This window comes from Psychrosphaera sp. (genome assembly GCF_982872775.1).
This window is the reverse complement of sequence record NZ_CEYNSH010000012.1, coordinates 19,120-73,594: the sequence shown is the minus strand read 5'-3', so window position 1 is coordinate 73,594 and position 54,475 is coordinate 19,120. Positions and strand designations below refer to the sequence as shown.

64 protein-coding genes are annotated in these 54,475 nt (G+C 43.0%); 11 read left to right on the top strand and 53 right to left on the bottom strand.

Annotation, left to right across the window (positions count from 1 at the left end; genetic code table 11):
* Positions 1–145 precede the first annotated feature (145 nt).
* The 33 genes from rplQ to cobO all read right to left on the bottom strand — a co-directional run bounded on the left by rplQ (position 146) and on the right by cobO (position 22,248).
* Positions 146–547, bottom strand: a complete 402-nt coding sequence (gene rplQ, locus AC4E96_RS05585) for a 50S ribosomal protein L17 (RefSeq protein WP_208830381.1) — start codon at positions 545–547, stop codon at positions 146–148.
* Positions 548–580: 33 nt separating this feature from the next.
* A complete protein-coding gene (locus AC4E96_RS05580) occupies positions 581–1,573 on the bottom strand; it encodes a DNA-directed RNA polymerase subunit alpha (protein WP_488033406.1) in 993 nt (330 codons plus the stop codon).
* Positions 1,574–1,597: 24 nt separating this feature from the next.
* Complete coding sequence (gene rpsD / locus AC4E96_RS05575; protein ID WP_488033405.1) at positions 1,598–2,218, bottom strand: 30S ribosomal protein S4; 621 nt, start codon at positions 2,216–2,218, stop codon at positions 1,598–1,600.
* 22 nt (positions 2,219–2,240) lie between these two features.
* Positions 2,241–2,630, bottom strand: a complete 390-nt coding sequence (gene rpsK / locus AC4E96_RS05570) for a 30S ribosomal protein S11 (RefSeq protein WP_155696621.1) — start codon at positions 2,628–2,630, stop codon at positions 2,241–2,243.
* Positions 2,631–2,646: 16 nt separating this feature from the next.
* Positions 2,647–3,003, bottom strand: a complete 357-nt coding sequence (rpsM, locus tag AC4E96_RS05565; RefSeq protein ID WP_488033404.1) for a 30S ribosomal protein S13 — start codon at positions 3,001–3,003, stop codon at positions 2,647–2,649.
* 111 nt (positions 3,004–3,114) lie between these two features.
* Positions 3,115–3,228: a 50S ribosomal protein L36 gene (gene rpmJ, locus AC4E96_RS05560; protein WP_105051509.1), complete on the bottom strand. Its 114-nt coding sequence runs from the start codon at positions 3,226–3,228 to the stop codon at positions 3,115–3,117.
* Positions 3,229–3,245: 17 nt separating this feature from the next.
* Positions 3,246–4,604, bottom strand: coding sequence for a preprotein translocase subunit SecY (gene secY, locus AC4E96_RS05555; RefSeq protein ID WP_488033403.1), 1,359 nt, complete (start codon positions 4,602–4,604; stop codon positions 3,246–3,248).
* A gap of 13 nt (positions 4,605–4,617) precedes the next feature.
* A complete protein-coding gene (gene rplO, locus AC4E96_RS05550; protein WP_208830398.1) occupies positions 4,618–5,049 on the bottom strand; it encodes a 50S ribosomal protein L15 in 432 nt (143 codons plus the stop codon).
* A 3-nt stretch (positions 5,050–5,052) separates the two neighbouring features.
* A complete protein-coding gene (rpmD, locus tag AC4E96_RS05545) occupies positions 5,053–5,235 on the bottom strand; it encodes a 50S ribosomal protein L30 (RefSeq protein ID WP_208830400.1) in 183 nt (60 codons plus the stop codon).
* Positions 5,236–5,241: 6 nt separating this feature from the next.
* Entirely contained in the window at positions 5,242–5,742 is a 501-nt protein-coding gene (gene rpsE, locus AC4E96_RS05540) for a 30S ribosomal protein S5 (RefSeq protein ID WP_488033402.1), read from the bottom strand.
* Positions 5,743–5,751: 9 nt separating this feature from the next.
* Positions 5,752–6,102: a 50S ribosomal protein L18 gene (gene rplR, locus AC4E96_RS05535; RefSeq protein ID WP_208830404.1), complete on the bottom strand. Its 351-nt coding sequence runs from the start codon at positions 6,100–6,102 to the stop codon at positions 5,752–5,754.
* Between the two features lie 9 nt (positions 6,103–6,111).
* A complete protein-coding gene (gene rplF, locus AC4E96_RS05530; protein WP_488033401.1) occupies positions 6,112–6,645 on the bottom strand; it encodes a 50S ribosomal protein L6 in 534 nt (177 codons plus the stop codon).
* A 13-nt stretch (positions 6,646–6,658) separates the two neighbouring features.
* On the bottom strand, positions 6,659–7,051 hold the full coding sequence (gene rpsH, locus AC4E96_RS05525) for a 30S ribosomal protein S8 (RefSeq protein ID WP_488033400.1): 393 nt from the start codon (positions 7,049–7,051) through the stop codon (positions 6,659–6,661).
* A 20-nt stretch (positions 7,052–7,071) separates the two neighbouring features.
* Positions 7,072–7,377 (bottom strand): 30S ribosomal protein S14, encoded by a 306-nt coding sequence (gene rpsN / locus AC4E96_RS05520; protein ID WP_488033399.1) that lies wholly within the window; start codon positions 7,375–7,377, stop codon positions 7,072–7,074.
* A gap of 11 nt (positions 7,378–7,388) precedes the next feature.
* Positions 7,389–7,928, bottom strand: coding sequence for a 50S ribosomal protein L5 (rplE, locus tag AC4E96_RS05515; RefSeq protein ID WP_488033398.1), 540 nt, complete (start codon positions 7,926–7,928; stop codon positions 7,389–7,391).
* Positions 7,929–7,942: 14 nt separating this feature from the next.
* Positions 7,943–8,257, bottom strand: a complete 315-nt coding sequence (gene rplX / locus AC4E96_RS05510) for a 50S ribosomal protein L24 (RefSeq protein ID WP_208830413.1) — start codon at positions 8,255–8,257, stop codon at positions 7,943–7,945.
* A gap of 10 nt (positions 8,258–8,267) precedes the next feature.
* Positions 8,268–8,636: a 50S ribosomal protein L14 gene (rplN, locus tag AC4E96_RS05505; protein ID WP_488033397.1), complete on the bottom strand. Its 369-nt coding sequence runs from the start codon at positions 8,634–8,636 to the stop codon at positions 8,268–8,270.
* Positions 8,637–8,904: 268 nt separating this feature from the next.
* Positions 8,905–9,162, bottom strand: coding sequence for a 30S ribosomal protein S17 (rpsQ, locus tag AC4E96_RS05500; protein ID WP_488033396.1), 258 nt, complete (start codon positions 9,160–9,162; stop codon positions 8,905–8,907).
* Positions 9,162–9,356 (bottom strand): 50S ribosomal protein L29, encoded by a 195-nt coding sequence (gene rpmC / locus AC4E96_RS05495; RefSeq protein ID WP_208830425.1) that lies wholly within the window; start codon positions 9,354–9,356, stop codon positions 9,162–9,164. The genes rpsQ and rpmC overlap by 1 nt, the downstream gene beginning before the upstream one ends.
* On the bottom strand, positions 9,356–9,769 hold the full coding sequence (gene rplP / locus AC4E96_RS05490) for a 50S ribosomal protein L16 (protein ID WP_488033395.1): 414 nt from the start codon (positions 9,767–9,769) through the stop codon (positions 9,356–9,358). The genes rpmC and rplP overlap by 1 nt, the downstream gene beginning before the upstream one ends.
* Positions 9,770–9,778: 9 nt before the next feature.
* Entirely contained in the window at positions 9,779–10,483 is a 705-nt protein-coding gene (rpsC, locus tag AC4E96_RS05485) for a 30S ribosomal protein S3 (RefSeq protein WP_208830429.1), read from the bottom strand.
* A gap of 11 nt (positions 10,484–10,494) precedes the next feature.
* The gene (gene rplV / locus AC4E96_RS05480; RefSeq protein ID WP_488033394.1) at positions 10,495–10,824 is read right to left on the bottom strand and encodes a 50S ribosomal protein L22; all 330 of its coding nucleotides are present in this window, start codon (positions 10,822–10,824) and stop codon (positions 10,495–10,497) included.
* Positions 10,825–10,834: 10 nt separating this feature from the next.
* Positions 10,835–11,113: a 30S ribosomal protein S19 gene (rpsS, locus tag AC4E96_RS05475; RefSeq protein ID WP_155696653.1), complete on the bottom strand. Its 279-nt coding sequence runs from the start codon at positions 11,111–11,113 to the stop codon at positions 10,835–10,837.
* Positions 11,114–11,129: 16 nt separating this feature from the next.
* Entirely contained in the window at positions 11,130–11,954 is an 825-nt protein-coding gene (gene rplB / locus AC4E96_RS05470; protein ID WP_488033393.1) for a 50S ribosomal protein L2, read from the bottom strand.
* Between the two features lie 14 nt (positions 11,955–11,968).
* Complete coding sequence (rplW, locus tag AC4E96_RS05465) at positions 11,969–12,274, bottom strand: 50S ribosomal protein L23 (RefSeq protein WP_488033392.1); 306 nt, start codon at positions 12,272–12,274, stop codon at positions 11,969–11,971.
* On the bottom strand, positions 12,271–12,876 hold the full coding sequence (gene rplD, locus AC4E96_RS05460; RefSeq protein WP_488033391.1) for a 50S ribosomal protein L4: 606 nt from the start codon (positions 12,874–12,876) through the stop codon (positions 12,271–12,273). The genes rplW and rplD overlap by 4 nt, the downstream gene beginning before the upstream one ends.
* A 14-nt stretch (positions 12,877–12,890) precedes the next feature.
* Entirely contained in the window at positions 12,891–13,529 is a 639-nt protein-coding gene (rplC, locus tag AC4E96_RS05455; RefSeq protein WP_488033390.1) for a 50S ribosomal protein L3, read from the bottom strand.
* A 24-nt stretch (positions 13,530–13,553) separates the two neighbouring features.
* Positions 13,554–13,865, bottom strand: a complete 312-nt coding sequence (gene rpsJ, locus AC4E96_RS05450) for a 30S ribosomal protein S10 (RefSeq protein ID WP_488033389.1) — start codon at positions 13,863–13,865, stop codon at positions 13,554–13,556.
* A gap of 332 nt (positions 13,866–14,197) precedes the next feature.
* Positions 14,198–15,970 (bottom strand): acyl-CoA dehydrogenase C-terminal domain-containing protein, encoded by a 1,773-nt coding sequence (locus AC4E96_RS05445; protein ID WP_490255138.1) that lies wholly within the window; start codon positions 15,968–15,970, stop codon positions 14,198–14,200.
* Between the two features lie 185 nt (positions 15,971–16,155).
* Positions 16,156–19,284, bottom strand: coding sequence for an error-prone DNA polymerase (locus tag AC4E96_RS05440; RefSeq protein WP_490255137.1), 3,129 nt, complete (start codon positions 19,282–19,284; stop codon positions 16,156–16,158).
* Positions 19,281–20,804, bottom strand: a complete 1,524-nt coding sequence (locus tag AC4E96_RS05435) for a Y-family DNA polymerase (protein WP_490255136.1) — start codon at positions 20,802–20,804, stop codon at positions 19,281–19,283. Before AC4E96_RS05435 ends, AC4E96_RS05440 begins: the two co-directional genes overlap by 4 nt.
* Positions 20,805–20,830: 26 nt before the next feature.
* Positions 20,831–21,520 (bottom strand): translesion DNA synthesis-associated protein ImuA, encoded by a 690-nt coding sequence (gene imuA, locus AC4E96_RS05430; protein WP_490255135.1) that lies wholly within the window; start codon positions 21,518–21,520, stop codon positions 20,831–20,833.
* Between the two features lie 128 nt (positions 21,521–21,648).
* Positions 21,649–22,248, bottom strand: a complete 600-nt coding sequence (gene cobO / locus AC4E96_RS05425; RefSeq protein WP_490255134.1) for a cob(I)yrinic acid a,c-diamide adenosyltransferase — start codon at positions 22,246–22,248, stop codon at positions 21,649–21,651.
* A 193-nt stretch (positions 22,249–22,441) separates the two neighbouring features.
* On the opposite strand from cobO, the gene fusA reads away from it, so the two are divergent.
* The 3 genes from fusA (at position 22,442) to rluF (ending at position 27,415) form a co-directional block, all read left to right on the top strand.
* Positions 22,442–24,529 (top strand): elongation factor G, encoded by a 2,088-nt coding sequence (gene fusA / locus AC4E96_RS05420; RefSeq protein ID WP_488033383.1) that lies wholly within the window; start codon positions 22,442–22,444, stop codon positions 24,527–24,529.
* A gap of 149 nt (positions 24,530–24,678) precedes the next feature.
* The gene (locus tag AC4E96_RS05415) at positions 24,679–26,580 is read left to right on the top strand and encodes an alpha/beta hydrolase family protein (protein ID WP_490255133.1); all 1,902 of its coding nucleotides are present in this window, start codon (positions 24,679–24,681) and stop codon (positions 26,578–26,580) included.
* A 94-nt stretch (positions 26,581–26,674) separates the two neighbouring features.
* Positions 26,675–27,415: a 23S rRNA pseudouridine(2604) synthase RluF gene (gene rluF / locus AC4E96_RS05410; RefSeq protein WP_488033381.1), complete on the top strand. Its 741-nt coding sequence runs from the start codon at positions 26,675–26,677 to the stop codon at positions 27,413–27,415.
* A gap of 47 nt (positions 27,416–27,462) precedes the next feature.
* On the opposite strand, the gene AC4E96_RS05405 is transcribed toward rluF, so the two are convergent.
* Positions 27,463–28,821: a DUF5610 domain-containing protein gene (locus AC4E96_RS05405; RefSeq protein WP_490255132.1), complete on the bottom strand. Its 1,359-nt coding sequence runs from the start codon at positions 28,819–28,821 to the stop codon at positions 27,463–27,465.
* Between the two features lie 251 nt (positions 28,822–29,072).
* Between AC4E96_RS05405 and AC4E96_RS05400 the strand changes: the two genes are divergently transcribed.
* The 4 genes from AC4E96_RS05400 (at position 29,073) to AC4E96_RS05385 (ending at position 32,434) form a co-directional block, all read left to right on the top strand.
* Positions 29,073–30,050 (top strand): glutathione S-transferase family protein, encoded by a 978-nt coding sequence (locus AC4E96_RS05400; RefSeq protein ID WP_490255131.1) that lies wholly within the window; start codon positions 29,073–29,075, stop codon positions 30,048–30,050.
* A 117-nt stretch (positions 30,051–30,167) separates the two neighbouring features.
* Complete coding sequence (gene ctlX / locus AC4E96_RS05395; RefSeq protein ID WP_490255130.1) at positions 30,168–31,085, top strand: citrulline utilization hydrolase CtlX; 918 nt, start codon at positions 30,168–30,170, stop codon at positions 31,083–31,085.
* A 132-nt stretch (positions 31,086–31,217) separates the two neighbouring features.
* The gene (locus tag AC4E96_RS05390) at positions 31,218–32,219 is read left to right on the top strand and encodes a hydrolase (protein ID WP_488033377.1); all 1,002 of its coding nucleotides are present in this window, start codon (positions 31,218–31,220) and stop codon (positions 32,217–32,219) included.
* Positions 32,216–32,434, top strand: coding sequence for a YheU family protein (locus tag AC4E96_RS05385; protein WP_488033376.1), 219 nt, complete (start codon positions 32,216–32,218; stop codon positions 32,432–32,434). The genes AC4E96_RS05390 and AC4E96_RS05385 overlap by 4 nt, the downstream gene beginning before the upstream one ends.
* On the opposite strand, the gene cysQ is transcribed toward AC4E96_RS05385, so the two are convergent.
* Together cysQ and nudE are read right to left on the bottom strand one after the other, a co-directional pair.
* Complete coding sequence (gene cysQ / locus AC4E96_RS05380; RefSeq protein WP_490255129.1) at positions 32,431–33,261, bottom strand: 3'(2'),5'-bisphosphate nucleotidase CysQ; 831 nt, start codon at positions 33,259–33,261, stop codon at positions 32,431–32,433. The two genes, AC4E96_RS05385 and cysQ, sit on opposite strands and share 4 nt — an antisense overlap.
* A gap of 263 nt (positions 33,262–33,524) precedes the next feature.
* Positions 33,525–34,109: an ADP compounds hydrolase NudE gene (nudE, locus tag AC4E96_RS05375; protein ID WP_490255128.1), complete on the bottom strand. Its 585-nt coding sequence runs from the start codon at positions 34,107–34,109 to the stop codon at positions 33,525–33,527.
* Positions 34,110–34,171: 62 nt separating this feature from the next.
* Here nudE and yrfG point away from each other — a divergent pair, with 62 nt between their 5' ends.
* Complete coding sequence (gene yrfG / locus AC4E96_RS05370; RefSeq protein WP_490255127.1) at positions 34,172–34,831, top strand: GMP/IMP nucleotidase; 660 nt, start codon at positions 34,172–34,174, stop codon at positions 34,829–34,831.
* 104 nt (positions 34,832–34,935) lie between these two features.
* Here the strand turns inward: yrfG and AC4E96_RS05365 are convergent, their stop codons facing one another.
* The 16 genes from AC4E96_RS05365 to gspC all read right to left on the bottom strand — a co-directional run bounded on the left by AC4E96_RS05365 (position 34,936) and on the right by gspC (position 50,172).
* Positions 34,936–35,535, bottom strand: coding sequence for a DUF3833 domain-containing protein (locus AC4E96_RS05365; protein ID WP_490255126.1), 600 nt, complete (start codon positions 35,533–35,535; stop codon positions 34,936–34,938).
* Between the two features lie 30 nt (positions 35,536–35,565).
* A complete protein-coding gene (locus tag AC4E96_RS05360) occupies positions 35,566–36,147 on the bottom strand; it encodes a chalcone isomerase family protein (RefSeq protein WP_490255125.1) in 582 nt (193 codons plus the stop codon).
* Entirely contained in the window at positions 36,132–36,707 is a 576-nt protein-coding gene (locus AC4E96_RS05355; RefSeq protein WP_490255124.1) for a DUF2878 domain-containing protein, read from the bottom strand. The genes AC4E96_RS05360 and AC4E96_RS05355 overlap by 16 nt, the downstream gene beginning before the upstream one ends.
* 153 nt (positions 36,708–36,860) lie before the next feature.
* Positions 36,861–38,138, bottom strand: coding sequence for a glucose-1-phosphate adenylyltransferase (gene glgC, locus AC4E96_RS05350; RefSeq protein WP_490255123.1), 1,278 nt, complete (start codon positions 38,136–38,138; stop codon positions 36,861–36,863).
* Between the two features lie 90 nt (positions 38,139–38,228).
* Positions 38,229–38,990 (bottom strand): type II secretion system protein N, encoded by a 762-nt coding sequence (locus AC4E96_RS05345; RefSeq protein ID WP_490255122.1) that lies wholly within the window; start codon positions 38,988–38,990, stop codon positions 38,229–38,231.
* The gene (locus AC4E96_RS05340) at positions 38,990–39,502 is read right to left on the bottom strand and encodes a type II secretion system protein M (protein ID WP_488033367.1); all 513 of its coding nucleotides are present in this window, start codon (positions 39,500–39,502) and stop codon (positions 38,990–38,992) included. Before AC4E96_RS05340 ends, AC4E96_RS05345 begins: the two co-directional genes overlap by 1 nt.
* Complete coding sequence (gene gspL, locus AC4E96_RS05335) at positions 39,502–40,806, bottom strand: type II secretion system protein GspL (protein WP_490255121.1); 1,305 nt, start codon at positions 40,804–40,806, stop codon at positions 39,502–39,504. Before gspL ends, AC4E96_RS05340 begins: the two co-directional genes overlap by 1 nt.
* Positions 40,763–41,788: a type II secretion system minor pseudopilin GspK gene (gene gspK, locus AC4E96_RS05330; RefSeq protein WP_490255120.1), complete on the bottom strand. Its 1,026-nt coding sequence runs from the start codon at positions 41,786–41,788 to the stop codon at positions 40,763–40,765. Before gspK ends, gspL begins: the two co-directional genes overlap by 44 nt.
* On the bottom strand, positions 41,788–42,591 hold the full coding sequence (gspJ, locus tag AC4E96_RS05325; RefSeq protein ID WP_490255119.1) for a type II secretion system minor pseudopilin GspJ: 804 nt from the start codon (positions 42,589–42,591) through the stop codon (positions 41,788–41,790). The genes gspK and gspJ overlap by 1 nt, the downstream gene beginning before the upstream one ends.
* Positions 42,591–42,974, bottom strand: coding sequence for a type II secretion system minor pseudopilin GspI (gene gspI, locus AC4E96_RS05320; RefSeq protein WP_488033363.1), 384 nt, complete (start codon positions 42,972–42,974; stop codon positions 42,591–42,593). The genes gspJ and gspI overlap by 1 nt, the downstream gene beginning before the upstream one ends.
* On the bottom strand, positions 42,974–43,558 hold the full coding sequence (gspH, locus tag AC4E96_RS05315) for a type II secretion system minor pseudopilin GspH (RefSeq protein ID WP_488033362.1): 585 nt from the start codon (positions 43,556–43,558) through the stop codon (positions 42,974–42,976). Before gspH ends, gspI begins: the two co-directional genes overlap by 1 nt.
* 90 nt (positions 43,559–43,648) lie before the next feature.
* Entirely contained in the window at positions 43,649–44,098 is a 450-nt protein-coding gene (gene gspG / locus AC4E96_RS05310) for a type II secretion system major pseudopilin GspG (protein WP_488033361.1), read from the bottom strand.
* A 57-nt stretch (positions 44,099–44,155) separates the two neighbouring features.
* Positions 44,156–45,376, bottom strand: a complete 1,221-nt coding sequence (gspF, locus tag AC4E96_RS05305; RefSeq protein WP_488033360.1) for a type II secretion system inner membrane protein GspF — start codon at positions 45,374–45,376, stop codon at positions 44,156–44,158.
* Positions 45,376–46,992, bottom strand: coding sequence for a type II secretion system ATPase GspE (gene gspE, locus AC4E96_RS05300; protein ID WP_490255118.1), 1,617 nt, complete (start codon positions 46,990–46,992; stop codon positions 45,376–45,378). The genes gspF and gspE overlap by 1 nt, the downstream gene beginning before the upstream one ends.
* On the bottom strand, positions 46,992–49,067 hold the full coding sequence (gspD, locus tag AC4E96_RS05295; RefSeq protein WP_490255139.1) for a type II secretion system secretin GspD: 2,076 nt from the start codon (positions 49,065–49,067) through the stop codon (positions 46,992–46,994). The genes gspE and gspD overlap by 1 nt, the downstream gene beginning before the upstream one ends.
* 82 nt (positions 49,068–49,149) lie before the next feature.
* A complete protein-coding gene (gene gspC, locus AC4E96_RS05290) occupies positions 49,150–50,172 on the bottom strand; it encodes a type II secretion system protein GspC (protein ID WP_490255117.1) in 1,023 nt (340 codons plus the stop codon).
* A gap of 184 nt (positions 50,173–50,356) precedes the next feature.
* On the opposite strand from gspC, the gene hslR reads away from it, so the two are divergent.
* Together hslR and hslO are read left to right on the top strand one after the other, a co-directional pair.
* Positions 50,357–50,752 (top strand): ribosome-associated heat shock protein Hsp15, encoded by a 396-nt coding sequence (hslR, locus tag AC4E96_RS05285; RefSeq protein WP_488033357.1) that lies wholly within the window; start codon positions 50,357–50,359, stop codon positions 50,750–50,752.
* Between the two features lie 21 nt (positions 50,753–50,773).
* Positions 50,774–51,667, top strand: coding sequence for an Hsp33 family molecular chaperone HslO (gene hslO, locus AC4E96_RS05280; RefSeq protein ID WP_490255116.1), 894 nt, complete (start codon positions 50,774–50,776; stop codon positions 51,665–51,667).
* A gap of 212 nt (positions 51,668–51,879) precedes the next feature.
* Here the strand turns inward: hslO and AC4E96_RS05275 are convergent, their stop codons facing one another.
* A complete protein-coding gene (locus tag AC4E96_RS05275) occupies positions 51,880–52,425 on the bottom strand; it encodes a TlpA family protein disulfide reductase (RefSeq protein WP_488033355.1) in 546 nt (181 codons plus the stop codon).
* A gap of 154 nt (positions 52,426–52,579) precedes the next feature.
* On the opposite strand from AC4E96_RS05275, the gene AC4E96_RS05270 reads away from it, so the two are divergent.
* Positions 52,580–54,223, top strand: coding sequence for a M28 family metallopeptidase (locus AC4E96_RS05270; protein WP_490255115.1), 1,644 nt, complete (start codon positions 52,580–52,582; stop codon positions 54,221–54,223).
* Positions 54,224–54,475: the final 252 nt, after the last annotated feature.

The following is a 54,475-nucleotide window of genomic DNA, read 5'->3' as shown; positions in this document are numbered from 1 at the left end:
ATAAGTAGATAAGTAGATAAGTAGATAAGTAGATAAGTAGATAAGTAGATAAGTAGATAAGTATGAGAAAAACAAAAAGGCCTACATAGCTGCAAGCCTTTTATAACGATTTTATAAAAAAGCCGGGACGAACCCGGCTATTTTATTATTCTTCAGTAGCTTCAACTACTTCAGCATCTGCATCAAGTTCTGGTCTATCAACCAGTTCAATGTACGCCATTGGTGCTTTATCACCAGTACGGTAACCACACTTGATAATACGAGTGTAACCACCTGGACGTTCACTGTAACGCTGACCTAAATCAGTAAATAGCTTACCTACTACTTCCGCATCGCGAGTACGAGCGAAAGCTAGACGACGGTTTGCTACGCTGTCAGACTTAGCCATAGTGATCAATGGTTCGATCACACGACGTAATTCTTTAGCTTTTGGCAACGTTGTTTTGATGATTTCATGCTTCACCAAAGAACCCGCCATGTTACGGAACATCGCTTGACGATGACTGCTGTTGCGGTTTAATTGACGACCACTCTTACGATGGCGCATGAGCTTTTCCTTCTAACTAATTCGTTTAAAAATTTAGTCGTTATCTAACAGACTAGCTGGAGGCCAGTTCTCTAGGCGCATGCCTAAAGATAAACCACGAGACGCTAATACGTCTTTGATTTCTGTTAGAGACTTCTTACCAAGGTTTGGAGTTTTAAGTAACTCAACCTCAGTACGCTGTACTAAATCACCGATATATTGTACTTGTTCAGCTTTCAAACAGTTTGCTGAACGAACAGTCAATTCTAGATCGTCTACTGGACGTAATAGAATTGGATCAAATTCTGGCTTCTCTTCTTCTTGCTGTACTTCAGTAACATCACGTAAATCTACGAATGCTTCTAATTGTTCAGCTAGAATTGTAGAAGAACGACGGATAGCCTCTTCAGGTTCTAACGTGCCGTTTGTTTCCATATCAATGATCAATTTGTCTAAATCAGTACGTTGTTCTACACGCGCACTTTCTACAGCATAAGCAATACGCTCAACTGGACTGAAAGAAGCATCTAGAAGCAGACGACCGATTGGACGATCTTCTTCGTCTGAGGACACACGCGCAGAAGCAGGAACATAACCACGGCCACGCTGCACGTTTACACGCATTGAAATTTCAGAGCTCTCGCTCGTTAAGTTACAAATAACGTGTTCAGGGTTGATGATTTCTACATCACCATCGTGCTGAAAATCAGCAGCTGTAACAGGGCCAATACCTGACTTAGTTAAAGTCAAAGTAACTTCGTCCTTACCCTCTACGCGAACTGCTAAACCTTTAAGATTTAACAGAATTTCGATCACATCTTCCTGTACACCCTCTTTTGCACTGTATTCGTGCTGTACGCCGTCGATTTCTACTTCGGTTACTGCACAACCAGGCATAGACGACAACAAGATTCTACGTAACGCATTACCAAGTGTGTGGCCAAAACCACGCTCTAATGGCTCAAGCGTTACTTTTGCTCGAGTTGCACTAACTTGTTCAATATCTACAAGCCTAGGCTTAAGGAATTCAGTTACAGACCCCTGCATTTTATATCCTCTTATGTTTCAACTTTACTTAGAGTAAAGTTCAACAATTAACTGTTCGTTAATCTCTGCAGACAATTCAGAACGCTCAGGGTTCGCTTTATACGTACCTGACATTTCTTTGCTGTCTACTTCAATCCAAGTCGGTTTTTCACGTTGTTCAGCTAACTCAAGAGCTGCAATGATACGACCTTGCTTTTTCGATTTTTCACGAACAGCAACGACGTCATTAGCAGACACTTTGTAGGAAGGAATGTTCACTACGCTACCGTTAACAACAATTGACTTGTGGCTAACTAGCTGACGAGCTTCCGCACGAGTACTTGCGTAACCCATACGATAAACAACGTTATCTAAGCGGCTCTCTAAAAGTTGTAATAGGTTTTCACCAGTATTACCTTTAATACGAGCTGCATCTTTGTAGTAGTTACGGAATTGTTTTTCTAAAATTCCGTACATACGACGTACTTTTTGTTTCTCACGAAGCTGCAAACCGTAATCAGACAAACGAGGCTTACGAGCGCCGTGTTGACCTGGTGCAGTATCGATTTTACATTTAGTATCTATTGCACGTACGCCACTTTTAAGGAACAAATCTGTTCCTTCGCGACGACTAAGCTTTAGCTTTGGACCCAAATATCTTGCCATGTTCTTTCTCCACTAACAGTCGTTATACACGACGTTTCTTAGGCGGACGACAACCGTTATGAGGAATTGGTGTCACGTCAGTAATGTTAGTGATCTTGTAACCCACAGCATTTAATGCGCGGATTGCAGATTCACGACCAGGACCAGGGCCCTTGACGAACACTTCAATATTCTTCAAACCGTATTCTTTTGCTGCTTCGCCTGCGCGTTCAGCTGCTACCTGTGCAGCAAATGGTGTAGATTTACGTGAACCACGGAAACCTGAACCACCTGCAGTAGCCCAAGACAATGCATTGCCTTGACGGTCGGTTAAAGTAACGATTGTGTTGTTGAAAGACGCATGGATATGAGCCATACCATCAGCAACTTGCTTTTTTACTTTTTTACGTGAACGAGTTGGAGCTTTTGCCATTTCTTGCTACCTCGCCTTATTTAGTAATAGGTTTACGTGGACCTTTACGTGTACGCGCATTAGTCTTAGTGCGCTGACCACGTAGAGGAAGGCTACGACGGTGGCGAAGACCACGGTTACAACCTAAATCCATTAAACGTTTAATATTTAAAGTTACTTCACGGCGAAGATCACCTTCTACAGTGTACTTGCCAACTTCTTCACGTAATTTATCTAAATCTTGTTCAGATAATGTTCCGATTTTCGTATCTTCTGCGATACCAGTTTCCGCCAAAATTGCTTTTGAACGAGTTTTACCGATACCAAAGATCGCAGTTAATGCGATCACAGCGTGTTTACGATCGGAAATGTTAATGCCAGCGATACGGGCCACTAACACATCTCCTATAGTTTTTGGTCAGTCGAAAAGCCCGTTAGGATACTCGACCTATGACCGTTTGTAAATATGGGCGAGAAAACTTCCCGCCCGCTTAATTACGTCGTATTAACCCTGACGCTGCTTGTGCTTAGGGTCTGTACAGATTACGCGAACAACACCTGAACGCTTAATTACTTTACAGTTACGACATATCTTCTTAACGGAAGCACGTACTTTCATTGCTTTAACTCCGCAATCTAACGGCTATAGCCTTTCAGGTTGGCTTTATCTAAAGCTTTTCCTGCAAGGTTTGCCTTCTTAAGAACAGAATCATACTGATGAGACATCAACAGTGTCTGAATCTGCGCCATAAAATCCATGACAACTACAACGATGATTAACAACGATGTACCGCCAAAGTAAAATTGAACGTTCCAAGCGATCATCATGAACTCAGGAACTAAACAAACGAACGTAATATACATTGCGCCTGCTAGTGTCAAACGCGTCATTACCTTATCGATAAATTTAGACGTTTGCTCACCTGGTCTAATGCCTGGAATGAATGCACCTGAGCGCTTCAAGTTATCAGCTGTTTCTCTAGGGTTGAAAACCAACGCGGTGTAGAAAAAACAGAAGAAAATTATAGCAGCTGCGTACAACATAACATATAGGGGTTGTCCCGGTGATAATGTAAGAGATAACTGCTGCAAAAAGTCTGCAACGGCACCTTCTCCAGTACCAAACCAAGCCGCAATTGTACTCGGGAACATGATAATACTACCAGCAAAAATTGGTGGTATTACGCCGGCCATATTTACCTTAAGAGGTAAATGAGAGCTTTGTGCTTGAAACACTTGGCGACCCTGTTGACGTTTTGCATAGTTAACGACGATACGACGCTGACCACGCTCTACGAATACAACAAAGTAAGTTACCGCAAAAACAATCACTGCAATCACTAATAGTAACAACACTGCTAGTTCGCCTTGACGAGCTTGCTCTGCTGTTTGACCTATTGCTGATGGCAACCCTGCAACGATACCGGTAAAGATTAGTATCGAAATACCATTACCAATACCACGCTCAGTAATTTGCTCACCCAACCACATTAAGAACATGGTACCTGTAACCAAACTAACTACTGCTGTGAAATAGAAACCTGGACCTGGGTTAATAACCAGACCTGGCATCATATTTGGTAAGCTAGTAGCAATACCGAACGACTGGAATGTCGCTAATACTAACGTGAAGTAGCGAGTGTACTGACTGATCTTCTTACGACCTGCCTCACCTTCTTTCTTCAGCTCAGCTAAAGAAGGGTGCATAACCGTTAATAACTGCATGATAATTGATGCAGTTATGTATGGCATGATACCTAACGCTAATACCGAAGCTCGCTCAAGCGCACCACCGGAGAACATGTTAAACATTTCTACGATGGTACCCTTTTGCTGTTCGAATAATTCAGCTAGTACTGCAGCATCTATCCCAGGAATTGGAACAAAAGAACCTAGTCGAAATACAACTATCGCGAGAAAAACAAACATTAAGCGTTGCTTTAACTCGGTAAATCCCGTTTGTCCACTTTGTAAATCTAATCCTGGTTTAGCCATAATGTACTTGTCCTTATTCTACTTTTCCGCCGGCTGCAACAATAGCTTCAGCCGCACCTTTAGTAACACGTAGACCAGCTACAGTTACAGAGCGTGCGATTTCGCCTGATTTTACAACTTTAACGAAAAGCATGTCTTTCTTCACTAGACCAGCAGCTTTCAAAGTTTCTAAAGAAACGATGTCGCCTTCTACCTTAGCGATTTCAGACAATGTTACTTCATCAGTTACCAACGATTTACGAGAAGTGAAACCGAACTTCGGTAAGCGACGTTGTAAAGGCATTTGACCACCTTCAAAACCTGGCTTAACACTTCCGCCTGAGCGTGATTTCTGACCTTTGTGTCCACGACCACCAGTTTTACCTAAACCAGAACCGATACCGCGACCTACACGTTTCTTGTCTGACTTAGCACCTGGTGCTGGAGATAGAGTATTCAAACGCATCGATTACCCCTCCACTTTAACCATGTAATGAACTTGGTTGATCATACCACGTACACATGCTGTGTCTTCTAACTCAACAGTGTGATTGATACGACGTAAACCCAAGCCACGTAATGTAGCTTTATGCTTCGGTAAACGACCGATAGAGCTACGTGTTTGTGTTACTTTAATCGTTTTCTTAGCCATGGTCTATTACCCCAAAATTTCAGTAACGTTTAGGCCACGCTTAGCAGCGACTTGTTCAGGTGATTTCATACCTGCAAGTGCGTCAACAGTAGCGCGTACTACGTTAATTGGGTTAGTTGAACCGTAACACTTAGAAAGTACGTTTTGTACACCTGCAACTTCTAATACTGCACGCATTGCGCCACCGGCGATGATACCTGTACCTTCAGAAGCTGGTTGCATGTAAACTTTCGAACCAGAGTGACGACCCTTGATAGGGTGTTGCAATGTTCCGTTAGTTAACTCAACGCTAACCATGTTACGACGCGCTTTTTCCATTGCTTTTTGAATAGCAGCTGGAACTTCACGCGCTTTACCATAACCAAAACCTACACGGCCGTTCTTGTCACCAACAACAGTTAATGCAGTGAACGAGAAAATACGACCACCCTTAACTACTTTAGAAACACGGTTAACCGCGATAAGCTTTTCTTCGAATTCTGTTTGTTTTGCTTCTACATTAGACATGAGCTGCTCCTAGAACTGAAGACCGGCTTCGCGTGCAGCGTCTGCTAACGCTTTTACACGGCCGTGATATTTAAAACCGCTACGGTCAAATGACACTTTCTCAACGCCATTTTTAACCGCACGTTCTGCAATTGCTTTACCAACCGCAGCTGCAGCTTCAACGTTACCTGTAGACTTAACCGCAGAGCGGATATCTTTTTCTACAGTCGACGCCGCCGCTAACACCTTACCTTCAGGAGAAATAACCTGAGCGTAAGCGTGACGAGGCGTACGGTGCATTACTAAACGAGTAACACCGTTTTCGATAAACGTTCTGCGAGCGCGCTTGGCACGACGTAAACGAGCTGTTTTCTTATCCATCGTCTTACCTTACTTTTTCTTCGCCTCTTTGCGACGAACGATTTCATCGCTGTAACGGATACCTTTGCCTTTATACGGCTCTGGTTCACGATACTTGCGAATGTTCGCTGCAACTTGACCAACTAAATGTTTGCTTGCACCTTTAACAACGATCTCAGTTTGAGAAGGTGCTTCGATAGTCACGCCAGCTGGGATTTGGAAATCAACTGGGTGTGAGAAACCTAGTGAAAGGTTTAAAACGTTGCCTTTTACCGCTGCACGGTAACCAACACCATTTAAAATCAAACGTTTCTCAAAACCTTCGCTAACGCCAACAACAAAGTTGTTGATTGTTGCACGAGCAGTACCTGCTTGTGCCCACGCATCAGCAAAGCTATCGCGAGGTAAGGTACGTACAACGTTGTCTTCTACGACAACTTCAACAGCTGCGTTAACATTTAACGTTAACTCGCCTACTTTACCTTTAACTTTTACTTCCTGGCCGCTAACTGCAACTTCAACACCGGCAGGAACAGTAATAGGTGCTTTTGCTACTCGAGACATTCTGACTCTCCTATTATGCTACGTAGCCGATGATTTCGCCGCCGATGCCCGCTTTACGAGCTGCACGGTCAGTCATCAAACCTTTTGATGTAGAAACGATAGCAATACCTAGACCACCCATAACTTTAGGTAGGTCTGAAGTCTTCTTATAGATACGAAGACCAGGACGGCTAACGCGTTTAATTGTTTCGATTACTGGCTTACCTTCGAAGTACTTAAGTGTAACGCTTAATTCTTTCTTAACGTCACCTGATACTTCGTAATCAGCAATAAAACCTTCGCTCTTCAAAAGTTCAGCTAAAGCTGTTTTTAACTTTGAAGAAGGCATTGTAACAGCTACTTTGCTAGACATTTGGCCGTTACGTACGCGGGTGAACATATCCGCGATAGGATCTTGCATGCTCATCTTTCAATACTCCCAGATTCTTACCAAGAAGCCTTTTTAAGGCCTGGAACTTCACCACGCATAGCTGCTTCACGTAATTTAATACGGCTTAAGCCGAACTTACGTAAGTAACCATGTGGACGACCTGTCACGTTACAACGGTTACGTTGACGTGAAGGGCTTGAATCACGAGGAAGCTCTTGAAGTTTAAGCACTGCTGCCCAACGATCTTCATCAGACGTGTTAACGTTCTTGATGATTGCCTTTAATTCGGCACGTTTTGCAGCGTATTTTTCAGCTAATTTTGCACGTTTTACGTCACGTGCCTTCATAGATTGTTTAGCCATAACTCTACACCTTATCCTTTAAATGGGAAGTTGAAAGCAGCTAACAGAGCGTGACCTTCCTCATTTGACTTAGCAGATGTTGTGATAGTGATATCTAAACCACGTACCTTGTCTACTTTATCAAAATCGATTTCAGGGAAGATAATTTGCTCGCGTACACCCATGCTATAGTTACCGCGACCGTCAAATGACTTAGGATTTAAGCCACGGAAGTCACGAACACGAGGAAGAGCGATAGTGATTAAACGCTCTAAAAAGTCCCACATACGCTCGCCGCGTAGAGTTACCTTGGCACCGATTGGGTAGCCTTCACGAATTTTAAAGCCAGCAACTGACTTACGAGCACGTGTAACAACTGGCTTTTGACCTGCAATTGCTTGCATGTCAGCAGTAGCTGCTTCAAGTACTTTCTTATCCGCTAATGCTTCACCCAAACCCATGTTCAGGGTAATTTTCTCAAGTTGAGGGACTTGCATGACAGATGTGTAGCCGAACTTTTTCATAAGTTCAGGCACTACGCTGTCTCTATATGTATCATGCAGTTTCGCCATCATATACTCCAAGATTAGATAGTTTTACCATTAGATTTGAAGAAACGAACTTTTTTGCCGTCTTCAAATTTAAAACCTACACGATCAGCTTTACCCGTTTCTGGGTTAAGGATCGCAACGTTTGATACGTTTACTGACGCTTCTTTTTCAACAATGCCACCAGGCTGCTGTAGTTGTGGTACAGGTTTTTGGTGTTTCTTGATAAGGTTCACGCCTTCTACGATTAATCGGTCAGTACCAGTGATAACTTTCAAAACTTTACCAGTTTTGCCTTTATCTTTACCAGCAATAACGATTACTTCATCTTCACGACGAATTTTGCTTGCCATTTTTAGCTCCTTAAATTACTTCAGGTGCCAATGACACGATCTTCATGAACTGATCACCGCGAAGTTCGCGAGTAACAGGCCCGAAAATACGAGTTCCGATTGGCTGCAAGTTGGCGTTCAAAATAACAGCTGCATTACTGTCGAAACGGATGGCTTGACCATCTGGACGACGAACCGCTGCTTTAGTGCGAACTACCACCGCGTTAAGAACATCACCTTTTTTAACTTTACCGCGCGGAATTGCTTCCTTAACAGTAACTTTAATGATGTCGCCGATACCGGCGTAACGACGGTGAGAGCCACCAAGAACCTTAATACACTGTACGCGACGTGCGCCTGAGTTATCAGCCACATCTAACGTAGTTTGCATTTGGATCATGTTTAGTGCTCCGCTAATTAAGTTTTATACTTCAATGTCCTTTCGGACCAGCTGCTTTCTAGCCATTATTGGCTACCCCCTACAAAAGGGCGCGCAAGTATAACTAAGTGATGGTCGAAATACAACCTAATTCGCAGTTTGATTAAATAATAATCGGCTACGATTTGTTAAGTGGTTGCTGTCACTACCGATCTTTTTTGCTGTCCGAAACCGAAAATAAAAAACCGGAGCGCGAGCCCCGGTTTTTCTAAGCAAGATTCTTTAAAAATTAAAGAACTTTAGCTTTTTCTACAACGTCAACCAAAGTCCAAGATTTGTTCTTAGAAATTGGTGCACATTCACGGATTGTTACCGTGTCACCAGTACTACATTGGTTAGTTTCGTCGTGTGCGTGCAACTTAGTTGTACGCTTAACGAATTTACCGTAGATAGGGTGTTTAACAAAGCGTTCAATCGCAACAACGATAGACTTGTCCATCTTGTCGCTAACAACGCGGCCTTGTAATGTACGGATATTTTCGCTCATTACGCACCTGCCTTATTTTGTGCAATTACTGTTTTAACACGTGCAATGTTGCGACGTACTTCACGCAGTAAGTGAGTTTGAGCTAGTTGACCAGAAGATTGTTGCATGCGCAAGTTAAACTGCTCACGTAACAAACCTAGTAGTTCAGCTTGTAGCTCTTCTACAGTTTTATCTTTAAGTTCGCTAGCTTTCATTACATCACCGTTCTAGTTACAAAAGTGGTTTTGAATGGCAATTTACGAGCCGCTAAGCGGAACGCTTCACGTGCCAATTCTTCTTCAACACCGTCCATTTCGTAAAGTACTTTACCAGGCTGAATTTCAGCAACCCAGTATTCAACGTTACCTTTACCTTTACCTTGACGAACTTCTAGCGGCTTAGCCGTAATTGGTTTGTCAGGGAATACACGGATCCAAATTTGACCTTGACGTTTTACGTGACGTGTCATGGCACGACGAGCTGCTTCGATTTGACGTGCAGTCATACGACCACGGCCAGTAGCCTTAAGGCCGAAAGTACCAAAGCTAACCTTGTTACCGTTCTGCGCTAGACCGCGGTTGCGACCTTTGTGCTGCTTACGGAATTTTGTACGTTTTGGTTGTAACATCGTCTACTCCTACTTAGCGCTTTTGCTACGACGCTTCTTCGCTGGTTTAGGTTGTTTTGGCTCTTCTTGAGAGATAGAACCGAAACCACCAAGTACTTCACCTTTAAAGATCCATACTTTAACACCGATGATGCCGTAAGTAGTTAATGCTTCAGAAGTTGCATAGTCGATGTCAGCACGTAAAGTGTGTAGTGGTACACGACCTTCACGATACCATTCTGAACGTGCAATCTCTGCACCGCCCAAACGACCGCTTACTTCAACTTTGATACCTTTTGCACCAACACGCATTGCGTTTTGTACCGCGCGCTTCATAGCACGACGGAACATAACACGACGCTCAAGCTGGCTTGAGATGCTTTCAGCTACTAGCTGTGCATCTAATTCCGGCTTGCGGATCTCTGCGATGTTGATTTGAGCAGGTACGCCTGTCAATTTCGCTACAACGTTACGAAGTTTTTCAACGTCTGCGCCTTTCTTACCAATTACAACACCCGGACGAGCCGTGTGGATTGTAACTTTGATAGATTTTGCAGGACGCTCAATCGTAATTTTAGAAACTGAAGCGTTCTTTAATTCTTTAGTCAGATACTGACGAACTTTGATGTCGCCATTAAGTTGACTAGCGTAATCTTTTGTATTCGCGTACCAGGTAGCAACCCATGGTTTAGTGATACCTAGGCGAATTCCCGTAGGATGAACTTTTTGTCCCATTAGTAAATCTCCTAGTCCGCAACTACAACAGTAATGTGTGAAGAGCGCTTAAGTACGCGGTCTGCGCGTCCCTTTGCACGAGTCTTGATGCGTTTCATAGTTGGACCTACGTCAATCATGATTTTCGCAACTTTTAGTTCGTCGATGTCTGCGCCTTCGTTATGCTCAGCATTCGCGATTGCAGATTCTAGAACTTTCTTCACCAATACAGCAGCTTTTTTGTTGCTGAATGTTAATACGTCTAACGCCTTATCGACTGGTAGACCACGAATCTGGTCAGCTACCAAGCGAGCCTTCTGAGGAGAAGTGCGGGCGAAACGATGTTTAGCTAATGCTTCCATTATTTACTCCTTACTTCTTCTTAGCTTTCTTGTCAGCCGCGTGACCGCGGTACGTACGAGTAGGTGCAAATTCACCCAACTTATGGCCAACCATTTCGTCAGATACAAACACAGGAACGTGTTGACGACCATTATGGACAGCGATGGTCAATCCAATCATATCAGGAATGATCATTGAGCGACGAGACCAAGTTTTAATTGGTTTCTTGTTCCCGCTTTCCAAGGCTGCTTCAACCTTCTTCAGCAAGTGTAGGTCAATAAAAGGACCTTTCTTGAGAGAACGTGGCATGGTATTACCTCACTAATTATTTATTACGACGACGAACAATGTACTTGTCCGTACGTTTGTTCTTACGAGTCTTAGCACCCTTAGTCGGTTTACCCCAAGGAGTAACCGGGTGACGACCACCAGAAGTACGACCTTCACCACCACCGTGCGGGTGATCAACCGGGTTCATTACAACACCACGGACAGTCGGACGAACACCACGCCATCTGCTTGCACCAGCTTTACCAAGCTGACGAAGCATATGTTCAGCATTACCTACTTCACCTAAAGTCGCACGACAATCAGCAAGTACTTTACGCATTTCGCCAGAGCGAAGACGTAGAGTAACGTATTGACCGTCACGTGCTAAAATTTGCACATATGCACCTGCAGAACGTGCAAGCTGTGCGCCTTTACCAGGCTTAAGCTCAACGTTGTGTACAGTACTACCAACTGGCATGTTACGCATAGGCATAGCGTTACCAACTTTGATAGGTGCATTGATACCAGAAACAATCTGGTCACCAGCTTTTAGGCCTTTAGGCGCGATGATGTACTTACGTTCACCGTCTGCATAAAGAACTAATGCGATGTTTGCGCTACGGTTTGGATCATATTCCAAACGCTCAACTGTTGCCGGAATACCGTCTTTGTTACGCTTGAAGTCAACGATACGGTAGTGCTGCTTGTGACCACCACCGATGTGACGTACTGTGATACGACCGTTGTTGTTACGACCACCAGTTTTAGATTTTTTCTCTAAAAGAGGAGCGTACGGTGCACCTTTATGTAAGTCAGGGTTAACTACTTTCGTCACATGACGACGACCAGCAGATGTTGGTTTACATTTTACTAGAGCCATTTTTTACTCTCCAATTACTCTGCTGCGCCGTCTTCAAGATCAAGGCTTTGACCTTCTGCAAGTGTCACGTAAGCTTTTTTCCAATTCTTACGACGACCCATACGCATACCAGTACGCTTAGCCTTACCTTTAACGTTAAGAGAGTTAACTTTCTTAACTTCAACTTCAAAAAGCTTTTCAACAGCAGCTTTGATTTCTTCTTTAGTAGCGTCTACAGAAACTTTGAATACCAAAGTATTGTTTGATTCTGTTGCAAGTGTAGTCTTTTCAGATACGTGTGGAGCTACTAATACTTTTAACAAACGTTCTTCGCTTATCATGCTAGCATCTCCTCGATTTGCTTAACTGCACCTGCAGTAATCACTACTTTATCAAACGCGATCAAGCTTACTGGGTCGATAGTTGCTACATCACGAACGTCAACTTTGTACAAGTTACGTGCAGATAAGAACAAGTTCTCAGACACTTCTTCAGTAATGATCAATACGTCTTTTAAGTTCATTTCACTTAACTTAGCAGCAAGTGCTTTAGTTTTTGGTGTTTCAACTTCAAAGTTTTCAACAACCACGAAACGCTCTTGACGAACTAACTCAGAAAGAATGCTTTGGATAGCACCACGGTACATCTTCTTATTCACTTTTTGTGAATGATCCTGTGGCTTAGCAGCGAATGTTACGCCACCAGAACGCCAGATAGGACTACGGATAGTACCTGCACGAGCACGACCTGTGCCCTTTTGACGCCATGGCTTCTTACCACCACCGCTAACTTCTGAGCGAGTCTTCTGAGCTTTAGAACCCTGACGCGCACCTGCAGCGTATGCAGTTACAACTTGGTGTACTAATGCTTCATTGAACTCACGTCCGAAAGTAGCTTCTGAAACTTCAACAGCGCCATTTGCGCCTGCAAAATCTAATTTCATCACTATTCTCCGGATTACGCTTTAACAGCAGGTTTAACGATGACGTTGCCGCCAATTGCACCTGGTACAGCGCCTTTAACTAGAAGTAAGTTACGCTCTGCATCAACACGTACTAACTCAAGGTTTTGAGTTGTAGTGCGAACGTTACCCATTTGGCCGGCCATTTTCTTACCTTTGAATACACGACCTGGTGTTTGGTTTTGACCAATAGAACCAGGAGCACGGTGAGAAATTGAGTTACCGTGAGTCGCGTCTTGCATCGAGAAATTATGACGCTTAACACCACCTTGGAAACCTTTACCTTTTGACGTGCCAGTAACATCTACTAACTTAGCGTCGTTAAATACTTCTACAGTAATTTCGCTACCAACTTCGATACCTTCACCTTCAGCTGCGGCTAAGCGGAACTCCCATAAACCACGACCAGCTTCCACACCTGCTTTCGCAAAGTGGCCAGCTTGAGCCTTAGTTACACGGTTCGCTTTTTTAGAGCCAGCAGTCACCTGAAGAGCGCGGTAACCGTCGGTTTCTTCGTTACGGATTTGAGTAACACGGTTAGGTGTTGCTTCAATTACCGTAACAGGAATTGATACGCCATCTTCAGTGAAGACACGAGTCATTCCCACTTTACGTCCGACTAGACCAATAGTCATTTTGAAACCCCTTTAATCTCTCGATTAACCCAGACTGATCTGAACATCTACACCAGCAGCAAGATCTAAACGCATAAGAGCATCAACAGTTTTTTCTGTTGGCTCAACGATATCGATTAGACGCTTGTGCGTACGAATTTCGTATTGGTCACGCGCATCTTTGTTTACGTGTGGAGATACCAATACAGTGAAGCGTTCTTTGCGAGTAGGTAGTGGAATAGGACCACGAACCTGTGCGCCTGTACGCTTTGCCGTTTCAACGATTTCTTGAGTTGACGCATCAATTAGTCGATGGTCGAACGCTTTCAATCGGATACGAATACGTTGACTGTTCATTTTATTCCTCAAAAAGAGCATTTTAGAAAGAGCATAAAAAAACATCGCATTATCCCCGTTTTACCGGATATAAGCGGTGTTTCTTTATCTAATTATGAACCTCATATCGAGATTCCTGTACATCTACCAACTAATTGTTGGTATTTTCAAACCGATAAAAAGAGCATTTACAATATTTCGGTTTGCCCTTTGAAATTCTATACAGAACTTCAGGGAGGTCGCATTGTATAGATTTTGATTACAAATGCAACATATTTTTGTAATTAAATGGCTTACAAGCAAGGCGCGATAAGCATCACGCCTTATTAAGCATTGGCAAGTGACTGCTTTTTCTACACTTGTTCTGCTGAAAATGTGTACAACAACTCTGCACCAGAATCGATTTGTGCTTTTAAGCTGTGGATACGTGGTAGCAAACGAGCAAAGTAATAGTTAGCCGTTAGCTTTTTGCTCTCAGCTAGTTCTGTATTGCCTTCTAGTGACTCAGCCGCAACAAGCATTTTGGCCCACATGTAGCCATACAAAACGTAACCAGCAAGGTGTAAGTAATCAACTGATGCTGCGCCAATTGCATTTTTGTCATTCGCTGCCTCAGCTAAAACCGATTCAGTTGTGGTTTTAAGTACAAGTACAGCTTCTTCAAGTTGAGCCATCAGAGTATCATTAACTGCTTTGTTTTCTGCTGCAAACTCTTGAATTTCACTGATGATGGCATTTAATGTTTGGCCTTTGTCCATCGCAATTTTACGACCCATTAGATCTAGCGCTTGAATTCCATTTGTACCCTCGTAGATTTGAGTAATACGACAGTCACGAACCAACTGCTCTTGACCCCACTCTCTTACGTAACCATGACCACCAAATACTTGTTGGCCTGCAATACACGCTTCCAAACTTGTGTCAGTAACAAACGCTTTTGCAATTGGCGTTAATAATTGACCTTTAGCATCAGCTAATTTAGCAACTTCTTCGTCTTCACTAAATTTAGAAATATCAAGTTGAACTGAAACATATGTGGCAAAAGCACGGGCTGCTTCATTCATTGCACGCATGTTTAATAACATGCGACGTACGTCTGGATGAACAACGATTGGATCGCATTCCTTTTCAGTCATACGCTCAACACCTTTGCCTTGGCCTCGGTCCATCGCGTATAGCTTGGCATTCTGATAAGAACGTTCTGCCGCACCTAAGCCCTGAAGACCCACTAATAGTCTTTCGTAGTTCATCATAGTAAACATAGCTGCTAAACCTTTGTTTACTTCGCCAACTAAGTAGCCTTTGGCACCATCAAAGTTGATTACACAAGTCGCGCTCGTATGGATACCCATCTTGTGCTCGATTGAACCACAGCTTACAGGGTTGCGATCAAGTAGGTTGCCGTTTGCATCTACATTGATTTTAGGAACCAAGAATAACGAAATACCGCGTGAACCTGCAGGCGCATCTGGTAATTTGGCTAATACAAGGTGAATAATGTTTTCGGTTAGGTCGTGCTCACCACCTGAGATGAAAATCTTGCTACCTGTGAGATTAAAGCTACCATCATCATTTGGAACGGCTTTGGTTTTAATCAAACCTAAATCAGTACCCGCATGCGCTTCTGTTAAACACATTGAGCCCGTCCATTCACCAGAATACATCTTAGGTAAATACAATTCTTTTAACTCTTCAGAAGCGTGAGCATTAATTGCTAGACAAGCACCTGCTGTTAATCCCGGATAAAGTGCAAATGCTAAATCTGCTGCACACATCATTTCTTCGTGCATAGCAGTAATTGTTTTAGGCATTCCCATCCCGCCAAAATCCGGATTACCAGCAAGACCAATCCAACCGCCTTCGGCAACTACATTGTATGATTCTTTATAACTTGCAGGGGTAGTTACGTCACCATTATCAAAAGCGACACCTTCTTCATCTGCAGCGCGGCTAAAAGGCGCAATTGCTTCTTCTGTTACCTTAGCGCTTTCAGATAAAATGGCCATTGCCGTATCGACATCAATGCTCTCAGATAGATGGGCGTTTTCCTGCCAAAACTCTTGTACTTTAAAAGTATCAAACAGGACAAAGTTCATATCATTTAGTGGCGCGTTGTATTGACTCATAATGCTCTCATTTAAACAATTATTGGGTGTTTTATGATCTTGACTATACATGATAACTGGTCGGATGACATAGTCAAACTATCCAGTTAGTTGTCAAATCTACGTTAAATGTAGCTAAAGCGTTTAATCTCTCCACTTTTATTTACAACGCCTGATTCTCACGTTTAATACCTACGCCGTTATATTTAATGGAAGTCTCTGGCTTTGGTTTTAAGTCCTTCTAACTCATCTGTTAAATCAATAAGCTTACCCGCTATCACATGAATAACTTCGCCTTCTCGTTCTAGTATGCCTCTGACTTTTAGTACTTTTGATGTCAAAAAATCTTGTTTTTGAGCACGGGCCGTCGCAACCCAAACAACAACGTTAGTGTTACCCGTATCATCTTCAAGTGTCATAAAGGTAACGCCAGATGCTGTGCCAGGGCTCTGACGACCCGTTACGACACCAACGACAGTTACCGGTGTTTTATGACGGCAAAAACGCAATTCGTTTGCGGCCGTGTATCGGCCCAATCGCCCTTCTTCTTTTAATAAGGTTATAGGATGATGATCTAAACTAAGGCCCGTTGCTGCATAGTCTTCTATTAATGTTTGATAAGAGTTAGGTTCGAGGGGCAGTGTTTGTGTTGAAGTATCTGATAAGCCCGCAAACAAAGGTAACTCAGTTTCTAAGTCCATCATTTGCCAACGTGTTTCATATCGATGGCCCGCAATACGCTTAAAAACATCGGCACTGGCAAGGGCTTGCATTTCATTGGAGGGTATTTTTAATTGCTTTATCTCGGCGATATTACTAAAAAGCCCTTGATTAAAGCGAACGTCGACAATGCGATCCATCGTGGTTTGTTTAATACCTTTTACTAGTCTAAACCCCAAACGAATCGCCAGAACTTCGGGTTCTTTAAGCTCTAGCCCATGACTCTCGGCCACCAGCGTGTGATCCCACTCGGAATGGTTAATATCGATAGGTAAGATCGTTACATTATGACGCTTGGCGTCCTGTATTAGTTGAGCTGGATCATAAAACCCCATAGGTAAACTATTCAATAGACCACAATAGAACGCAGCGGGATAATGACATTTTAACCAGGCTGAAACATAAGCAAGTACAGCAAAACTAGCCGAATGTGACTCTGGAAACCCGTATTCTCCAAAACCACAAATTTGTTGAAAAATACGCTCGGCAAATTCTTCACTGTAGCCTCGTTGTGACATCCCCGTTACCAACTTTTGCCTGAATTGATTGAGCTGGCCATTGCGCTTCCACTTTCCCATGGCACGGCGAAGTTGATCGGCTTCACCTCCGGTAAAACCTGCCGCAACCATAGCTAACTTAATAACTTGCTCCTGAAAAATCGGCACTCCCAGAGTTCGATACAATACCGCTTCGACTTCTTCTGAGGGGTACTCGACCGGCTCAAGGCCTTCTCGCCTTTTTAAATAGGGATGTACCATGCCGCCTTGAATCGGCCCAGGTCTTACTATCGCTATCTGAATCACTAAGTCGTAATATGTTTGGGGCTTGAGCCGAGGCAACATGCTCATTTGTGCTCGAGACTCAATCTGAAATACGCCAACCGTATCGGCTTGAGTGATCATTTGATATACCTCAGGGTCATCTCCCTTTGCGGTAATATCTGCAATACTCAAGACTCGCTGATAATGTTGTTGTATCAAGGCAAAGGATTTGCGGATCGCCGTAAGCATCCCTAAAGCGAGAACATCAACTTTTAATAGTGCCAAGCTCTCTAAGTCGTCCTTATCCCACTGAATTACGGTTCGACCATCCATTGCGGCATTTTCTACTGGGACTAATTCGTGCAACGGCCCAGAGGAAATAATAAAACCGCCGACGTGCTGAGACAAATGACGAGGAAAGCCTTTGATTTGTTCTACCAGTAAAATAAATTGCTTTCCTTTGGCAGACTGTGGATTGAGCCCCAATTCACTGAGTTGCTCAAACCAATGAGCTTGGCGGTCGCGTCGATTAATATTTTTTATAAAAAAGTCTAATTGTAGTTCTTCAAACCCCAACGCTTTACCCACTTCTCGAATCGCACTCTTGGTTCGGTACGTCACGACTGTCGCAGCAATAGCGGCGTGATTACGGCCGTATTTTTGGTAGATATACTGAAAGATCTCTTCTCGGCGCTGATGTTCAAAGTCAACATCAATATCTGGTGGTTCATTGCGCTCCTTTGAGATAAAGCGCTCGAACAAAACGTTTATTTGAGATGGGTCTACCGCAGTTATCTCAAGGCAATAGCATACGACAGAGTTGGCCGCAGAGCCTCGACCTTGATACAGGATCTGTTGACGCTTAGCATACTGAACAATGTCATAAATAGTGATAAAAAAATGCTCGTATTGCATTTCACTAATAAGCCCGAGCTCTTTTTCTATCAACTCGAGGACTTCCTTTTTCGGCCCTTTGGGAAATCGTTTTTTGACACCAGCTTCCACCAAAACCCGTAAGTATTCTGAAGGTGTTTGTTTTTTAGGGATCAGCTCAGACGGATACTCATATCGCAATTCACCTAAGTCAAACTTACACTGCTCGGCTAGTAGAACAGAGTTAAGTAACCATTCTGGCTTATATAATGCGGCAAGCTTATTGGGTGGCCGTATACATTGTTCGGTATTACTCAGTGCTGCACGCCCTAGTTGCTCCACTTGGGTTCCCAACCTTGTAGCAGTCAGTACATGCTGTAATGGTAAACGCTGTGGGTCATGCATCAATACTTGGCCGCACGCCACAATAGGCAAATTAAAGTCAGTAGCCAATGACTCACATGCCTCAATGTACCTATGCTCTCCATGTTTGAGTACTTTGGTTAAGCCTATATATAACTGCTCTTGCCATCGACTGTTTAAATTCAAAAGCCATTTTGCGTCTTGGCTGTCTTTATCTAAATCGCCGCTTGGGTGCCATATTACAAAACACTCTCTTATCGAGCGTATATCCCAAGCGTTAAGTTCGTATTCGCCTTTCTCACATCGACGTCTCGCATTGGTGATCACCCTGCATAACTCTGCGTATGCTTTTCGGTTTGGGCACAGCAATGTCAGTCTAAGATTTTGTTGGTAAACAAAGTGGCTTCCGACAATCAAACGAATTGGCAAATGATGTTCTTTGAGGTGACTGTATGCTCGAACAACACCCGCTACCGAGCATTCGTCTGTAATTGCAATAGAGTGGTATTGAAAAGCACTCGCTTGTTCTACGAGTTCTTCTGGGTGCGAAGCGCCGACTAAAAAACTAAAGTTAGTAAAACAGCATAGCTCTGCGTAACCTGGGTAAATACGGCTCATGAAAAGTACCCATGCACAAACCATTGCTGATTCGGTGTCCTAAAGACCCATAGCTTTTTGCCTTGTTGGTTTTCTGCCACATAATAGTCACGACAGACAGGGTTGAACTCCCACCAGCCAGAGGTAATGCGCTCAGGGCCAGATAATATCGTTACCTGCTCTTTTAGTGTGCTAGGCCTGGCTTGCAGATAGCTAGGGCGAATATCCATTAATGTTGTTGGTTGCCAAAACGTGCCGTTGGAAACTGGAATCAAAGTCGACAAGTTCGGAGTTTGAAGCGACTCCTTTGTTCGCTCTTTTGCTCCCAGTTTTTTTACTCCTTTTGGTGCTAGTGATTTGTCTCGAGCATTCTTATTATCATTAAGTGGACACAATACGGTGACCTTTGATGGCTCTATAGCGTGACGATGACGCATTCGAAATACTTGTTCTTTACCCAACTTTGCTTGTAATAAAGCAAACAATTCTTGCGGCTCTAACGAACTAGCCTGTTGATTAAACAAGTCATTCACTCGAGCTGATTGCGAAACCAGTTGAGTACATATCAATCGAATACTGACGACAGGCTCTGTTAGCTTTATCGACTCTAGCTGTAACCTAATGAGGGTTAGCCACTTGGAGGCTCGGTACTCCCCGTCACCGCGCTCTACCGACATGGTGATAAATTCTTTGTAGCGATAACAAAGCTCAAAACTAAGGGCCTGAGCGACCTTATTTCGAATCTTTAAATACGTTTCTAGTTCAGCCAGTAGCTTTTTGATTGGGTGTTGAAGCACTTCTGCATTACTGATCTCAAACATCAACTCTAAGGTGCGTCGATATTCGAGCTTGGGACTGAACAGGCTCAATTTTGTATGTAATTCCCCAGTAAGCTGACCAAGATAAGTAAACATAGGTAGGTCAAAACGTTTGGCTAATTGTTTAAGAGGAATATCAAGTAAGCCAGCAACGGTTTTAATACCAACTCTATTAAGTTGGTCTTTTTGTTTTGTACTTATATGTAGGTGATCAATAGAGAGTCGTCGTAGTACCGATAAGGCCTCTTTCTTATTACTGTACAATACATTCTTTTTAGCCTGAGCCAATACTTTAGCCATACGAGGGCTCGGGGCAGAAGCATAATGAAAGCTCAACGCCAAATCGGCAAAACTAGTAGTGATGGCCAACCAGTAATCAGCCATGTCCTTATAAAGTCGTAACATATTATCAATACGTAAAAACAGACCATTTGGTGGATCAAGTGAAATATCGGCAGTGAGCTTGTACAGTCTCTCTGCCAGCTCAACGAGCCTCTCTTGTTCTATCTCTGGTTGATACTCTAATACCTTCAGTGTTTGGCTTAATGACAGAGACATCGCCAAACCCATGCCCACTCGAATTCCTAGTGATTTGGCACAAGTATTGAGCTGAACCACCTCGTGACTTGTCGCATCGACGATAATTACAGGCTCCGTGTCTTGAGATAAGTTACTAGAACTCTCGAGTTGCAAGGAGTGAAACGACAAATAAAGCCACTGCATCACAATACCTATAAGACCCTTACAGATTAATGACCAGCAGCGCGTGGGAACGCTACCACATTATTTTGTGACATTACTTGTTTGTTTGAAGATACTAATTCTGGCCACCAATGACTCATGTCCACGGTGAAATAATCAGTAGCGCGCCCACCTTTTTGTTTATCTACTTTTAATTGAATACCTTGAGAGTGTGAAGTAACACTCAGGCTCACCGTACTCGGTAACGAAAATAAAGGTTGTGACTTTTGATATCGAAATAAAACTAGGCTTGCCCCGCCCTGCTCACAAGCAAGCATAAGACGACGAACCTGCTTAATGGATAAAGTGTGTTGCCACAATACAACCGCGCTACAACACCCGCTAGATAGACACTGCTCTGTGGCCCACAAAGCTTGTTCTTCCTGAGTTGGTGTTAATAACACCAAATTATCGACATCGATGCTATTTGCCATTAAGTATTCGGCATTTAGCTGTATTGGTGGTGCAACAAAAACAAGCTGACCTGAGCTTTGTTTTGCTGCCAAAAACGGTGTCATTAGTCTTAATTCACCAACCCCAAAATCGGTCTTAAGCTCTATGATCCCTTGCTCTGGAAAGCCGCCTTGTAATGCGTCATCCACCTCATTGAAACCACTAGGTATACGCTTGATTTGTTCACGACTGTTGCAGCCATACCATACGAGCCCTTTGTTTTGATATTCACTTAACTCTAACATAACCACCACCAAATACTGTTTATTTATACAGTATAAATACAGTAGGTGATTATTGCCAAGTCAAAAATAAAAAAGCCGCTGTAAAAAGCGGCTTGTTTCATGATTTATAACTAAATTTAATTGATCAATTAATAATCAAAGCCTTCAAGGGCTTTTACCCCTGAATCAAAGGCGTGTTTGATGTTTTTGACTTCACTGACCGTATCCGCAGCTTCAATGAGTTCGCGATGAGCAGCACGTCCCGTCACGACTACAGATTGCATCTTAGGACGATTCTTAATTACCTCGAGTACTTCATCTAAATCGAGGTATTGATAAGTAATCATGTAAGTCAACTCATCGAGTAGCACCACATCAATGGTATCATCGGCTAGAAAAGTTTTTGCTTGTTGCCAAGTTTCAACAGCCGCTTTGGTGTCTGCTTCTTTATTTTGAGTATCCCAAGTAAAGCCTGTTTTCATAACCGCAAAAGGAACACCATGCTTTTCCAATAAACGGCGTTCGCCACAGTCCCATTCCCCTTTTATAAACTGTACTACCGCGGCTTTTTTATCGTAACCAACACAGCGTGTAACCACCCCAAACCCAGAAGTGGATTTACCTTTACCATTACCGGTAATGACTTGAAAAATTCCTTGAACTTTTTGTGCTTGTTCAACTCGTTGATCTACTTTTTCTTTTAATCTTTGTTGTCGCTCTTTGTGCTTTTGATTTTGGTCTTCGCTCATCATAATCCTAAAATTCTTCTACACTGATTAACTCAGTAATTTGGAAACATATTACGCACAAAACGAGTATTTAACTCATTAATGCCAAATATTTTATTATTTTTTTATGAAAAGTGTGCTGTTTTGGTTAATTAATGATAGAATCCGGCGGCTTTTTTTAACCAACTTATTATTGAGAAGATAGAGTAAGACAATGGCTGACTTATCTAAGTATAGAAATATAGGTATCTTCGCTCACGTTGACGCTGGTAAAACAACGACAACAGAGCGTATTTTGAAACTAACCGGTAAAATCCACAAAACTGGTGAAGTACATGACGGTGAGTCAACTACTGACTTCATGGAACAGGAAGCTGAGCGTGGTATCACTATCCAGTCAGCTGCTGTTACTTGTGAGTGGAAAAAACACCGCTTAAACGTAATCGACACTCCAGGACACGTTGACTTCACTGTTGAAGTATATCGTTCACTTAAAGTTCTTGACGGTGGTGTTGGTGTATTCTGTGGTTCTGGTGGTGTTGAACCACAATCAGAAACTAACTGGCGCTACGCGAACGAATCTGAAGTTGCACGTCTAATCTTCGTAAACAAGTTAGACCGTTTAGGTGCAGACTTCTTCCGCGTTGTTGACCAAGTTAAAAACGTACTAGCTGCTAACCCACTAGTAATGACACTTCCAATCGGTCGTGAAGACGACTTCGTTGGTGTTGTAGACGTATTAACTAAGAAAGCATATGTTTGGGATGACACAGGTCTTCCTGAAAACTACGAAATCACTGATGTTCCTGCGGACATGGTTGACGAAGTAGAACAGTACCACGAAGAGTTAATCGAAACTGCTGTTGAGCAAGACGATGACCTAATGGAAGCGTACATGGAAGGCGAAATGCCGACTGAAGAGCAAATCAAAGCTTGTATCCGTAAAGGTACTCGTAACCTTGATTTCTTCCCTACGTTCTGTGGTTCTGCATTCAAGAACAAAGGTGTTCAGTTAGTACTAGACGCTGTTGTTGATTACCTACCTTCTCCTACAGAAGTAGATCCTCAACCTCTTACTGACAAAGAAACTGGTGAGCCAACTGGTGAAGTTGCAACTGTTGACGCAGAAGAGCCATTAAGAGCGCTAGCGTTCAAAATTATGGACGACCGTTTCGGTGCCCTTACTTTCATCCGTATCTACTCAGGTCGCATGAAGAAAGGTGATACAGTTCTTAACTCTGCAACAGGTAAAACTGAGCGTATCGGCCGTATGGTTGAGATGCAAGCAGATGACCGTAACGAGATTTCTGAAGCACAAGCTGGTGACATCTTAGCGGTTGTAGGTATGAAGAACGTTCAAACTGGTCACACTCTATGTGATCCTAAGCACGAATGTACTCTTGAAGCTATGATCTTCCCTGAGCCGGTAATCTCTATCGCTGTTAAGCCTAAAGATAAAGGCGGTAACGAGAAGATGGGTATCGCGATTGGTAAGATGGTTGCAGAAGATCCATCGTTCCAAGTTGAGACTGACGAAGACTCAGGCGAAACTATCCTTAAAGGTATGGGTGAGCTTCACCTAGACATCAAAGTTGACATCCTTAAGCGTACTTACGGTGTTGAACTTGAAGTTGGTCAACCTCAGGTTGCTTACCGTGAAACTATCACGAAAGAAATCGAAGATAGCTACACGCATAAGAAACAGTCTGGTGGTTCTGGTCAGTTCGGTAAGATCGACTACCGCATCAAGCCTGGTGAGCAAAACTCTGGTTTCACGTTCACGTCTTCAGTTGTTGGTGGTAACGTTCCTAAGGAATTCTGGCCTGCAGTTGAGAAAGGCTTCAAAGGTATGATGGAAGAAGGTGTTCTTGCAGGCTTCCCAGTACTAGACGTTGAAGTTGAACTATACGACGGTGCATTCCACGCAGTTGACTCATCAGCTGTTGCATTCGAAATCGCTGCTAAAGGCGCTTTCCGTCAATCAATTCCTAAGGCGGGTGCACAACTTCTTGAGCCAATCATGAAAGTTGACGTATTCTCTCCAGAAGACAACGTTGGTGACGTAATCGGTGACCTTAACCGTCGTCGTGGTATGATCAAAGACCAAGAAGCTGGTGCAACTGGCGTACGTATTAAAGCGGACGTTCCATTATCAGAAATGTTTGGTTACATCGGTCACCTACGTACAATTACTTCAGGTCGTGGTCAATTCTCAATGGAATTCAGCCACTACAGTGCATGTCCACAAAACGTTGCAGACGAAGTAATCGCGAAAGCAAAAGCGGACAAAGAAGCTAAGTAATTTAGTCTCTTAACCCTTTTAAAAAAGCCTGCCTCGAGCAGGCTTTTTTGTATCTAAAAGACAAGAAAGAACACCTAAAGCTCGTCAATAGGAACTAATTCAGTGTAAGGTATTAAAAGTAGGATATAAAAATAAAATAAGGAAGTTTTATGCGTCTCGTTCTAATACTGCTTTTCATAGCTTCGTTCATATCGACAGCAAACCCAATCTCTGTCGATGCTTATGCTCAACTACCCAGTAAAAGTTTATTTGCTATATCTCCGAAAGGAGGAAAACTTGCTTATCGTTTATCCGAGCAAGGTAAAGATATTCTTGTTGTCATTGATGCCAAAACCAAGCAGCCAATTACTGCGGTGAGTATTGATGAAATGAACCCAAATCTCATCTACTTTGTTTCTGAAGAGACGGTCATTCTCGTCGCTACTAAAAACGTCATTTTGAGCGGCTACATGGGGAGATATGATTCAAGTTGGGCTTATGCAGTTAACCTCGATAGTAAAAAAACTCACTTGCTGATGCAGCAAAACTATGGCATCCACATGGGGCAAACTCAACTAGGAAGAATCGTCGGTATTTCTGAGGACAAAAAGTATGCTTTTATGCCAGCCTACTATAAAGAAACTGAGTACAGCTTATTCAAAGTTAACTTGAAGAAAAGAAGAAAACCCAAAGTCATAAGTAGAGGCAGTAACGATACTGACGATTACTTTGTGAATGCAAAAGGGGACATCATTGCTAGAGAGCGATTTCACAACAAAGACAATTGGCATATTGTAGAAGCAAAACTAGAAGACGGATGGAAAGAAATATACCGCAAGAGAACCGATATCAAAACGATTGGCGTGTTGGGCTTAACACCAGACTATCAGAGCTTAGTCATAAGTGGCATAAATTCAGAAACGAATCAAAAAGCATTTTTCACTATGAGTTTGGAAAATGGGGCTATTGGCCCAGCGATTTTTGAAAACCCCAATAAAAGTGTTGAAAGATTACTGACAAACGTCAATAGAGTCGTTTTTGGTGCCCAATACTCTGGCTTTACACCAACTTATGAGTTTTTTGATGAAAAGCTCAACGCACGTATGCGAGGGATTGCCCAAGCAATGCCAAACAACTCATTTAGAATCCAAGATTACACCGATGACTGGGAACAAATAATATTTTATATGGAAGGCGAACACAGTTCCGGTGATTACATTAAATACCACGCTGGTCGTTTAGAGTTACTCAGTCCTAGTCGTCCACAAATACCACCAGAGGCAGTCTATGATGTTGTCGAGTATAGCTACGAAGCAAGAGACGGCCTAATAATTCCGACGCTATTAACATTGCCTAAAAAAGAATCGGCAGAACCAGCACCTGCGATTATGATGCCACACGGCGGACCTGAGTCTTACGATAGAAAAGGCTTTGACTACATGGCCCAATATTTTGCTGGACAAGGCTATGTCGTAATCCAGCCACAGTTTAGAGGAAGCGATGGGTTTGGTTATGATTTCATCACCAAAGGTAGAGGGGAATGGGGATTAAAAATGCAAGATGATCTAACAGACGCTCTTCTTTCATTAAGTAAAGAAGGCACTATCGATAAAGAACGCGTATGTATCGTCGGCGGAAGTTATGGAGGCTATGCCGCTCTTGCAGGTGTGACTTATACACCTGATTTATATAAGTGTGCCGTTTCAATTAATGGTGTAAGCGACGTCCATAAAATGATGAAGGATGAAAAACGAGATCATGGCCGAGATCATTGGGTCATCGCGTACTGGAATAAAGTCATAAACAACGGACATTTAGCCGCTGACCATCTTAAAAATATTTCGCCGATTAATTATGTCAGTGATATCACCGCACCAGTGTTATTAATACATGGAGAACACGATGAAGTCGTATCGGTTTACCAATCCATTAACATCTATGACGAACTAAAGTCACAGAACAAGTCGGTTAAGTATGTTGAATTGGAGGATGGCGATCATTACTTAAGTAAGGCCAAAAACCGTTTAAAAGCGATGAGGGAAATGAAAGAGTTTATTAACAAACATATATAACCAAAAACTCTCCGGAACAAACTCCAAATGTAAAATACCTAATTTGATTGTGTTACTATAGACACAGTTAAATTAGGTAACAACAGGTAATCCAGTGACTGAAATCACAGGCAAACGACTTAATAAATTTATCAGTGAATCTGGCTATTGTTCACGACGTGAAGCCGACAAGCTCATTGAACAAAAGAAAGTAAAGATTAATGGCAAACTGCCTGAGTTAGGCACGAAAGTCATGCCTGGTGATAAGGTGACCGTAAATGGCAAGTCAATTGCGGCCACAGCTGAAAACAAATCTGACCGAGTTTACATCGCTTACAACAAGCCTATCGGCATCACTTGTACGACAGAGCGTCACGTCAAAGGTAATATTGTCGACGCCATTAATCACAAAGAACGTATTTTCCCAATTGGTCGACTGGATAAGCCATCAGAAGGCTTGATCTTTTTAACCAGTGACGGTGATATCGTTAACAAGATTTTACGTGCCGAAAATGCGCACCAAAAAGAATACGTTGTTACCGTGGACAAACCTTTAAACGATCGCTTTAAGTCGAGAATGGAAAAAGGTATCCCAATCTTAGGTACCGTAACTAAGCCATGCAAAGTAAAGCTATTAGGCCCTAAGCAGTTCTCGATTATTTTGACCCAAGGTCTCAACCGCCAAATCAGACGCATGTGTGAATACTTAGGTTATGAGGTCACTAAGCTTAAGCGTACTCGAATTATGAATGTCGACTTAAAAGGGCTTAGACCAGGGCAATGGAGAGACTTAACCGCAAATGAAATGAAACAAATCAATGCGGCGGTCAAAACATCTAAGAAGACCGCCAGCTAACGACCGCATTTTAATTAGGCACACTGAATAAGAAAATGGATGTGTGCCTAATCATCACCCTCTGAGTTCACATTAGGGTTGACTAACAAACGCTGTGAATATTGCTCAATAATCGTTTCTGAAAAAGAATAAAGTTCGACTATCGATGAGCGCCCTGCTTGTTTATTGAGCTCAGACATATTCTGAATTAAATCAGACACCAATGCTTTAGGCTCGCTAAAACTCTCTTGGGCTTTATTAAGACTCTGCGCAATTTGTGCCGCGAACTTACCTAACGGTTTTAACTCTGACAACACCCCTGGTTTTAATAGGCTATCTTCAGACTGATAGGCTTGAACTGCTTTGACAGAGGACGTTTGACTTAGATTGACAGAGAACGAGCCAATTTCAGTACTGTCATAACCAAGGCTCAATGCTTTCTCTAGGGCTTTCTGCATATCACCACCGTAGAAGTCTTCACTTAGGCTGTTCACTTGCTGCAATAAATCGTTAATTGCTTCGAGTTCGTCTTCATCTAAATCACCGTCAATACGCAATGCAAATTCACTTTGTTGACCAGCTTCTACTCCAAAGGCGTTAAAGGACTGCGCGCTTTGACCGCTACCCTCTCCAGCGTAACTGCGCTGACTAGAGAACTGCTCGGCACTAAGCCATTGTAACGAGCGTGCATTAATTTCAACAACGTCACCATCTCGTGTTTCTAGTTTGAAACTAAAAGCACGACCTTCTGATGCGGAAAACTGGTTGTATTGAGATTGAACGCCTGTATTAGAAACTGGACTTCCCTCACCAGCATCGACATCATCCGTATCGTCATCCCTATTACTAACTCTGCCAGCTTCTACTTTATCGACAAACGCCTCTGCGTCGTCACCTAAGTACTCTTTTGCCAACGCTTGTAGTCCATCTCTGACTTTACTATCCGTTAAACCCACATCAGACTCTACATCTTCTGACATCAATCCCATATCAGATAAGATTGAGTTGGCTTCACCAAACCCAGATTCGTACCCTTTTAATGCTGCTTCTAGGCGACTTGCTATCTTCTCTGCTGACGCGCCATTTTCACTATCAGCTTTTAATTGGCGGTCGATAAACTTAAGTATATTACCGGATGCCACTTCGGCGCGTTTTTCTTTTGCCGCAAGTAGCGCCTGCTCAATCTTATCGGCTTTAGCATCAGGTATTGCGGGCTTTATTGACCCTTGAAGTGAATATTCTAGTTTCTTTAAAACCGTTTTTTGAAATAGAGAAAAGCTCGACATTTGTTGACCAGAAAGGGTCACTGTCGAAGTTGGAGTACTGCTCTGAACACCTTTAGGCTGATCTTCGCGTACATCTTTGGTCGGCCTATCGGTCTGTCTAGACTGCAAAGATTGCAATCGATTCGGATCAAATTTAATCATGACATACCTACCTTATTTGTTACTTTTTATCGGCCTGTGACAAAGAACCTTGAACGATTTTTAATCCAACCTGTATGCTATTAAAAAGATTCAAAAAATCGAATAATAAACACAACTTTTAGCAATTATGCTTTAGGGTTTTGTTTGCTAATCTTAATTCACGCGCTACAAAAACTAATACACAGGTATAACCGTAGTGCAAATGTAGTAAACATAAAAGTGCAGTTAGCTGAAACTTAAAGGGGTGAGTAATGGGCTTGTTGGTAGACGGCAAATGGCAAGATAAGTGGTACGACACCAAAAATAATGACGGTAAATTTAAACGAGAAAGTGCCAAGTTAAGAAGTTGGGTTACACCTGATGGCGAAGCAGGACCTAGTGGTGAAAGTGGCTACAAAGCAGAAAAAGGCAGGTATCACCTCTATGTCTCACTTGCATGCCCTTGGGCACACCGCACGTTAATATTCAGAAAGCTAAAAGGACTAGAAGATTACATCAGTGTGTCGGTAGTCAGTCCGGATATGCTTGAGAACGGCTGGGAGTTTGATACATCAAACCATTCATCAGGCGACGACTTGTTTGGCCACAAATACATGCATCAAGTTTATACCCAAAATATTTCGGACTATTCAGGTCGTGTCACTGTGCCTGTACTTTGGGACAAAAAAACCAACACCATCGTTAGTAACGAATCTGCCGAGATCATTCGCATGCTAAACAGCGCATTTGATGAATTGACCGGTAACAAGGCAGACTTTTATCCTGAAGCGCTTTCTGCAGAAATTGATGAAATTAATGAATTTGTTTATCACAATATCAACAATGGCGTCTATAAATGTGGCTTTGCAACTGAACAAAAGGCCTACGAAGAAGCGTTTACGGACCTGTTTTCAGCGCTGGACCAGATTGAAGATAAACTGAGTAAGCAACGCTATCTCGTCGGTAAAACATTAACAGAAGCGGATTGGCGTTTATTCACAACACTTATCCGTTTTGATGCGGTTTATGTGGGTCATTTTAAGTGTAATCAAAGGACCATCGAGAGTTATCCACATTTGTCCGGCTACGTCCGCGAGCTTTATCAATATCCAGGTGTTGCTGAAACCGTAGACTTTTATCATATAAAACGTCATTACTACTTCAGTCACACGATGATAAATCCAACTCAGGTGGTACCCAAAGGTCCAAAAATAGATTACTTTTCTGACCATTCCAGAACAAAACTGTAGCGGTAACTGACTGTTTTTGCCGTTCGTCTCAAACAGTAAAAACATAGGTTGTGTAAAGGGAAAGGGTCTCTACAATAGCCGCTTTCCCATATCCGCTATTAACACATGAGAGTAACAATGTCCTACACAGCTCAAGCACCTAGTACGGTTGTGATGGTTCGCCCACACCACTTTGTTTCTAATCCACAAACCGCTGGGGACAATGCGTTTCAACAATCACCAGACTCACCAGGTGATATTGCTCAATTAGCTTTTCAACAAGTTACTAGCGCAGCCGAAATCATAAAATCAAAAGGTATAGATGTTTTATTGTTTGAGGACGAAGGAACTCTCACGCCAGATTCTGTTTTTCCAAATAATTGGTTTTCGACTCATGCCAATGGCGCTCTTTGTATTTACGCCATGTACCCTGAGAACCGTCGACTTGAGCGTCGTAATGACATCATTGAACACATTAAATCAGAGTACATGGTAAGCCAGGTTATTGATTATTCACCCTATGAAAAGCAAGCACTGTTTTTAGAGGGTACAGGAGCGATGGTTTTGGACCATGTGGATCAAATAGCGTATGCCGTTCGTTCACACCGATGCAGTGAAGTTGTTTTTGAGCAGTTCTGTCATCAAGTAAATTACACACCTATTTTATTTGATGCTGCTGATGAGCATGGCACTCCTGTCTATCACACAAACGTTCTTATGTGTGTAGGTAGTGATTATGTATTAATTGGTGATGAGATGATCCGTGATACAGAGCAACGAGGCCGTGTATTAAATAGCCTAACTGCAAGTGGTAAAACCATCATTTCTCTAACAGAAGCGCAAATCAATCAATTTGCCGGAAATGCGTTAGAGCTTCAAGGAACAGACCGCCGATACTTAGCGATTTCTCAAACTGCTTTTGGCGCCTTGACGGAAACACAAAAAGAGTTGATCAGCGACAGCGTCACACTTTTACCTCTTGATGTATCTGCTTTGGAATATGCCGGCGGTTCAATACGCTGCATGTTAGCGGGTATTCACTTACCAAAAAGATAAGACTATTTTGAACAAAGGTAAACTAAGGACAGTGTCATTGCGTATACTGTCCGACGTAATTAGGTTGCACTGACCTAATGCTTTGCAATAAAATTAAGAGCCCTCATGAAGAGGTAGTAGTATGAGGTCAGCATGATAGTAGATTCGAAGTTTAAGCCCGCTTGGTGGCTCAATAATCGTCACTTGCAAACCATAGTTCCGCGCTTTTATTCAGTGCCAGAGTCATTTCGTCCATTTGAGCAAGAATTTAACTTATCTGATGGCGACTTTATCGAGCTGGTGTGGAGCCGCTCCCCCGCCTATATACAAGAGCAAGCGCCTATTGTGTTAATACTGCATGGCCTTGAAGGATCTATCGATAGCTTTTATGCCAAGCGCATGATGAATGCCGTTCATCAACAAGGCTGGACTGCACTATTAATGCAATTTAGAGGTTGTGGTAAAAAGCCAAACCGTCAGGCCAAAAGCTACCACTCAGGCCAAACCGAAGACGTCTTTGAGCTTATTCAGTACATCAAACGCAAGTTTCCTCAAAACCCTTTGTACGCGATTGGCTTCTCACTTGGTGGGAATATGTTGGCAAAGTACGTAGGCGAGCAAGACCTTTCATTTTTGAATGGGGCGGTGGTGGTTTCTGCGCCACTTGACCTTGGTATTTGTGCCAAAGCCATTGGCAATGGCTTTGCAAAAATCTATCAAAAGTATTTAGTTGATAAACTAAGAAACAAGACCAAATTAAAACTCTCTTTGATGCAAGACCGCTTTCCTGTTGATATTGATGAGGAAGGATTGGAAAAAATCAAAGTATTGACCGAATTTGACGAAGCTATCACGGCACCAATTAATGGCTTTGCTAATGCAAATGAATATTATCAAACCTGTAGTGCTAACCGCTTTTTAAAGACAGTCAAAACGCCAACGCTGATCATTCACGCCAAAGATGACCCATTCATGTCACCTGAGGTCATTCCTAGCGAAGACATGCTGTCACCAAACGTAATATTAGAACTGAGTGAAGGTGGCGGGCACGTCGGTTTTATTTCAGGAAACAATCCGTTCAAGCCTGTGTTTTGGACTGAACATCGCAGCATTGAATACATTAAAGAACTTCAGTCTCAACGAGGTGAGCTATGATCATACCTTGGCAGGATGTCAGTAAGGATGCGCTAGATGGTATTATTGAGTCCTTTATCATGCGCGAAGGCACAGACTATGGCGTTGAAGAAGTGTCTTTAGAGACCAAAAAGGAACAATTATATAACCAGCTAAAGTCTGAAGAAATCGTATTGGTATACTCAGAACTACATGAAACCGTTAATTTAATGCGAAAAGAGGCGTTTAGCGGTTAGTCTCTTCTAGAGCCGTGAGGAATGATCACGGTCGACCAATCGAGCTCTTTATCGGCACCAACGAAGAAGTCTGGGTTCATAAATGACTCTCTCTTGTTATAACTCAAGGCTTCAAACTCAGAATCAATTATCAAGCCACCCGCCTCTTCAACAATGATTTGTGGTGCCCCAGTATCCCATTCTCCGGTAGGCCCTACACGAATGTAAACATCGGCTTTACCCTCTGCGACCAAACATGACTTAAGTGCACAACTACCCAGTGAAATAAACTGCAGGCTAATACCCGGTTTGATGTATTTGGTGATGGTTTCTAGGGTTTGAACCCGGCTAATGGCGACAACTAAATGAGGCTTTGACGGATCAATGTGGTTGCCCTCTAACTTAGTTTGTTTGCCTTTTTTCATCTTGTAGGCACCTTCGCCCTTTGCGGCCCAATAAAACTCTTCGGTTACTGGCGCGTGGATCACCCCCAACACGGGCTGGTTGTTTTGAATAAGTGCAATGTTTACCGCAAAATCCGGACGTCCAGCAACAAACTCTTGCGTGCCATCTAATGGATCCACCAGCCAATACTCAGACCATGCTTCGCGGTCACTTAACCTTAAGCCTTCTGACTCTTCAGACATAATAGGTATATCGGGAGTTAGTTTTTGTAATGCTTGAATAACGACATCATTCGCTGCGAAGTCAGCACTGGTAACCGGGGATTCGTCAGACTTACTGAACTGTTCAAAATCTCGGTCAGAAAAGTATTCAAGAATCGCATGCCCCGCCTGCTCTGCGATTAATCTCGCTTGCGTTGCTAACTCTTTTAAATCACGATTCACTTTCGCCTCCCGAACCCCATTTGAACTCTATTAGGATAGCTGAAAACTTGAGCGATCGCCCATATTTAATACGTTTGGGCTGGCTGATTGACGATTAAATGAACATAAAAAGAAGCGACCAGAACGCACTTTGTTAGAAGCGTGAACTCTGGCGCTAACTTCTACCTTCAGAGTCCTATTTATTTTGCGAATACTTTGAGTTGGCAGCACCTTGTGTATTGAGAATACGGAGTGCTGTGGTTAGTAATTCTTTTGAATTATAGCTATTTTGAAAGTAGTGACTTCGCCATTAACAATGCAGACACGCTGCGCGATTCATTAAAATCTGGATGGTCCATTAAGGACTCGTATTCACTCCACTGCCAAACAACTTGTTCTAATGGTTCTGGTTCGTCGCCTTCGAGTGATTCGGCATACAAGTCAGTTGCAATAAAAATGTGCATTTTTGCTGAGGAATACGTCGGTGCCGTTAAAAGCGTTTTTAGTTTAATTAGATTTCGAGCACCAAAGCCAATTTCTTCTTTCAGCTCACGGTTTGCGGCTTGCTCTGGTGATTCATTGGGATCGATAAGGCCTTTTGGAAAACCAAGCTCGTAAGTATGAGTGCCAGCGGCATACTCTCGTACCAACATAATTTCCTTTTCATTTAGGCATGGAACAACCATGACCGCGCCTCGGCCTGAACCTTTCATTCGCTCATAAACACGTTGTTCGCCATTGGAAAACTCTAAGTCAATTTGTTCAACTTTAAATAGTCGACTTTGGGCAACTATCGTCGAATCATGAATCGTCGGCAACGTATGATCGTCCCATTCGCGTTGCGTTTCCTCTTTTTGTTTTCCTGACATAAACACCTTCTGCTAGAATCGTTACCACAGTACTAACTATAACGACTCTTACTAAGAAATCTATGCTTAATTGGACCAAAATCGACACTGTTTTATTGGATATGGACGGGACTTTATTAGACCTGCATTTTGACAATCACTTTTGGTTAGAACACACACCAAAAGCGTATTCAGCCAAACACAATATTCCTCTAGAACAAGCTCGTCAGCTGTTAAAAGAAAAGAATGACGAAGTCATCGGCCAATTAGAATGGTACTGCTTGGATTATTGGCAGCGCGCTCTAGATTTACCTATAGTCGAACTGAAACGAGAAATTCAACACCTCATCCAACTTCGAGAAGACACGCTACCATTTTTGGAGGCATTAAAGCGCGCTGGCAAAAAAGTAGTATTGGTCACTAATGCTCACCCGGACTCGTTAAGTTTAAAAGTCGAAAGAACCCAGTTAGATGCGCACATTGATGAGTTGATCTCTTGTCATCAATTTGGTGAGTGTAAAGAAAGCCAGAGACTGTGGGAGCAATTACAAGAACACTTGAACTTTGACCCAAGCACAACCTTATTTGTCGACGATTCAATGCGCGTTTTACAGTCGGCTAAAAAGTACGGGATCAAACATCTGCTGGCGGTCGCCAACCCAGATAGTAAAAAGCGAGCGGTTCCGTTAGATGGCTTTGTTAACGTGACTGATTATCGCAATTTGATTAACGATATCGAATAGCACCGTCGATAAAGGCGGCACTTGAGTAATAATGCTTAAACTAATAGGGCCGCCACAAGTTTTGATACAGAAAACGCTTTACCGCCTAGAGTCGACGCTCTTCACTACGCACCCTGCTTTGTATTTTGACAACTGCGAAGGGGCTTTTGTTTATCAAAAAATATCGTGATGTTTGCGACCGTAATACCAAACTTTTTCATTTCGGTTTTGTTCATCATTCGAAATTCATCTAATTGATACATCCAGTCATCCAAAAAGAACTGATAGTCTGTATCATCGATGGTGAGATTGAGCGTGTACTGCCATTGAAACCCAAACCCTTTTGCTTCTCCATTGGCCTGTCCTTCTACATCATTTGCAGTGCCTGAATAGATACCCTTTGGTGATTTCGTTAAAGTCCAAATGCGTTGGTCTTTCTCGCCATCGGCGTAGTAAAACCACTCGTCTAACACTCCTGTTTTGCTATTGTCATCATTGGACTTCCAAGTACCTGTCATTTCCACACAAAACCGCCTTGTGACTTTATCTGTGTAGTCTTGAACCATCCCCCAGGCAATAACATCACCGTCAAAATAACGGTCCAACTCAAACTTAGGTGAGGTGCCTTCATATTCTTCTACATTGGTACTGCATGAGGCCAATGTTACGCTAGTGGCCAAAACCAATAACCCTTTGAAAAAATTAGTAGAAAATGGCTGAATCATGATCCGATTCCTTGACGCTAAAAAGTTAACTTACATACCTAATAGCTTTTTACGTAACTTTGGCTCGCTTGTATCAGTCGATAACCAAATATCTAAAAATATACGCGAGAAGTAAGGGTCATCTTGTCGGGCTATTTCTTCTTTGTTGTAGAAAAATACCGAGTAACCGTCTTGAACTAACAAGGCCAAACGGTCTCCGTCTTTCAAATCGGGCCATACCGACTTCAGCCAAGGTACATACTCTTGATATTTATCTTCGCTAAGTCCTAGGTGCTGCCACTGCTCAATTGTACTCTCGATTAAATCGTCGGCTTTGATATCTCTTTTGTAACGGATTTCTAGAATCAGTGGTGCCTGTTCGTACCAAGCATAATTTGCGTCTATTTTGCCTGAATGATTAAACAAATAACTATCGTAAACGTCCCAAAACAAATAGCTAAACTCCGCCATCCCTACTCTCTTTAGCTCAGTTTGGGTCGAAGTAGAGAGTGTTGTGCTGTCGTCGTCAACGGTGTAGGACATCACGGGTGATTCAGACTTCACCGCTAAACTTACCAACAAAAAACTGCAACAAACTAAAGAAGAAAGCTTGGGCGCTATTTTTGTAAGCATGATGACTCCTCGGCGGCTATGGGATGATTAGTTTTACTCTTTTTGACTACTAAATGTGGTTTTCCGTACATGGCTTCATTCATCGACCGCATATATTGAGTGAGGGCCAAAAACAGTGGTCCCCATAAACAAGCAAAGATAATCGCTGTCGTTAACGTATCGTAGCCAAACTGAACCGCCCCAAGACGCTCGCCTGCAAGATAACTCAACGGCCCGGAAATCGCGCCACCGATAAAGGCAAAGAGCGGCTTCTCTTGAAAATAATACAAGCTATGATTTAGGGTCATAGCAAACGCAATCCACAACATGATCAACCAAGGCGGAATGAAGAATTCTGACACCAAGCCACTTTCGAATGTCATCACACCCAAATGCATAAGAGTAGAATCGAGTGCAAAGCCAACGGCGCCAGCCAATATCATGATATGACTATCGTGCTCGGTACTGTCCATGTGATTAAAGTGAATGAGAATTAAAACGAGTGCAACGGGTAGGAAGACATTTCCTAAGACGATACAGCCAAACCAGATTATTTGAAAAAAGATAAAGTTGAGGATCACTGAGTTGCTCCCGTCGCTGTTTAATTGTCTGAGTAGACACAAGAATTACGTCTTATCTTTTACTATAGTTCACCGCAACGAACTTGCTGTATTAACTTTTTACACACAAAGGACAAACTCAATGCTTAGAGGGTCTATCAACGCTTACCAACGTTATTCTTCAAAAGAGTAACCATGAGCCATGCCAAGCATCGTTCGAGTGACAAGAACCACGCCTTTGTCTGTCACCCTAAACCCATTTTTTCGGTCTTGTTCGTGATCAACGCCAATAGTCATTCCTTCCGGAATAACGCAACCGCGATCTAAGATTGCACGATAAATACGGCAACCTTTAGAAATCGTCACATTAGGCAATACAACGGCGTCTTCAACATGGCTAAATACTTCAACGCGAACGTTAGAAAACAACAAACTGCGTTTTACTTTGGCACCAGAAATAATACAACCAGCAGAGACAACTGACTCAACAGCCATTCCACACTTTTCATCATCATCAAAAACAAACTTGGCAGAAGGCAATTGCGACTGATAAGTCCAAATCGGCCAAGACGAGTCGTACAGGTTAAGTGCAGGCGTTGTGGCGATCATTTCCATATTCGCCTCCCAAAACGAGTCTAACGTACCTACATCGCGCCAATAGGCAGGCTCGGCAGGATTGGGCGCGACAAACTTATGGGCGAATACTTTGTGATCGGCAATGATAGAAGGAATAATGTCTCGGCCAAAATCATGACTCGAATCGGTGGCTTGGGCATCGCGTTCCACTAATTCTAATAAAAATTCGGTATCGAACACATAGTTGCCCATGGACGCTAAGGTTTTGTTCGGATCGTTAGGTAAACACGCGGGGCTTTCGGGTTTTTCACAAAAATCCAGAACACGGTTATTCTCGTCCACTTGCATCACTCCGAACGCGCCGGCTGCCTCTTCTACTGACGTTTCAATACAAGACACCGTCATATCTGCACCACGTTCTACATGCTGCGCAACCATTGGACCGTAGTCCATTTTATAAATGTGATCGCCGGACAAAATGACAATATATTTGCAGCGCATGCCGCGGATAATATCGATATTTTGATAAATCGCGTCAGCAGTGCCCAAATACCAGTTTTCTGAATAGCGCTGGGATGCTGGCATGATTTCTACGGTTTCACCAAATTCGCGTTTGAAGTGGCTCCAACCATTGATGAGATGTCTTATAAGGGAATGGGCTTTATATTGAGTTAATACGCCAATTTTACGGATGCCTGAATTAACACAATTAGAGAGTGGAAAGTCGATGATCCTGAACTTGCCACCGAAGTAAACCGACGGCTTGGCCCGCCATGCCGTTAATTCTTCTAAGCGGCTACCACGGCCTCCTGCGAGAACAAGAGCCATGGTGTCTTTGGTTAGCGCACTTACATATCTTTCCTGTGGGAGCGTCATCGGTTCCAATCCTTGTGCATGGTCGTTTTACCAGCTTCTAGAATAGAACACGATCACTCAGAATAAAAAGGCCTTTGCGCACTATTTTTATTAAAGTTTAATAGGGTAACGACCTTGTGAGTCTAATTTAGAAAACATTGCAATGCCTTGATGCACTTCCGTTGGTAGTTGAGGCTGTGGCTTCACAAAACCGTCAAAGTTAAACGCTTGCGCAGATTCGATTTTGGCGATGCCTTCAAGTCCAAGTTCGTTACTACCATCAAAGTTTGCGAGTAAGACTTCATCTTCACAATTCAACTTAGACTGAATCGTGCCCATTCTGATTGGGTTGTTAAAGACTACTTCCGATTTTGTCCACATCAAATCACCTTTAAGTGACTGACACAAAGGGGCACTTGGGTTCTGGACGAATTCGGTACTATTGCTAAATTCATCAATTTCCAAGATCACTCTGCCGCCTACTTTACCAAGAGGAATAGGGAGTAATGGCTTAACGTATTGTGCCGGAAGCCTAACAACTAAGTCTTGTGCAGAAACGCTACTCACCCCTAGACTGAGGTGTCCCTTACCGCTGACTTCATTGTTATCTCGAGCGTTGCCAAACTTTATCTCAAGGTCAGCTTTACCGATAACGAGTGGCCAAAAGCTCAGCGACCATTGAACTTTTGATAGAACAACATCATCGACTTGAACCTGACTTGCCTTACCCTTCCACAAGGTGCCCGTTAAGTTTTTGTAAGCAACTCCCGGCGGTGGTGTCACTACTTTAGTCAACATTGATACTGGAATCAGTGCTACTAAACAAATAACGAAGGCGACAAAAAACAATAACCATAACTTACGTGCAGACATTAAATACGCTCCAGATCCAAACGTCTTACTCTGACAATGCCATCAGTATCAGTTTGCGAAATATCAATATTAGCAGCCGTGATACCGTAGGTATTTTGCAACAATGCAAGCCAACGCATCAGCTGATTGAAATTCACATCCTCAAGACCGACTTTTACATAATTAGCTTGCTGTGGCTGCAGCCGTGCCAGCTTAATAGAAAAACGTCTGGCTGTTGTATTAATAACTTGCGTCATAGAGCCTGAAGCTTGGCCTCGACTGGTGCCTTGAGAAGCACTTTGAATCAACTCTATTTGTTGATTGGCCCATGCATTTAAGTCCAACTGGCGTTGTAGCTTTTTGTCCGTTTCAGCAAGCCCTTTTGTTACCGTCAGATAACTACTAACAATGACAAACAGGACGAAACTGACGAGCAGTAAACCAATTAAGCGTTGTTCACTTTCTGACTTAGATTGATAAAACGCCATGGCTTTATCTTTATTTTTTTGAATAACCGCTTGAAGACCACTCATTACTGACCTCCTTGAATACTAAAGGAACCCGTCACAACGTCGCCTTCATTTTTAACCGCGCCTTGTTTTACGTCAAAGCCCAACTCAGATAAAGCAACGCGATAGCGTTCAAACTCTTGGAAAGACGGAGCCATCACTTCTAGGCGTAACTCACTGCGTTTACCATCAAAGCGAATATTCTCAACGCTAACCTTTTCATAACGTTTAAATATAGGAGTCAGCTTTTCCATAACGGGCAAGAAATCAAACTGACTACCGCCAGCCGAGCTGCCTAAGGCTTTGACTTTGTTTTGTAACTGACGACGCAACAAATTGATGCGGAGCTTTTCTTTTGGAAAGGCCGACTTATACGCCTCAGCCAATTCTGCTTTTGCGACTTGTAGTTGATGTTCTTTTTGTTGCCAGTTAGCAATTTTAAGAACAAAGCTAATAATCAATAAGAACACACCTAGCACGACCACTGGACGCCACAACAACCAGGTTTTACTAATTTGCTTTTTAGGGGCAAACTCACCTTGTAACAAATTCCACTTTTGCTGGTTAGCGCCCTTTGCCAATATCAGCATAGGTAATTCAGGATCTTGTGGCGTTAGCTTGATTCCACGCTCTGGTTCTGCGGCCGCGGTTACTAACTCGTTTGGTGCTGGCGTATAGCTCAAGAACTCTGTGTCGGTTTTTTGCTGAAGATATAAAGACAACCAGGCTTGTTCAACAAACGCGCCTTGCCATTGCCCTTCACGGCACAAGAAACCATCCGCTAATGCCATAATTTGGACTTTCTGAGGGGAGCTATTTGAATCTTCAGATTCCGCCTCTTCACTCTTGTCAGTGTGATTTTGTGTTTGCCAGTCAATGACAGGTAAACACAACACCTCTGGAATGACTTTGACAATACTAATGTCATTGCTTGTCAGTACATCTAACCAAGAGGCCAAAACACGTTTGCTGATGATAGCGACATTGGCAAAATGCTTTTGAGTTGTCTTATCAAACCCGGTGCTTTCGACAGTAAAGTGTAACTTGTCGATGTCCTCTGCTAACTCGTCTTCGAGCATGAATGGCAGCGCGTTCAACAACTGGCGATTAGGCTTTAGCTCTAATTGATGTTTGATCAGGCGCACATCAGCACTGTTAGCAACAACAGTAACCTGACGACCTTTTGCATATTGAGTAATCGATGACAGCTCATGTTGCCCAGCGATTTCACCGGACATAATAACTTCGTTGTTATTATCAGACCAAACAAGCCAAGGTATCGCTTTATTCGTCTGGCTGCTCATCCTCAGGATCAGCTTCTCGCTCAATTTCCCCTCCAAATCGACGTCCAATAACCCATGATTCGCGGTTTTCATTTACTTGAATAACACTGGTTAAGGCGAATTTAACGTCGTTGTATGATGCGTTAGTAATTAGTTTAAAGAAGTTACTTGTCACCGTAAAATAGCTTTTATCTACGTTGGCAATATTCGTAATCGTGGCGACCTCTTCTAAGGCCCAAAAATCGTCTAGATTCTCAAATCCTTCCTCAGGACGAGCGCCAATAATTTCAGCGGCTTTTTGGTCATCAATGTCTAGCATGACCATCAATAACTCGGGCTTTTCAGCCTTGATGGTATTAACGTTTATCATCAAACCATGAAATTGTGGGATGGCACATACATGGTCTTTTAGTTCGTTCATGACGATGGGGTCAAAGCCATAAATGACTCGTAATTCGTTTTCATGGGCGATGGCGCTGTTGGCACTCAAATACGGATACTCAAGTGAAGTGTACATATCACCATCATAGCCAACGGCTTCTGTCGCGTAGTCATCTGGGTCAATCCAATCGTAAATGTTGTTGGCTAAATCTGGGTGACTGATGTCTGCTTGGATATCGAGCTTTTCGAGTAACTTCACAAAAAGCTGACGACGCTGCTGTTGCAGTTCGTCTGACATATTCGGCTGCCAAAGCGCATTAACATTGAAGCAACTCGACAAATCCGACACTTGGCCTTCAATCAAACCTCCATCAACCGGAAAACTCATCCCTTCCATTGCCCAAGGTTGGCCTAAATGCACAACACCATCGCTCTCTTTTATTGCTTCTGTAATTAACACTCCAACAAACGCTTCGGCTCCTTTGGCATAGTGAAAGGCTTGCTGACGTTCAAATAAGTTTTGTGAACGACTGATACTCATTCGTTGTGTATTACTAATTTGCGCTGCAATAACGACACACAGCGCTATTATCAGCATTACAGAAATTAGGGCGACGCCTTGCTGGCGTTTTAAGCTAGCCTGCATTAGCCCGAGTCCCTTTGGTTAAGCGGCGTTGAATTGTTGCCATCCGGTGGTTGATTTGGGCTATTAGGGCTGTTTGGTTGGCCTGCGCCTGGTGCAGGTTGTGCAACATTTCCTGTCACTTCGATCGTCTCAAAGACACGTTCAATTTGGCCAAATGCTTCACTGATAAAACGAAGCTTTATTAATTTGGGAAGCTTGTTGTCTTCAATCTCTTCTTCCCATTCAATTTGTGATGCGTTGTCAAAGGCATAACTAAGCTCTAGCTCTGAAACACCAGTCAAAATAGGTTGTACCCTCGGCTCTGTACCAACATCCGCGTCCACGTAATTAAAATAAAGACGCTCGAGTACTTGTTCTCTTAATCGATAAATAACGACCTGCATCTCACTTCTTGGAAGCATCATCGCCGGGTTTGTCCAACCATCTCTCACAAACGCAAACCCCAACTCTTCTGAATCAAATAAATAAGGCTCCGCGATAAAGAATTTGTCTGCCGGCTCTTCGCCCTGCACTCTTACCTTGCGCTGCGCGAGCTGACGAAAATCGTTTTCGATAAACATCATGCCGCGTTGTAAACTAACAAGATTTTGGGATTGCGACTCAATGACCTCTTTACCCTTAATCGTGTTGTTTAACACGCTGTACGTCGCCATTCCCAACATGCCAAAAATGGCTAAGGACAAAAGTAGCTCGATTAAAGTAAAGCCTTTTTGTTTTGTGCTTAAACGAATCTTTGAAAAGCCAGTGTGTGAAGACTTAAGTTTGGCTTCATTGGTTTTAGTAAAAAAAGAAAAACGAGACATCAGCTGCGACTCCTCACTTTTCTCTGCACCACATAAGTTTCTAAATCGTAGGTACTGTTTTCTCCGTCGACGGTTTCAAACACTCGTATCTTGACGGCTCGCATACGAGGATCGGCCGTTTCCGTTACAACTTGTCGCCAGTACCAAGTTACACCGCCCATTTCGACTTCCCCTTTGTGGTTGTCTTTTGGCGGCCACGTTGTTTCTTGACGCATTTCTGTGATGCGATTGTCTGCCACCCAAGAAGCAAAGGTCATTTTTTCTAACATCGACGTGTTGTTCGCTGACTGACCAACCATTTTTAATATGGACGCACTGGCATAAGCAAAAATCGCTAAGGCCAACAACAACTCGATTAAGGTAAAGCCTTTTGGCTTCAACATCAGTCCAACTCCTCAATTTGTTGAGGGTCGTAGACAGACACGGGCGCGGTAAACTTACCACGAACTAAAAACTCGACCTGCGTATCAAAGTCGTCATACGCGACCGTGATATCAAATGGAGATAACTCACCTGAGGATAAAATAAAAATCTGCGGAGAAGCCAATAGCCGCTCTTCTTCTGGGAGCTCGGCTAGCTCTTCTAATCGCTCCTCATCAATCATGTCGATACTACTGATCAGGTTGTCTTCACTCCACTCAAGACCATCAAGTTCTAAATTTAGGGTAACAAACTCCGGAAGCGGTTCTGTTTTGAAAGGTGGTTCTTGAATCGGTTGCCATTTGCCATCCACAAACGCCAAAAAAGCGTATTGATTTTCACTCACGGCCAAGCCCATTTGAACGTTATGGATCAAGGCTTGCTCAGACGCTAGATTAATTAGGGCGGTGAGTTTAGTAGCTTGAGTTTCGACTTCATCAAAAGGCGATTTTGATAGGCTTGGGAATCGCACAAGTGAGACCAGATATCCGATAATGACAATTACCAGTAACAGTTCTATCAACGTAAAGCCTTGGGGCTTTTTCACAAGCGACGATTCCATTGGATAATGAAGCTGAAAGATCAGAGTATGGCCTACTTTTAATAGGCCACGCGCTGAATACTATTGAAGTGCGGTTTATAAAAACTCGTCGGCGTTCCAGTTACCGATGTCGTCTTCGGTACCGGCTTCACCATCTGGGCCCATAGAGAATAAGTCATAGACACCCATTTCACCTGGGCTTACTAACTGATATTCATTGCCCCATTTATCTACTGGCACCTTCTTCAAGTAACCTGCATCTGGGTAGTTACGTGGAATCGGTTCGATTTCAGGACGCATTACTAACGCTTCTAAGCCTTGCTCGGTCGTTGGGTACATGCCACCTTTTAGTTTGTACATGTCTAGCGTCGATTCCAAATTGCGGATCTCAATCGCCGTACTTTGGATTTTGGCATCGTCTGTTTGACCCATAAGGTTTGGTACAACTAAGCCTGCAATCATGCCCAAAATCGCAATTACGATCATGACTTCTAAAAGTGTAAAGCCGCGTTGCGCCTTGTTTTGACTACCTTGAAATTTTTTCACTGCTTACTCCAGTTGTTATTTTTTATTCTAAATTAATCGTATCTTAAATCAGTCTTGTTACAAACCAACGAGACTGTTCATTTGCATGATAGGTTGCAAAATGGCCATCAAAATAAACATCACCATGCCTGCCATCACAAATACAATCATTGGCGTTAACAAACCTAAACTAATTTTGAGCGTGGCATCCATTTCGTTGTCTTGGTTATCGGCTGCTCTTGAAAGCATGTGCTCTAGCTCACCAGATTTTTCACCGCTGCCAATCATGTGAATCATCATAGGTGGAAAAATCTTGGTTTGTTGAAGCGAATTTTTTAGTGATGCGCCTTCACGAACTGCATCTGCTGCTTCTTGCACACCTTGCTGTATATAGCTATTTGATAACACTTGTCCGGCGATTCGCATGCCTTCCAAAATAGGAACCGCACTTGAGGTCAAAATACTTAAAGTACGAGCAAATCGAGCTGTGTTCACCCCTAGTACGACCCTTCCAATGAGCGGTAAGTTCAATAACATTTTGTCAAATTTGAGTCTAATTGCTGGACGCTTTAACAAACGTTCCATCACTACTAAAAATAACAAGATTCCAATGACCACAAACACGCCATAAGAAGTGATAAAGCCGCTTAAATCTAACAAGAATTGAGTAGAGCCAGGAAGCGCAGCGCCCGAGTCAACAAACTGACTGACGATTTGTGGCACGACAGACGTTAACAAGAACGCAACGATACCAATCGCGGCAATCGTTAACATTATTGGATAGACCATCGCCTGAGTTAATTGGCTTTTAGTCGCTTGGCGTTGTTCGGTATAATCGGCAAGTCGGTTCAGGACTTCATCGAGGTGTCCCGACTTTTCACCAGCGGCCACCATTGAACGAAATAGCTTATCGAAAATATACGGAAACTCTTTCATGCCGTCGGCTAGGGTATAACCCTCAACGACTTTAGAACGAATCGCCATGATGGTTCTTTTTAAGCGTGGTTTGTCACATTGCTCAGCGACGGCCAATAAGGCAGATTCAATCGTTAATGCCGAACCAACAAGCGTCGCCAATTGACGCGTTATAAGTGCCAAATCAGTGGTCGATACTTTAGGCTGAAACAACTGAAAACCACTTGAGTCCTGCTGCTCTTTTTGACTGGCTTTGTTTACTTCAAGAGGTACAAGTCCTTTGTCACGCAACTGCTGGCGAATTTGCTTGGAAGTATCTGCCTCCAAAATTCCTTTGACGGTTTTGCCTTTGGCATTCAGAGCCTTATATTCAAATGCCGCCATTAATTGTCCTCACGCGTCACGCGCAAGACCTCTTCTAATGTGGTCATTCCGGCTTTTACTTTACTAATACCATCATCACGAATACTAGGAACATGGGCACGAGCGTATTTTTCAATGGCTTGTTCACCATGACCGTTATGAATAAGTTCACGGACTTGCTCGTTGACCACAAGTAATTCATGGATACCAACACGGCCACGATAACCACTGAAGTTACATTTGTCACAGCCTTTTGGATGATAAATGGTGCAAGACTCAGATTCCGACAAGCCCATTAGCTCACGCTCAGATTGGTCTGGCGAAGCCGGTTCTTTACACTCGTTACACAAGGTTCTGACTAGACGCTGAGACAGTACAGCTAACAAACTTGAGGATAATAAGAATGGCTCAATGCCCATGTCTTCCATACGCGTAATCGCGCCAGAAGCGGTATTCGTATGCAAAGTCGAGATAACCAAGTGACCGGTCAAACTGGCTTGAACCGCGATTTCGGCGGTTTCTAAGTCACGAATCTCACCAATCATGACCACATCCGGGTCTTGACGAAGAATCGCTCGTAAACCACGAGCAAACGTCATGTCGACTTTTGGATTCACTTGCGTCTGACCGATGCCTGGTAGTTCATACTCGACAGGATCTTCAACCGTAAGAATATTGCGATCTTTGCTGTTAATGTCGGAAAGGCCCGCATACAAGGTCGTACTTTTACCTGAACCCGTAGGACCGGTAACTAAGATAATACCGTGTGGTTTTCTGAGTAACTGACCAAACTGTTCTTCATTGCGCTTATCCATACCCAAATCAGACAGGTTAAGACGCGCATTATTTTTGTCTAATAAACGCATTACCACTCGTTCGCCGTAGGTCGAAGGCATGGTAGAAACACGAACATCGATGGCGCGACCAGCGATTCTTAATGAAATACGGCCATCTTGAGGGATGCGCTTTTCGGCGATATCGAGTTGCGCCATGACCTTGATACGAGAAACAAGTAATGAGGCTAGCTTGCGGTTTGGTGATAAGACTTCACGTAACACGCCATCAACTCGAAAACGAATAACGAGTGACTTTTCAAAGGTCTCGATATGAACATCGGACGCACCCTCTTTGATGGCTTCAGATAAAGTCGCGTTAATAAGTTTAATGATCGGCGCATCGTCTTCGCTTTCTAAAAGGTCTTCTGTACCTGGTAGTTCTTCTGCAATTGAAAACAAATCGACTTCGTTACCGATGTCTTCCATCAACTGCTGAGTTTCGGATGCATTGCGTTGATATGCCTGCTCAATAGTTAAATCAAACTCTTCATCAGACACGACTCGAAACGGCAATGCTTCACCAAGTAGACGGCGCGTTTCCATGAGCGCAGGCATTTGTGTATCAGACTTGATCAATAACTCAGGCTGCTCACCCGTGTATGAAATCATCACTCCAAAACGTTTGGCAAAACCAAATGGTAAGCGTTGATTCGCTTCTGCTTCTTCAAGCTCTTCATCGATGTCAGAAAGCTCGGCGTTGTTCACAAAAGACGCTTCTTCTGCACCTAATTTTTGCTCTAATGCACTGTTATCGGCCGACAGCGCATCTGTTTCCATGCTATCTGCTTGCTCTTTTTGCATTAGTTTTGCTCACTTTGCGACGAGTCGTATTTCTTCTCTGAGCTGACAGGCGCTGGCTTGGTACCCTCTTCCTGTTCCTTCATGTACTCTTCAAAGCGCGGTGGAAGCTCTAACTTTCCTTCCCATTCTTTTAAAACAGGCTGGTCCGTCATTGGCATTAGCTCTACACCATCTTCGTCTTCTTTAATTTGTTGAGCACGCATGTAGTTATATTTGCGTTGGCTCACATCAAGTGCGCTGCGGCCATCACGTAAAATTTGTGGACGGATAAAGACCATTAAGTTGCGTTTGCGTTTGGTTGTACCCGTCGAACGGAACAGGTGACCTAAAATAGGAATATCACCTAATAATGGAACCTTTGACACACTTTCTTGAACGTCTTCATCAATCAAACCACCGATGACAATCGTGCCACCATCTTCGGCTAAGACATTAGTTTTGATAGAGCGTTTGTTAATACCCACATCAACACCTACTGCACCACTGACACTTGATACTTCTTGTTCGATGAGTAACTGAATCGCCGAACCTTCATTGATTTGAGGCGTGACTTTCAGCTTGATACCTACTTCTTTACGGTCGACTTCTTGGAATGGGTTTGAGTTATTCGCTCCCGCTGTCGAGCCCGTTAAAATGGCGATTTCAGAACCCACCAAAATAGACGCTTCTTCATTATCAATAGTTGTGATTGAAGGCGTTGCCAAGATGTTTGTATTTGTATTGTTACGCACAGCTTGTAGCACCATACCCCAGTCACCTTTTACGATGCCAGTTGCAAAGCCTGTAACGCCGCTAAGGACTTGTGCTAGTGCCGTCGGGTCACCCTCGACGGTTTTACTTACCTCTTGTTGGACAGGCGCACCTTCCGAGTTGTAAGTATTAATAAACTCTTGTGTTGTTTTGTCTCGAGCTACATAAGCTGCACCAGCAATAGACGTAATTGGCGTCACACCATTATTGTATTGAGTGAATCCAAACTCTTCAGAGCCCCACTGAATACCTAAGTTAATACCGTCGCTCTCAAAGACTTCAACAATAATCGCTTCAACAAGAACTTGCTGACGACGAACGTCTAACTGACGAATAATTTGCTCAAGCGAACGCATCATGTCTGGTTCGGCATTGATAACTAAAGAGTTAGAATCTGGGTGTGCTTGAATAGAGTAATCACGCTTTGACGAGCTCGCTCGTGTGCGGCCTGTCGCTTGTTTAGTACCGCCTTGGCTATCAGCAGCAATCGAGTCTGAAACACCAGTCAAAACCTGGACGACTTCTTCTGCATTAGCGTATTTTAAGTAATACACCTTAGTATTACCTGTCGACTCTAGCTCCGAGTCTAAGCGCTTAATGAGTTCGATCACTTTTTCACGCGCTTCGCGTTCACCCGTAACAATGACACTGTTTGTACGATCATCCGCAACAATTTTTGGAATCAAGAAGTCTGGTTGTGATTTGTTTGCACCTGAACTCTTGTAAATGCTTTCTACAATGCGAACCATCTCGCCTGCAGACGCAAATTCTAATTTAACAATCACGACTCGTTGGTCACCTGCAGTATCAACGCGATTAATGATGTCCGCCATACGGTTCACCATCGCTGCTGTACCTGTCACCATGACGACATTAGCTGGCTCATAGTGAACTACGTGACCACTACCCGATTGGTCACTTAACTGGCGTAATAAAGGCGCTAGTTCACGGACCGATACGTTTTTAACTGAAACAACGCGGGTCACCATTTCATCGCCTTGACCTGGGTTTTCGTCCGTAACAACCGGCGTTGGTGAGCTTTTGGCGTCTTTAGCACGAACGACTTTTAAGATCCCATCACCCATGTCGATAACCGCATAGTCATAGACTTCAAGGACATTCAGGAAAAAGTGATAGTACTGCTCTTCAGTCAGTAAGTCGTAAGAACGCACATTCACCTTACCTCGAACCGCAGGGTCGATAATGATGGTCTTATTTAAAATTTTACCTACGATATTAATGAATTCATTAATATCAGTACCTTTAAAATTCGGCGAATACTGAGTCGCGTGGACGTTTGTTGAGGTCATTGCCGTCGTCAACATCCCTAGTGATAACAGCGCCGAAACAAAAGTTACCTTTATTGAGTGTGAAGAAAGAGGTCCCATTTAATTAAAACTCCAGGGCTTATAAGGCCAAAATTATTTGTACAGGTGAACCATCGCGAAGCACGGTAATGTTGGCCTCGGTAATTTCTCGCAGTTCACGCATCAAAGACAATGCTTGTTGCATGTCTGTTAAATCGTATCCATTAATCTCTATCGCTAGGTCATTGTGTTTGAGGCCAGCCCGGTTAAATAAACTTGGGTCTTTTCCTGGTCTCAATCGATAACCTAATAGCTCACCCGCTTGTCGTTGTGGGGTGATGTTGATGTAATCTAATAACTGTTTTGGGTCTTCAAACAGCTGCTCACGCTGTTCTCTCAAATCTTCTGCCAATTCGACGTCAGCGGTTCTATCCACTTTGCTTGGCTTAGGACGATTTGGACGAGTGGAATGTTTGTCGCGATTGGGTTGTCTTGTTGGGCGGCGGGCCTCTGGTTTCGCTTGAACGCGAATCGAATCCACGTCTATGTTGTCTTTTAGCTCATCCGCAGAACCAGGTATCGTGGTTGAATACTCGATACCTTCTAACATTAAGGTTTCATAACGACTACCGACCGACAAAATGACGCGGTCTAGAAGAATCTGGTCCACTTTTGCCTGAGTATTCTCAATTGCATCACCAATACCATAGGTACTTTGCGAGTTTCGAGATTCAATAATTGCCACAGAAGTCGCAGATACGTTACTGCTGTTGTCTGCAACGATACCCGTTAAGGTCAAAGCCAGTCTCGTTTTGGGAGCGACTTTAGTGGTTGGCTTTGGCATCGGTTTTTTAGCAACTACCTCTTCTTTGCCAAAAAGGTTAATCGCAAGCAAAGGGTTGACGTTAACACGGCTCGCTTCATTATCTGAAGCATCATTAGACAAAGGCGCATATGTGACAACACCGTGATCGACAGGGCTCGCAAAAAACTGCCACGTAGTAAACGCCACCAAATAAGCGCTGTATATGACAAGCAATACAGTGAGAACTTTGGCAATTAAGGCTTGCGGCGCTTTATTTATTGTTTGACTAATCTGCTCAATCAATCGAGAAGATTCCATTTATTATTATTCTCCGGCGACTACATGACATTCGATGATCGGCGCTAACACTAACAAAGTGAAACGCAAATTGCTTGAGTCTTGTTCAAAAAAATCGAGTATAACCCTTCAAGTAGTTTAAAATCACTACCTATGATAAAATCCGCGCGTTTTTACCGCACATTTAACATTACTGAAACATAACATGACAGATTCAAAAGTTCGATTAGATAAATGGTTATGGGCTGCACGATTTTATAAAACTCGTTCTGTAGCTACTGACATGATCAATGGCGGAAAAGTTCAATATAATGGTCAACGATGTAAAGCATCGAAGACAGTCGAAGCCGGCGCTGAAGTAAAAATCCGCCAAGGCTTTGATGATAAAGTGGTGATTATCAAGGAAGTGTCTGATAAACGTCGCAACTTCACTATCGCTCAAACGCTTTATGAAGAGACACCAGAAAGTATCGAGAACCGCGAGAAACAAGCACTCGCGCGTCAATCCAGCGCGGCATTTTCTCCAAGACCAGATACCAAGCCCGATAAAAAACAGCGCCGTACGTTATTAAATCTCAAGAATTCTGATTTATTCGAATAATTTTAGTTAGGTAGACCTTTCATGACTGAACCAAAAAATAAAGATTTGTTACATCGTTACCTATTTGAAGATCACCATGTTCGTGGTGAATTGGTACAAATCACTGACGCATATACTGAAATGCTAAAAAACCACAACTACCCAAGTGTAGTGAAGCGCATTTTAGGTGAGCTATTGTCAGCGACGTCTTTGTTAACAGCGACGTTAAAGTTTGAAGGTGACATCAGTGTTCAAATTCAAGGTGACGGTCCACTTAGCTATGCCGTAGTAAATGGCGACCACAACCAAACCATGCGTGCGGCGGCTAAATTCGCCGATGACATTCAAGAAGGCACTATCCAAGACTTGATTGGTTCTGGTTTCATGGTGATTACTATCGCTCCAGAAGGTGGTGAACGTTACCAAGGTGTGGCTGCACTAGACAAACCAACACTTGCAGAATGCATCGAAGAATACTTTGTTACATCTGAGCAGTTGCGCACACGCGTTTGGCTTGCCACTGACGTTAACGACACACAATGCAAAACAGCAGGTATGTTGTTGCAGGTACTTCCAGTTGAAGAAAAAGCATCACAAGATTTTGATCACCTAGAAGCCCTAACAAATACAATTAAAGACGAAGAGTTATTAGAGTTAGATGCAGAGCAAGTATTAATTCGTTTATACCACGAAGACAATCCACAAATGTTCGAACCTCAACCTGTGGTTTATAGCTGTGGCTGTAGCCGTGAAAAAACCGGTAATGCGATTCTTAAATTAACGTACGACGATGCCAAAGCTTTAGTCGAAGAGCGCGGAAACATCGAAATTACGTGTCAGTTCTGTTTGACCGAATACACGTTTGATGAAATTGACGTAGAAAGTATCTTCCGTGGCACAAATGGCCCAGAAAACGAGACTGACTCAGTTAATTAATCATTTTGGGGTAGTTTTAAAGCCCTGTAGAAAGTGCGTTACTTACTATTTAACTGACGCGGTTTGTTGTAAGACACAAAAAAGACCTCTGCAGGTACCATCCTTGGAGGTCTTTTTTATGCTCAGCCTAAAGTGAGTCTTGCTTCGCTATACCAATTGCTATATCTAGCTATGGTTATCGAAACGGCCACGCCAATTAACGTTTGAGTCCATCACTCGTTGAGCAACACCTGAATGGCTTTTTCGACTTTCTTTTCATCTCCTTCAAAAAAGCCGCTGTGAATAAGTCTAATTGTACCTTTTTTATCAATGTAATAAGCAACGGGCATTGCATTGATACCGACTTGTCGGTTTAGGTTTTTATCATCGAAGACCACCGGATATGAAACAGGATGTGATGACAAAAACGTTTCTGCAAGCTCAGGTTTGTTGTCTAAGTTGATGGCAATAATCTCAAAGCCCTGCGGTTGGTACTTTTTGTAAAGCGCATCCAAGGCTGGAAACGAAGCGATACAGGGTTTGCACCAACTCGCCCAAAAATCGACATAGACCACCTTTCCACGATAGTCAGCAAGTGACAATGACACTTCCTTGTCCAATTTTCCCTCAACAAATTGCGGTAAAACAAAATTAGTTGGTTGATTACCTACCGCCCAATCAACGTGCTCCGAGCCCGTCGTTTTACTGTTTAAGAAAAAGAATACAACAAACCCGATGAATAGAGCCGTCAATGCGATGAGATTGATAGGTGATTTCATGGTTTTCCTTTATTATTGACCTACGTAATAAGCATATGCTGGTGTATATAATATGCTACTGCTATGCCTCGTTTTAGTGTCTCATTTCGTTTTAAAATTGAACGATGTGTGTAAACTAGAATACTGATTTCCAAACTCAAAGTAAGTAAAAATCATGAAAACAATACTAAAAAGTGTTGGCGTCGCAATGGCCGTCGCATTAACTGCAGCTTGTATAGACAAGCCAGTTGAGACCGCTAAGGTTGATGTCGAACAAACTCGCATCCAAGCTCATTTGGAATTTTTGGCCGACGATTTGTTAGAAGGTCGTGACACAGGCAGTAAAGGTTATGAGCGCGCGGCACTTTATGTCGCAACAGAATTCAAGAAAATGGGCTTAACTCCTGCTGGTGACGACGGTTCTTATATGCAAGAAGTGACGTTTCGCAAAGGTTTCTTGGATCAACAAAGTCCAAAAGCGGTGATCACGACATCGAAGGGTGAGACTGAGATCAGTTACCCAAAGCAGTTCCTAATGAGCGCCAACCTGTCGGACACTGAATCAGCAATCACTGCAGAAACGGTATTTGTTGGGTACGGTATTGTTTCAGAAGAATTTGATCACAACGATTACGAAGGTCTAGATGTTGAAGGTAAGATCGTAGTGACTTTACGCGGTCGCCCTGAAGCGTGGCCATCTGAAGAAGGCGCACACTTAAATCGTGAAAAGACGCGCTTTGCGGCTGAACGCGGTGCTGTAGGTGTGATTTCTTTACATACACCTAAGCGTGAGAAAGTTCGTCCTTATGCCACATCTCTTAACTACTTAAATGGTCCATCGTTGCGTTGGTTAGACAAAGACGGTAATCCATTTGGCGGTTATGAAAACATTAAAATGGGTGCTTACCTAAATACAGACGCCGCTGAAGTCTTATTTGCTGACGCGCCTGTTGCTTTAGAAGAAATTTATAAAGCAGACACTGAAAACCAACCAATAAAAGGCTTTGACCTTGGCGCGACCGTTTCACTTGCCTCTAAGTCAACGCATGAAGAAATCACTTCTCCAAATGTGGTAGCGATTTTAGAAGGCTCTGATCCTGCACTTAAAGACGAATACGTTGTTTTCACTGCTCACCTAGATCACATTGGTATCGCACGTGATGTAAGTAAAAAAGATCGTATCAATAATGGTGCGATGGATAATGCGTCTGGTGTATCGGTTCTGTTAGAAACAGCTCGTGTTTTATCACAAGGTGAACCTTTACGTCGTTCAGTATTGTTCACTGTTGTAACAGGTGAAGAAAAAGGTCTACTAGGTTCTAGCTACTACGCCAACAACCCAACAGTACCTGTTAACGACATGGTGGCTAACATCAACTTAGACATGCCAGTATTGTTATACGATTTTGCAGACATCATTGCCTTCGGTGCAAACCACAGCTCAATGGGTGATGCGGTAGAGCGCGCGGCTGCCAAGCACGACATCAAATTAAGCCCGGATCCAATGCCAGAGCAAGCTATCTTTACTCGCTCTGATCACTACAACTTCGTAAAACAAGGTGTACCAGCAGTATTTTTAATGACTGGTTTTACGTCTAAAACAGAAGGTGAAGACGGCGGTAAAGTGTGGGGTGAGTTCTTTGCTAAGCACTACCATCAGCCAAGTGACTCATTAGATTTACCAATCAACTACAACTCTGCTGAGTTATTCACTGAAATTAACATCAGCATTGGTAAAGAAGTAGCAAACGCAGACCAACGTCCAACGTGGAACGCAGACAGCTTCTTTGGTAATACCTTTGGTAACAAAGACAAGTAAGCTAATTAGCTACTTAAACGTCAATTAGAATCAATTAAAAAGAGGCTTTATAGCCTCTTTTTTTATGCCTGCATACGGCCTAATTATTTGCTACAGGCACACGCCCCCACTGACCTACTCGCCTAATGGTCTGCCAATATTACAATACGATCCAATCACCAATCACCAATCACCAATCACCAATCACCAATCACCAATTGATAATAATTATCATTTGCAACAAGTGCATTTTCAAACTATATTCACTATCAA

Excerpts from the sequence above, each read along its gene's own strand:
- rpmC (WP_208830425.1), bottom strand. The coding sequence starts at position 9,356 with ATGAAAGCTAGCGAACTTAAAGATAAAACTGTAGAAGAGCTACAAGCT.
- rplP (WP_488033395.1), bottom strand. The coding sequence starts at position 9,769 with ATGTTACAACCAAAACGTACAAAATTCCGTAAGCAGCACAAAGGTCGC.
- rplF (WP_488033401.1), bottom strand. The coding sequence starts at position 6,645 with ATGTCTCGAGTAGCAAAAGCACCTATTACTGTTCCTGCCGGTGTTGAA.
- rpsN (WP_488033399.1), bottom strand. The coding sequence starts at position 7,377 with ATGGCTAAACAATCTATGAAGGCACGTGACGTAAAACGTGCAAAATTA.
- yrfG (WP_490255127.1), top strand. The coding sequence starts at position 34,172 with ATGCTTAATTGGACCAAAATCGACACTGTTTTATTGGATATGGACGGG.
- gspD (WP_490255139.1), bottom strand. The coding sequence starts at position 49,067 with ATGTTGACGACGGCAATGACCTCAACAAACGTCCACGCGACTCAGTAT.
- AC4E96_RS05440 (WP_490255137.1), bottom strand. The coding sequence starts at position 19,284 with ATGAGCCGTATTTACCCAGGTTACGCAGAGCTATGCTGTTTTACTAAC.
- rplE (WP_488033398.1), bottom strand. The coding sequence starts at position 7,928 with ATGGCGAAACTGCATGATACATATAGAGACAGCGTAGTGCCTGAACTT.
- fusA (WP_488033383.1), top strand. The coding sequence starts at position 22,442 with ATGGCTGACTTATCTAAGTATAGAAATATAGGTATCTTCGCTCACGTT.
- rplQ (WP_208830381.1), bottom strand. The coding sequence starts at position 547 with ATGCGCCATCGTAAGAGTGGTCGTCAATTAAACCGCAACAGCAGTCAT.
- rpsH (WP_488033400.1), bottom strand. The coding sequence starts at position 7,051 with ATGAGCATGCAAGATCCTATCGCGGATATGTTCACCCGCGTACGTAAC.
- rplR (WP_208830404.1), bottom strand. The coding sequence starts at position 6,102 with ATGGATAAGAAAACAGCTCGTTTACGTCGTGCCAAGCGCGCTCGCAGA.
- hslO (WP_490255116.1), top strand. The coding sequence starts at position 50,774 with ATGACTGAACCAAAAAATAAAGATTTGTTACATCGTTACCTATTTGAA.
- AC4E96_RS05445 (WP_490255138.1), bottom strand. The coding sequence starts at position 15,970 with ATGAGTCAATACAACGCGCCACTAAATGATATGAACTTTGTCCTGTTT.
- gspI (WP_488033363.1), bottom strand. The coding sequence starts at position 42,974 with ATGTTGAAGCCAAAAGGCTTTACCTTAATCGAGTTGTTGTTGGCCTTA.
- rplC (WP_488033390.1), bottom strand. The coding sequence starts at position 13,529 with ATGACTATTGGTCTAGTCGGACGTAAAGTGGGAATGACTCGTGTCTTC.
- rpsD (WP_488033405.1), bottom strand. The coding sequence starts at position 2,218 with ATGGCAAGATATTTGGGTCCAAAGCTAAAGCTTAGTCGTCGCGAAGGA.
- rpmJ (WP_105051509.1), bottom strand. The coding sequence starts at position 3,228 with ATGAAAGTACGTGCTTCCGTTAAGAAGATATGTCGTAACTGTAAAGTA.
- rplO (WP_208830398.1), bottom strand. The coding sequence starts at position 5,049 with ATGCGTTTGAATACTCTATCTCCAGCACCAGGTGCTAAGTCAGACAAG.
- imuA (WP_490255135.1), bottom strand. The coding sequence starts at position 21,520 with ATGTTAGAGTTAAGTGAATATCAAAACAAAGGGCTCGTATGGTATGGC.
- cobO (WP_490255134.1), bottom strand. The coding sequence starts at position 22,248 with ATGAGCGAAGACCAAAATCAAAAGCACAAAGAGCGACAACAAAGATTA.
- AC4E96_RS05385 (WP_488033376.1), top strand. The coding sequence starts at position 32,216 with ATGATCATACCTTGGCAGGATGTCAGTAAGGATGCGCTAGATGGTATT.
- AC4E96_RS05275 (WP_488033355.1), bottom strand. The coding sequence starts at position 52,425 with ATGAAATCACCTATCAATCTCATCGCATTGACGGCTCTATTCATCGGG.
- rplD (WP_488033391.1), bottom strand. The coding sequence starts at position 12,876 with ATGAAATTAGATTTTGCAGGCGCAAATGGCGCTGTTGAAGTTTCAGAA.
- rpsS (WP_155696653.1), bottom strand. The coding sequence starts at position 11,113 with ATGCCACGTTCTCTCAAGAAAGGTCCTTTTATTGACCTACACTTGCTG.
- glgC (WP_490255123.1), bottom strand. The coding sequence starts at position 38,138 with ATGACGCTCCCACAGGAAAGATATGTAAGTGCGCTAACCAAAGACACC.
- nudE (WP_490255128.1), bottom strand. The coding sequence starts at position 34,109 with ATGTCAGGAAAACAAAAAGAGGAAACGCAACGCGAATGGGACGATCAT.
- gspC (WP_490255117.1), bottom strand. The coding sequence starts at position 50,172 with ATGGAATCTTCTCGATTGATTGAGCAGATTAGTCAAACAATAAATAAA.
- gspF (WP_488033360.1), bottom strand. The coding sequence starts at position 45,376 with ATGGCGGCATTTGAATATAAGGCTCTGAATGCCAAAGGCAAAACCGTC.
- AC4E96_RS05345 (WP_490255122.1), bottom strand. The coding sequence starts at position 38,990 with ATGTCTGCACGTAAGTTATGGTTATTGTTTTTTGTCGCCTTCGTTATT.
- AC4E96_RS05580 (WP_488033406.1), bottom strand. The coding sequence starts at position 1,573 with ATGCAGGGGTCTGTAACTGAATTCCTTAAGCCTAGGCTTGTAGATATT.
- rpsC (WP_208830429.1), bottom strand. The coding sequence starts at position 10,483 with ATGGGACAAAAAGTTCATCCTACGGGAATTCGCCTAGGTATCACTAAA.
- rpsJ (WP_488033389.1), bottom strand. The coding sequence starts at position 13,865 with ATGAACAGTCAACGTATTCGTATCCGATTGAAAGCGTTCGACCATCGA.
- rpsQ (WP_488033396.1), bottom strand. The coding sequence starts at position 9,162 with ATGAGCGAAAATATCCGTACATTACAAGGCCGCGTTGTTAGCGACAAG.
- AC4E96_RS05270 (WP_490255115.1), top strand. The coding sequence starts at position 52,580 with ATGAAAACAATACTAAAAAGTGTTGGCGTCGCAATGGCCGTCGCATTA.
- rpmD (WP_208830400.1), bottom strand. The coding sequence starts at position 5,235 with ATGGCTAAGAAAACGATTAAAGTAACACAAACACGTAGCTCTATCGGT.
- rplX (WP_208830413.1), bottom strand. The coding sequence starts at position 8,257 with ATGGCAAGCAAAATTCGTCGTGAAGATGAAGTAATCGTTATTGCTGGT.
- gspJ (WP_490255119.1), bottom strand. The coding sequence starts at position 42,591 with ATGTCTCGTTTTTCTTTTTTTACTAAAACCAATGAAGCCAAACTTAAG.
- AC4E96_RS05400 (WP_490255131.1), top strand. The coding sequence starts at position 29,073 with ATGGGCTTGTTGGTAGACGGCAAATGGCAAGATAAGTGGTACGACACC.
- rpsE (WP_488033402.1), bottom strand. The coding sequence starts at position 5,742 with ATGTCTAATGTAGAAGCAAAACAAACAGAATTCGAAGAAAAGCTTATC.
- secY (WP_488033403.1), bottom strand. The coding sequence starts at position 4,604 with ATGGCTAAACCAGGATTAGATTTACAAAGTGGACAAACGGGATTTACC.
- AC4E96_RS05340 (WP_488033367.1), bottom strand. The coding sequence starts at position 39,502 with ATGAGTGGTCTTCAAGCGGTTATTCAAAAAAATAAAGATAAAGCCATG.
- rplW (WP_488033392.1), bottom strand. The coding sequence starts at position 12,274 with ATGATAAGCGAAGAACGTTTGTTAAAAGTATTAGTAGCTCCACACGTA.
- AC4E96_RS05405 (WP_490255132.1), bottom strand. The coding sequence starts at position 28,821 with ATGATTAAATTTGATCCGAATCGATTGCAATCTTTGCAGTCTAGACAG.
- AC4E96_RS05390 (WP_488033377.1), top strand. The coding sequence starts at position 31,218 with ATGATAGTAGATTCGAAGTTTAAGCCCGCTTGGTGGCTCAATAATCGT.
- rplN (WP_488033397.1), bottom strand. The coding sequence starts at position 8,636 with ATGATCCAAATGCAAACTACGTTAGATGTGGCTGATAACTCAGGCGCA.
- AC4E96_RS05360 (WP_490255125.1), bottom strand. The coding sequence starts at position 36,147 with ATGCTTACAAAAATAGCGCCCAAGCTTTCTTCTTTAGTTTGTTGCAGT.
- AC4E96_RS05415 (WP_490255133.1), top strand. The coding sequence starts at position 24,679 with ATGCGTCTCGTTCTAATACTGCTTTTCATAGCTTCGTTCATATCGACA.
- gspK (WP_490255120.1), bottom strand. The coding sequence starts at position 41,788 with ATGCAGGCTAGCTTAAAACGCCAGCAAGGCGTCGCCCTAATTTCTGTA.
- gspE (WP_490255118.1), bottom strand. The coding sequence starts at position 46,992 with ATGCAAAAAGAGCAAGCAGATAGCATGGAAACAGATGCGCTGTCGGCC.
- rplB (WP_488033393.1), bottom strand. The coding sequence starts at position 11,954 with ATGGCTCTAGTAAAATGTAAACCAACATCTGCTGGTCGTCGTCATGTG.
- rpsK (WP_155696621.1), bottom strand. The coding sequence starts at position 2,630 with ATGGCAAAAGCTCCAACTCGTTCACGTAAAAAAGTAAAAAAGCAAGTT.
- AC4E96_RS05435 (WP_490255136.1), bottom strand. The coding sequence starts at position 20,804 with ATGCAGTGGCTTTATTTGTCGTTTCACTCCTTGCAACTCGAGAGTTCT.
- ctlX (WP_490255130.1), top strand. The coding sequence starts at position 30,168 with ATGTCCTACACAGCTCAAGCACCTAGTACGGTTGTGATGGTTCGCCCA.
- hslR (WP_488033357.1), top strand. The coding sequence starts at position 50,357 with ATGACAGATTCAAAAGTTCGATTAGATAAATGGTTATGGGCTGCACGA.
- AC4E96_RS05365 (WP_490255126.1), bottom strand. The coding sequence starts at position 35,535 with ATGATTCAGCCATTTTCTACTAATTTTTTCAAAGGGTTATTGGTTTTG.
- rplV (WP_488033394.1), bottom strand. The coding sequence starts at position 10,824 with ATGGAAGCATTAGCTAAACATCGTTTCGCCCGCACTTCTCCTCAGAAG.